Raw genomic sequence first — 56,390 nt, 5'->3', positions numbered from 1 at the left:
CACGAGACGATCATGGCCTGTGACAGCTCGGCCGCCCAACCCGTCTTGTGCAGATAACCGGTTAACCGGTTCGTCGGTCAGGCCAACGACCGCTGGTAGGCCGGGCACAGCTCGACGATCTGGAAGCCGAGATCCTCGTTGATCGAGACCATCCACGCGTTGGTGTCGTCGTTGCCGGTGACGACACGCTGCCGCTCGGGGTGGTCGGCCTGCAGCCGCCTCAGGTTCTCGACCTTGAGGGCCATCCCGAGCCGGCGTCCCCGGTGGTCGCGGTGCACGAGCGTCCCCCACTGCCAGGCCACGCCGGGTGCGCCCGAGGGGAGCATGAGGTCGGTGTAGGCCACGACGTCGCCACTGTCCTCGTGGACCGCGACCGTCGTCAGGCGCACCCGCCCCTGTGCGCTCGTGACCTCGAGGTACTCCCGGTAGCGGGCGGGTGTCAGCGACTCCTCCTCGAACTCGATGTCACCCGTGGGCGCGTCGACGGCGAGCTGGTTCATGACCGCGCAGAGCGACTCCTGCAGGTGCTCGGGCACGCCGCCGACGTGGGTCTCGAGGCGGTAGGCGCCCTCCCAGCGCGGGCGCGCGTGCTCGGCGTGCCGGGCGAGGAGCTCTTCGTCGACGGGCAGCCGGAGGTGGCGCATGATCTCGGTGTTGCTGAGGTGGAAGCCGTGCCGCTCGGCGAAGCGGCGGTAGCCGTGGCCCTCGGACTCCGGGGGCACGAGGAAGTCGACGACCATCGTGACGCGCCCTTCCTCGCGGGCCCGCTCGACGAGCCGCTCGACGAGGGCGGAGCCCGCGCCTCGCCCACGGTGGGCTGGGTCGACCTGCACGTCGAACCACGCCATCGTCGTGTTGTCCGACAGGGGCAACCACAGCGTCGCGACTCCGACGAGGTCGTCGCCGTCGAAGGCTCCCCACATCTCCATGCGCTCGGCATCGTCGACGTGGCGCCACTCGACGAGCGTCTCGGCGAGGGAGGGCGGCTCGTTCCACGGGCGCTCGTGACCCTTGCTGGCGATGATGACGTCGTACGCGCGGGCGCAGACCGCGTCGTCGTGCACGTCGATGAGGGTCGTCTCCATGCCACGACGGTAGGGGGCCACGCGTCGGCGCGGCCATCGAGTTTCCGTGGTACGGGGCGCTCGGCGGTCTCAGATCGTCTGCGCAACACGGATGTCGTGTGGAGGCGGGACGATGGCTGGTGGACTGAGGAGGTATTCGCTATCTCAGCGGGAGCAGGCGTTGGGGCTGCTCGAGCAGGGGCTGTCGGGGCTGGAGGTCGCCCGGCAGGTCGGGGTGGACCGGTTCGCGGTGGCCCGGTGGGCCAAGGTGGCCGGCATGAGGATGCGGATCGGACCGGTCGGTGGGATGGTCAACCCGACCTTGGCGGCGCCGTCGGTGCGCGGTGACTTCACCGACCCGCGGGGCCGGTTGACCGAGGCCGGTCGGGGCCTGATCGCGCTGCGGCTGCGTGAGGGCCGGTGCCCGGCCCGGATCGCGGCCGAGCTGGGCGTGCACCGCTCGAGCGTGACCCGGGAGCTGCACCGCAACCGCGTCGCCGGGGTGTACTCGGTGCGGGTCGCGCAGGCCCGCACCCGCGCCAACCGGGCCCGTCCCCAGCCGCGGAAGCTGGACCGGCCCGAGCACGCCGCGCTACGCGCGGTCGTCCTGCACGGGTTGACCTCGCACTGGTCCCCGCAGCAGATCCAGGGCGAGCTGGTCCTGCGCTTCCCGGACGATGAGTCCATGCGGATCTGTCACGAAACTCTCTACCAGGCCCTCTACGTGCAGGGCCGCGGCAGCCTGCGCGCCGAGCTGGCCCGGGAGAAGGCGCTGCGCAGCGGGCGCACCTCGCGGGTGCCGGCCTCGAAGCTGGCCGCCCGGCCCCGGGGGAAGTCCTGGGTCGGGGACGCCGCGATCACCGCCCGCCCGGCCGAAGCGGCCGACCGCGCCGTTCCCGGGCACTGGGAAGGCGACCTGGTCATCGGCGCCCGCGGCTCCAGCGCCGTGATCACGCTGGTCGAGCGGGCCACCCGGTACCTGATGCTCGCGCGGCTGCCGGGCCGGCGCGACGCTGCCACCGTCACCGACCGGCTCACCACGATGATCACCACGCTCCCGGCCCACCTGGCCAAGACCCTGACCTGGGACCAAGGCGCCGAACTGGCCGACCACGCCCGGTTCACCGTCGCCACCGACTGCACGGTCTACTTCTGCGACCCGCACTCGCCCTGGCAACGCGGCACCAACGAGAACACCAACGGCCTGATCCGCGAGTTCTTCCCCAAAGGCACCGACTTCACCACCGTCCCCGACGAGGAGATCACCCGCGTCGAGCAGCTGCTCAACACCCGGCCCCGAGCCACCCTCGGCTTCCAGACCCCCGCCTCTAAACTCAACGAACTACTCACCGTTGCGCACACGCCCTGAAACCGCCCTCACTCGACGGGGACGGAGCGCTCACTCGCCGGGGGTCAGGTCAGGGGCGCGCGCGGGCGGGTCGAGCGCAGCAGGAGCAGCCCGACCGCCAGGACGACGAAGCCGACGATCGGGGTGACGTCACCGACGAGGAAGAAGACGGGCCGGTTGCCCAGCACGTCGACGCCGACGATCGAGATGATGAGGATCCCGAAGAAGAGCACGCCCGCCGACACCGCGGCGACGGGGTCGACCCAGCCGCGCGTCTCCGGCGAGGCGTCGGCCACCGAGCGTGACCCGCGGTCGAAGCGGACGAAGACGGCGACGAGCAGCGCCGTGACGACGGCGAGCACGGCGAAGAGGATCGGCCGGGTCAGCCACCACTGCCACGACGCGACGGGCGGCTGGACGATCCCGAGCGCGCGCATCGCGAGGAGCACCGTCATGAGCGCCGTGAGGTGCCAGAGGAAGGCGGTCATCGCGAAGGGGCCGGCCAGCACGACCGCGCGCCAGACGCGGGGACGGGCGAGCACACGCGCCATGACCGGTCGCAGCACGACCGCGAGGCCGCAGATGCCGATGCCCTGGGCGAGCAGGGCCGCGGTGGGTGGCGCCATGTTGGAGACGGCCTCGCCGGGCAGCCCCACCATCGAGGTCGGGTAGGGACCGAACGCGATGGCCAGGCCCATCGCACCGAAGCCCACGACGGCCATCACCCACCCACGGCCGGTCGTGAGCAGCCCGTCGCGCCAGGCGAACCCGAGCTGGTGCAGCGCCAGCCACACGAGGGCGAAGTTGAGGTTGCCGACGAGCTCGGGCCCGCCGCCGAAACGCACGACGTCGACGATGCACGCCAGCGCGACGAGCACCACGACGACGCCGAAGCCCCAGCGCCGGTGCAGGCCACGCATGAGCGGGGCGAAGGCGCAGGCCCCGAGGTAGATCCCGACGAACCACAGCAGCTGCGGCACCATGACGAGGGCGTCGCGCGCTAGCCGCCCCGCGTCGCCGGGCCGAGACGTGAGGCCCGACAGGTCCGCGACGACGCCGAGCGCGACCCAGACGGCGAGGAAGGCGAGGGTGGGACGCAGCAGGCGCGCCGCGCGCGCCCGGAAGAACGCGGCATACCGTCCTCGGCGGTCCGGGTGGCGACGCTCGAGCGACTCGAGCGTGTGGGCGTGGGCGACGCCCCCGACGAGGAAGAAGAGCGGCATGACCTGCAGCAGCCAGGTGAGTGGCTGGAGAGCCGGCACCACCGCGAGCGCGTTCGTGATCTGCCCGTCGGTCGTGATCGCGACCATGAGCCAGTGTCCGAGGATGACGACGAGGAGCGAGCCGACGCGGAGGGTGTCGACCCACCGGTCGCGGTCGGCAGGGGTCGCGGCGTCGATGTCGGACGCCGTGCGGGGCGCTGCGTCGGGGTGGGTCCTGCTCACGTCTCATCGAAGCACGAACAGGGGCCCGCGCAGGTGAGTTCTCCTGCTCGGACCGCCACCCGACAAGAGGTGTCGCAACCCCGCCCCACACGTCGAGAGGCCACGAACCGGGCTCCGGTTCGTGGCCTCTCGACGTGTGGGGCCCGGTTCGTGGCCTTTCGACGGTCTAGATGGTCCCGTCGCGGGGCTCGACGCGCCGCTCGACGACCTCGTCGCCGTCGACCCGGCGCTCGACGACGTCGGGGGCGCCACGGCGCTCGGTGACGACGGTGTGCTGGGTGCGCGCGCGCTGGGCGTTGAGGACGAGCGCGAGGATGATCGCGAGCGCGCCGGCCACCATGAGGATGATCCCGATCGTGTTGCCCGTGCTGCTGCTCATGTTGAGGACGCTGGAGTCGATGTTCGTGAAGTAGAAGATCGCGCCGACGACGAGCAGGAAGATCCCGAGTCCGATACCCATGAGGTCTCCTTGGCTGGGGTACGCCCTGGACGCGCACCTGCGTGGCACATACCCGCAGGCGGGCCCACCGTCACGTTCCCGGCGACCGCGGGGCCGGGATCAGCGGGCGCGGCGGCGCCCGAACGCCAGCGACACCGCGGAGACGACGAGCATGACGACCCCCACACCCACGGCGATCACGATCTCGTAGTAGAGGTTTCGCGCAGCGAGGCCGTAGGCGGCGTCGGCGATGGTGCGCGCCACCTCGGGGTCGACGCGGCGCATGAGCGGCTCGCGCGACACCATGACGACGAGGGCGAGCGCGAGGGACGTCGCGATCCAGCCGATCGCGATGAGCGTCGTCGCTGTGCGCCAGCGCCGCGCCAGCGCGATCGACAGCAGCGCGAGGGCCCCCACGACGAGCGGCGCCCAGGGTCCCCAGGCGTCGGCGATGCGGTATGCCACCTGCGCCTTCTGCAGGTCGGTGGCCTTGACGAGGGGGATCGTCACGACCGGCGCGATCGACCCCGCGTCGGGCACCCCCGCCTGCTCGAGTGTCGAGGTCAGGGCCGGGACGGGGATCGTCAGGCGCACCGAGACGCGCCCCTGGTCGTCGAGCTTCGTGTCGGCCCGACCCTCCATGACGGCGATGAACTGCGTGTGGAGCGCCCGGATGCCGGTGGTCCATGCGGCGGTGACCTGCGGGCTCGCGACGAGGGCGGCCGCCTGGGTGCGGATCGGCGCCTCGAGGGCCTTCTCGATGGCCGGCTGGAGGTCGACCGCGCCGAGGACGCCCTGGACGACGCCGTCGGTGAGAGCCTCCTGCACCTGCGGCTTGGTGACCACGGGCCGCAGCTCCTCGACGAAGACGTCGGTGCGCGTCAGCATGACCGACGCCCAGAAGCCGAGGAGCGAGACGGGCAGCAGCACGATGGCCAGCAACCCGCACACCGCCGAGAGGACCGAACGTCCGCCGCCACCGGATGCCTGTCGTGCCACGCCTGCCGCCTTGTCGTCGTCGTCGTCCGCTGGTCTCGCCCCGACCTCCCGACCTCCCGGGTCGGGTCAGGTCGGCTGGTCCCCGGCCTGGACCCCCCGGAGGTCGAGAGTCAGTGTGGCATCGGCGCTGAGGTCGAGGGTGACCGGGATCCCCCAGTCCTGCTGGAAGAGGTGGCACGCGGCGTGCTCGGGCACCTCGCCCGTCTCGGGGTCCCCGTCGCACGCGGCGGCCTGCACCGAGATGTGGAGCGTGCCTGACCCGATGCCGTCGCGCAGCACGAGCGTCCGCGTCAGGCCCTCGGCCCGCCCGGCGCCGGAGACGAGGAGGGCGTCGGGCGTCGCGGACACGTCGAGGCGCGTCGGGTCTCCCCACCGCAGGTCGAGCTTCTGCCCGGTCGGCGGCACGAATGTCACCTCGAGGGCGACCTCGCCGGCGGGTAGCGGCGTCGGTGGCCGCTGGGTGCGGTGAGCGGGTCCGTCGACACGCTGGGCGGCCTCGGGCAGGGCCACCCGGGTGAGGCGGTGGGCGGCGGACTCCACGACGACGAGGCGCACCTCGCCGGTGTCGGGGTCGTGCTCGACGACGGCGTCGCTCGGCTCGGACAGCCCCTGGGCCAGCGTCGACACCTGACCCGTCACCCGGTCGAAGCGTCGGACCGCCCCGTTGTAGGTGTCGCTGACGGCGACGGACCCGTCGGGCAGCTCGGTGACCCCGAGCGGGTGCTGGAGCAGCGCCTCGGCGGCGTCGCCGTCACGGTGCCCGAAGTCGAAGAGCCCTGTGCCGACGTGGGTCTCGACGACGAGGCCGCCGTCGGCGTCCGTCGTCACCGACCGCAGGGCGGAGGTCTCGGAGTCGGCCACCCAGACGCGGTCGCCGGAGGCGGAGGCGGCGAGCCCGGACGGCTGGGCGAACCACGCCTCGCGCGCGGGCCCGTCGACGAGTCCCTCGTTGGACGTGCCCGCGACGACCTCGACGTGACCGTCCTCGAGCGTGGCACCGGGCGTCCACGCCCACAGCTGGTGGGTGCCCGCCATCGCGACGATGAGCCGGCCGCCGAGCCAGGCGAGGTCCCACGGCGTCGACAGCGCCTGCTCGAGGGCGGGGCCCCCGCCGGTGCGTTCGCGCAGCTGCGAACCGGTGCCGGCCACGACGTGGACCGACCCGTCGGAGAAGCGGATCCCCTTGAGCTGGTGGTTGACGGAGTCGGCCACGAGCAGGTCGATGCCGAGCCGGTCGGCCACCTCGGGCGTCGCGAGCAGGACACCTTGCGGCTCGTTGAGGACGCCTTCGCCACCCCAGCGGGCGCGCTCGGTCTCCAGGTCCTCCTCGAGGTGCACGACCTCGTGGTCGGCCGTGTCGCTGACGACGAAGGACCCGTCGGGCAGGGTGACCGCCTTGCCCGGGAAGCGCAGCGCCGTGTCGGGCGCGGGCGGCGGGACGTAGGGGTCGTCGCCGGGCTGGAGCGTGCCCTTGGCCCGGTGCTCCTCGACGAGCTCCCTGACCAGGGACGCGAGACCGGGCCCGTGCCCCTCCCCCGACATCGACGCGACGACGTAACCCTCGGGGTCGAGCACGACGAGCGTGGGCCAGGCGCGGGCGGCGTAGGCCTTCCACGTCACGAGCTCGGGGTCGTCGAGCACGGGGTGGTGGACGGCATACCGCTCGACGGCGGCGACCAGCGCGTCGGCATCGGCCTCGTGCTCGAACTTCGGCGAGTGGACGCCGATGATCGTCAGCGCGTCGGGGAACTGCCCCTCGACCGGCCGCAGCTCGTCGAGCACGTGGAGGCAGTTGACGCAGCAGAAGGTCCAGAAGTCGAGGACGACGACGCGGCCGCGCAGGTCGGCGAGGGACAGCGAGCGGCCGCCGGTGTTGAGCCACCCGCGGCCGACGAGCTCGGGCGCCCGGACCCTGACGCGGGAACGCAGCGAGGCGGGCTCCACCCCGGCGCCGGCGCTCACGGGAGCCTCCGGTCGGTCAGCACGGGGAAGGTGCGGCGCCACTCCGGCGTCGCCGCGGTGTCGATGTCGATGCTCAGCACCTCCTCGTCAAGGCCGGCGGCGGCCAGAACCTTCCCGGTGGCGGCGACCACCTGCGAGTGCCCGCCCATCTCGTGGCGGGCGTGCGTGCCCGCGGTGTTGCACTGGATCACGACGCACTGGTCCTCGACGGCCCGAGCCTGGCCGAGCAGGGTCCAGTGCGCGACGCGCTTGCGCGGCCAGGCCGCCGGGATCACGAAGACCTCGGCCCCGCGGTCGAGGAGGCGCCGGTAGAGCTCGGGGAAGCGCAGGTCGTAGCACGTGGAGAGGCCGACCGGGACGGTGCCGCCGTCGGCGACGGGCACGTCGACGACGACGAGCTCCTCGCCTGCGTCCATGAGGCTCGGCTCGCCCTCGCCGAAGCCGAAGCGGTGGATCTTGCGGTAGGTCGCGACGAGCTCGCCCTCGGGCGAGAAGACGAGGCTCGTGTTCCACAGGCCACGACCGCCGGCTTCGGTCGGCTCGGCTCGCTCGACGATCGACCCGCCGTGCAGGGTCACGCGCGCGTCGCGGGCCGCGGCGGCGAGCGCCTGCGCGACGGGACCGTCGACGGCCTCGGCCCGCTCGTCCCACGCCGTGTAGTCGAAGCCGCCCGCCGGCCAGAGCTCGGGGAGGACGACGAGGTCGTGGCCCGCCTGGGCGCGCACGAGGTCCGCGACGCGAGTGGTGCGGTCGGCGACCAACTCGTCGTCGCCGTAGGCCAGCTGGATGAGCGCAACCTTCATGGTCCAACTCTCACACGCCCGCGTGGCGCCCTGGCGCACGGTCCCGTCACCCGGGCAGCGCGTCGGGGCTCACGGCACACGGCCGCGGTCGGGTTCTCCGTCCGGACGCTTGCGCACGACGCGACGGGCCGGGTCAGGAGGCTGCAGCAGGCGGGGTGCCGAGCTGCGCCGCATGGCGCTCGCGGCGCCGCTCCGCGAGCTCCTCGCGCAGCTCCGGGTCGGTCCGGACGAGGTAGACGAGTCCGCAGTCCTGCGGTCCGCTCGCCCCCGGGAAGCACAGGGTGCACGGCTCACCGAGCCGGACCGGGCACCGGGGATTCGACGTTCGCTGCGACATGCGGCCTCCTCGACCTCGATACTACAGGTCGTAGTAGCAAGGTCGGGTGCGCGGGTCAGCGCCGGGAGCCCTCGTCACGGCGGGCGAGCGCGGCCAGCCGCTCGTTGTATGCCGTGAGCTCGGCATCGCCGTCACGGTCGGCCCGGCGGTCCTGCCGCACCGACTCCGCGCTGTCGGTGCGGAACCACTGCAGGGCGACGGTGAGCGCGAGCACGAGGCTGGGCAGCTCGCCGATGGCCCACGCGACACCGCCGCCGTAGCGCTGGTCGGCGAGAGGGTCCGTGACCCAGGGGATCTTGATCGTCTCGAAGAAGTCGCCGCCGAGCAGGGTGGTGCCGCTGATCATCGCGACCCCGAAGAAGGCGTGGAAGGAGATCGTCGCGAAGAGCACGACGAGGCGCAGCGCCGGGCTCCAGCGCTTGGGGCCGGGGTCGACCCCGACGAGCACCCACGCGAAGAGGTAGCCCGTGAGGACGAAGTGGGCGGTCATGAGCAGGTGCCCCGTGTGCGTCTGCAGGGCGAGCTGGAACAGCCCCGTCCAGTAGAAGACGACGAGGCTCATGAAGAAGAGGACGGCCGCGAAGACCGGGTTGCCGACGACGGCGAGGAACCTGGAGTGGACGAGCGAGAGGAGCATCTCGCGCGGGCCCAGCGTGCCGTCCCGGCGCGGCCGGACGGTGCGCAGCGCGAGCGTCACCGGCGCACCGAGCACGAGGAAGATCGGGACGACCATCGCCTCGAGCATGTGCAGCGTCATGTGCCACGAGAAGGCGACCCGGCCGTAGATGCCGAGCACCCCGTTGGTGGCGTAGAGGAAGAGCAGCCAGCCGACGACCCAGCTGAGCGTGCGCATCACGGGCCAGGCGTCGCCGCGGCGGCGCAGGCGCACGACGCCGGCGACGTAGAGCCCGATCGCGAGCAGGCCCGTGGCGAGGAACAGCCACTCGACCCGCCAGGCCGTGAGCCACGACAGGGCCGTCGGGGCGGCAGGTGCGGGGTAGCCGGTCAGCGAGAGCGCGGCGCTCGGGTCGGAGACCGTCTCGGGCACGGGGGGCTCGCTGCGCGCGAGCGCGGTCGCGACACCGAACGCGAGCGCCATGACGAGCGACTCGGCGACCGCGAGGCGCACGAAGAGCCGCCCCCGGAGTCCCCGCAGGGCGTCGGCGCCCGAGGCGTCCGTGCCCGACGTGCCTGCGCCTGAGGTGCCGGTCGCGTCGATGCGGTCGAGGGTGACGCGCCGGTGCCAGACGCCGGCGACGCCCAGGACCGCGAAGGCCAGCACCTTGACGAGGACCAGGACGCCGTAGGGCGTGGCCAGGTCGGACCACGACCCGAGCCGGGTCGTCGCCGACATGACCCCGGAGACCCCGAGCGTGACGAAGCACCAGAGGGCGACGGTCGAGTAGCGGCGCGCGACGACGCCCAGGGCATCGCCGAGGGGACGGCGCAGCACGATGAGCGCGAGGAGGCCGCCGACCCAGACGGCGGCGCTCAGCAGGTGGGCGGCGATGGCGTTGACGGCGGTCTCGTGGTCGGCGGAGCCGCCCGCGTGGCCTGCGAGGCCGAGGACGAGCAGGCCGAACGCCGAGACGACGGTCAGTGCCAGAGCCACCGCGCGGGAACGGCCCACGGCGGCGACGGATGCGACGACGAAAGCGACGACCGTGCTGATGAGCCCCACCCGGAGCGGCTCGATCGACCACACCGACCCGGTGAGGTTGCGGCCGAAGAGGGGGTCACTGAGCGGCATACCCGCGGCGTCCGCGAACGTGAAGACGACGCCGACGGCCCCGGCCACGGCCCAGACGAACGCCGCCGACGTGGCGACCCGGAAGGCCGCCGTGCGGCGCGGCTCGTCGAGCGCGGCGCTCTCGGCGCGGGTGCGGCCCGGGATCATCGTCGCGGCGAGGAGCAGCGAGCCGATGGTGAGCGAGGCGGCGACGTCGTGGACGACCCGGACGAGCGGCAGCGCCCAGCGCACGACCGGGCCCGCGTCGGTCAGACCGCCGGGCAGCGGGGCGGCTGCTCCGGTGTACCGGGCGGCGACGAGGCTCGCGAGCAGGCCGACGACGACGACGCCGGCGAGGACCGCCGCGACACCGCCGGACCGCGGGGAGGCGGGACCCGTCCGCGGACCGGCGAGACCGTCTCGCTGCAGGGTTGGCATGCCTCAAGGGTAAGTAGTCTGATGACATGCCCATGCACCCGGCCGCCCCCGACGACCGCAACGGACTGATCGACGCGTTCGACCACTCCGTGCAGTCGATCATCGACCTCGGGCACTCCTGCCGAGACGAGGACTTCGAGATCCAGACGGAGTGCCCCGGCTGGACCGTCAAGGACCAGATCGCCCACATCGTCGGAGCCGAGAAGTCCTTCGCCGGGATGCCCCGTCCGCAGGTCGACGTCCCGGACTACCCGCACGTCCACAGCGACTTCGCCCGCTACGTCGAGGTCGACGTCGAGGCCCGGCGCGGGATGTCAGGGCGCGAGGTCGTGGCCGAGCTCGCCGAGTTCCACCCGCAGCGCGTCGCCGACCTGCGCGCGTCGGACGCCGACGTCGACACCGTGATCGGCGGCTTCTTCGGCCCCGAGACGACGTTCGGCCAACACCTGCACCGCCGCATCGTCGATGCCTGGGTGCACGAGCAGGACCTCCGCGCCGCCCTCGACCGCCCCGGCAACCTCGACTCCGCGAGCGCCGCGGTCTTCACCGCCGACATCCTCGCCGCCCTCCCGCGCATCGCCTCGCGCGTCGCCGGCATCGGCGCCGGCCATGCCGTCGTGCTCGACGTGAGCGGTCCCGTCGTCGCGCGCGGTGGGGTGCGCATCATCACCGGCGACGACGGGCGCCCTTACGGGGAAGCGCTTTTCAGCGGAAACGACCGACCCGAGGGCGAGGAGCAGCTCGACGTCACGTCGATCCACCTCACGACAGATGCGCTGACGAGACGCGCTGCCGGACGGCGTGGGGTCGACGAGATCCACTACACCGTCACCGGTGACGAGGAGATCGCCCGGCGGGTGCTCGAGGCGCTCGTCGTCGTCACGCACTGAGGAGCGGGCGCCTGTCGGCAGCCCTCCTTCGGGAACACCCGCGGGCTCCGCGCTGCTCGCGCCCGCGTATACACCTCCGGACCCCTCGACGGGGTCGAAGTCCACCTTGTGTATATAGGGGCAACGGCCTAGCGTCATTGGTAGTCGGTCAAGCCAGCGCCGCATCGGGGATCCGATCCATCGGAGTTGAAATGACCGACCCATCCGTGGGTCCGCGCAAGGATGCGCGAACCAGAGAGCTCATCAAGACCCTGCGCACGTCGGACTCGCCGTCCGAGCGCGCCACCGCCCTCGAGACCGTGACCGTGCTGCACATGCCGCTCGCCCGTTCTCTCGCCCACCGCTACTCGGGCAAGGGCCTCGACCGAGAGGACCTCGAGCAGGTCGCGTTCCTCGCACTGCTCAAGGCCCTCCAGCGGTTCGACCTGTCCAAGCCGACCGAGTTCGGCGCCTACGCGACGCCCACCATCACCGGTGAGCTGCGCCGCCACTTCCGCGACCACGGCTGGCTCGTCCGCCCGCCGCGCGAGCTGCAGGAGCGACGCCAGCTCGTCACCGACACGAGGTCACGGCTCGAGCAGCGGCTCGGCCACGACCCGGACGTCGGCGAGCTCGCCGACGAGCTCGACATCACCCTCGAAGCCGTCAAGGAGGCCCAGGTCGCGGCGACCAACCTGCGCCCGGCCTCCCTCGACGCGACGACGGCGGACGGGGGCCGCCCGGTCCTCGACCTGATCGACGCGCGAGGCGACTCGGGGTCCGACCCGGCGCTCGACGAGAGCATCGTCGTGCGCACGGCCCTCGGGCGGCTGCCCGCCCGGGACCAGAAGCTCGTCGAGCTCCGGTTCGGCGGCGACATGACGCAGGCCGAGATCGCCGAGTCCATGGGGCTCAGCGCCATGCAGGTGAGCCGTCTGCTCCGCCGCACGCTCGACGAGCTGCGCCGCCAGCTGTCCGCGGAGGGCATGGCCTCGGCCTGACCCTCCGCAGCTCCGTCCGGTGGTCCCGACGCCCGTGAGGCGCGTCGGGGCCACTCGTCGTTCGTGGGCCCCTCCGGGATGCGCTCTTGAGCCGGGAGCCGGGAGCCGGGAGCCGGGAGCCGGGACCCGGCCCGGTCAGACCTGCGAGTCCGCGGTGGCGCCGCCACCCGGGCCGGCGTGGCCGAACTGCGACTCCTGGCCCTCGATCACCTGCGAGGCCACCTGGGCCAGCTTCATGTTCAGCTCCTGCGAGGTGCTGCGCAGCAGCTCGAACGCCTCCTGGCCGGTGATGTGATGCGCGGCCATGAGCAGCCCGACGGCCTTGCCGATCTCGCGGTTGCTCGTCAGCCCCTGTCGCAGGGTCGCCGCCTCCTCGCGCGCCCGGATCGCCATGAGCGCGACCGAGGCGAACGAGGCGATGACGGCACCGACGTCGGCCGACTTCGAGGTGAGTCCGCCGGGGGTGTCCGAGAAGAGGTTGAGGGCACCGACCTTGTCGCCCTCGAGGAGGAGGCGGTAGCCGATGGCCGACCGGACCGGCGTCTCGGCGACGATGCGCTCGGTGAAGCGCGGCCACGGGGTCTTGGCGTCGGTGAGGTCGGCGTCGTGCTGGTAGGCCTCGGAGACGATGGCGTCGACGCAGGGGCCCTCGCCGACCTCGAGCTCGATCTGGTCGATGCGCCGGGCGATGTCGTCGGTGCTGGCGGCCGTGACGTAGCGGTCGCGCGTGCGCACGAGTAGCGAGGCGCGGTCGCAGCCCTCGACGAGCCGGTGGGCTGAGTCGACGAGCGACTGGTGGATCGAGCCGGCGTCGGCCCCGGCGTAGATCAGGGCCGACATCTGTCGGAAGGCGTCGTTGATCGTCGGATCGACGGGAACGTCGCTCGTCATGTCACTCCCTGCACATCTGGCCCGGGGATTTCCGCACACTGCTGGACGGTTCGGGCGCGTGAGTCATCCTCGCACCTCCCCGAGGGCGCGAGACCACAGACAACCACATGAGTCCCGTGCGTGGCGAGGGGATCCGATGGCTGGACAAACCTTGGACATGCAAGTTGACACCAGGCCCGCGCCGGCAAATACTTGCGTGCTGCAAGCAAGTAGTTGGCCGAGGGGGCGCGCGATGGCGGTGAGCAAGGACGAGGCGAACGACGTCTTCCTCGGGCTCCTGCGCGTCCAGAAGCTGCTCGTCGCGGCCAAGCACACCGCTCCGCGGCTCGAGGACGGCGTGGACGTCACGGCATACCCCGTGCTCTTCGTCGTCGCAAGCCAGGGCACGGTCCGCATCTCCGAGCTCGCGACGACGCTGCACAACGACGTCTCCACCGTGAGCCGCCAGGTCAGCTCGCTCGTCACGAGCGGCCTGCTCGAGAAGAGCGCCGACCCCAGCGACGGTCGAGCCTGGGTCGTCTCCCTGACCGAGCACGGCCGCGCGGCCGTCGGCCGCATCCAGGCCAGCCGCGCCACGTGGTTCCAGGGGCTGCTCTCCGACTGGGACGGCCCCGCCACCGAGGAGTTCGTCGACCGGCTCCGCGAGCTCGGCGACGCGCTCGACGCCAACCTCCGGGCCCGGGGTGCAGCGCCGCCCCCCATGCCCTTCGACTCCACCAGAGCCCAGAAGCAGAAAGAGGACTGACATGTCCGACACCACCGCCGAGCCGCCGCGCGTCGACGCGACCGCGGACTCACCCGCCGGTGCAGGCCCCGACCCGCGACCGGTGCTCTCCCACAAGGAGATCCTGACCATCCTCGTCGGGCTCATGATGGGGATGTTCCTCGCCGCGCTCGACCAGACCATCGTCGCGAGCGCGATGCGCGTCATCGCCGACGACCTCAACGACCTCGCCGGACAGGCCTGGGTCACGACGGCATACCTCATCACGAGCACCATCGCGACGCCGCTCTACGGCAAGCTCGGCGACATCTACGGGCGCAAGAAGCTCTTCATCTTCGCCATCACGATCTTCACGCTCGGCTCGATGCTCTGCACGCTCGCGTGGTCGATCCCGTCCCTCGCGGCCTTCCGCGCCGTCCAGGGCATCGGCGCCGGTGGCCTCTTCTCGTTGGCGCTCGCCATCATCGGCGACATCGTGCCGCCGCGTGAGCGCGCGAAGTACCAGGGCTACTTCCTCGCCGTCTTCGGCACCTCGAGCGTGCTCGGCCCGGTCATCGGCGGCTTCTTCGCCGGCCAGGAGACGATCCTCGGCGTCACCGGCTGGCGCTGGGTCTTCCTCGTCAACGTGCCGATCGCCGTCGCGGCCCTCATCGTCGTGACCCGCACCCTGCACCTCAAGCACACGCGCCTCGACCACCGCATCGACTACTGGGGAGCGCTCAGCCTCTCGGTCGCGCTCGTGCCGCTGCTCATCGTGGCCGAGCAGGGCCGCGAGTGGGGCTGGGACTCGGCGACGTCCATCACCTGCTACGCCATCGGCCTCGTGGGTCTCGTCGCGTTCTTCCTCTTCGAGCGCGCCATGGGCGAGGAGGCACTCATCCCGCTGCGGCTCTTCACGAACCGCACCGTCGCGTCGTCGTCGGTCGCCTCGGTGTTCATCGGCATGGGCATGTTCGGCGGTCTCGCCGCGATCCCGCTCTACCTGCAGATCGTCAAGGGGTCGAGCCCGACGCAGGCCGGCCTCCAGCTGCTCCCGATGACCCTCGGGATCATGGCCGGCTCGATCATCTCGGGCCAGCTCATCTCCCGGACCGGTCGCTACCGCCACTTCCCCATCATGGGAGCGGCGATCCTCGTCCTGTCGCTCTACGGCTTCCACTTCGTCGGCGCGGACACCCCGCTGTGGAAGACGATGATCGGGATGTTCTTCTTCGGCATCGGTCTGGGCTTCAACTTCCAGCCGCTGACCCTCGCCGTGCAGAACGCCGTCGACCGCCGCGACATGGGCGTGGCCACGTCCTCCGCGACGTTCACGCGCCAGATCGGTGGCACGCTCGGCACCGCGGTCTTCCTGTCGATCCTCTTCTCGCAGGCCGGCACGAAGATCTCCGAGGCGTTCACGGCGATCTCGCCGACGCCGGCCTTCCAGGCGGCCCTGCGCAACCCGACCGGCGGCGACCCGGCCGCGAACAAGGCGTTCATCGAGCAGCTGCAGGCCGCGCAGCAGTCCGGCGGCACGGGTGCGGGCGTCGGCGGGGCAGCCCTCTCGGACAGCTCGTTCATCAACGAGCTGGACCCGCGCCTGGCGCAGCCGTTCCTCGTCGGCTTCTCCGACGCCATGTCGGTCGTCTTCGTCGTCGCGGCCGGGGTGCTCGTCTTCGCGTTCATCGCGACGCTCTTCCTGCCGAACATCGACCTCGGCCCCAAGCCCGGCCAGGCGGCCCCGGCGAAGGACGAGGACGTCGTGGTGGCCCCCGCAGGCCACTGAGCCAGGGGCTCCGCCCAGCTCAACCGTCGAGAGGCCACGATCTGTGGCCTCGTAGCAGTCGAAAGGCCACTTCTCGTCAGAGAAGTGGCCTTTTGACGTGTTGGCACCCGCGAAACGTGGCCTTTCGACGGTTCGAGCCGGAGGGCGTATGCCGTGGGCTCGGGTCAGCGGAGGTCGTGCAGCTCGCGGCGGGTGAGGAACGCGCGCGTGCCGAGGGCCATGACGAAGGCGAAGCCGCCGGCGATGATCGCGACCCAGTAGCCGTGCTGCGGGCCGACGTGGTCGACGACGGTGCCGGACACGGCGGAGCCGGCGGCGATCCCGATGATCAGGCCCGTGAGCACGATCGTCATGCCCTCGTTGAGCTGGGCCTTGGGGACGATGCGCTCGATGAGGTTCATCGTCGTGATGAGGGTGGGCGCGGTGGCCATGCCCGCGACGAGCATGAGACCGGCGAGGATCCAGAGGTTGCCGGCGAAGAGCACCGGGATCTCGAGGACCGCCATCCCGAACGTCCCGGCGATGAGGAGCTTGACGAGGCTGCGGCCGTGCGAGACGTGCCCGAAGACGAGGCCCGCGGAGGCCGACCCCACGGCATACAACGCGAGGATGGCGCCGGCGGCGCTCGGGGCACCCGCCTCCTGGGCGACGGCGAGCGTCACGACCTCGTTGACGCCGAAGATCGCGCCCGTCATCACCATGATGAAGGCGAGCGGGATGAGGCCCGGCACGGTGTAGGCGTGCTCGGTCGGGCGCTCGTGGTGCGGGACGACCGGTGGCTCGGTCGAGCGCGCCGAGATGAAGGTCAGGACGCCCACCGTGTAGGCGAGCGCGGCGAAGGCGAAGCCGGCCTCGGGGAAGAGCGTCGTCGAGAGCCAGATCGCGAGGACCGGGCCGATGACGAAGGTGACCTCCTCCATGACCTGCTCGAACGACATCGCCGCGTGGAGGTTCTTCGGGTCGTCGGCGAAGATGTGCGACCACCGGGCGCGGGCCATCGTGCCGAGGTTGGGGATGGCCCCGCACAGCGGGAAGGTGATGAAGAGCAGCCACGACGGCCACCCCCGCATCGAGACGAGCAGGGTCATGACGACCCAGAAGCCCGACCAGAGGAAGAAGGGGATGGCGACCCGGCGCTGGCCGTAGCGGTCGACGAGCCGGCCGAGGAAGGGCGCACAGAGCGCCAGGGAGACCATGCCGACCGCCACCACGGCTCCGGCGAGCGCGTAGGAGCCGGTGCGTGCCGCGACCATCGCGACCACGGACACGGCGAACATCGAGCCTGCCGAGCGGGCGATCAGCCCGCCGGTGATGAAGACGCGTGCCCCCGGTACCTCGAAGAGAGGTCGGTAGGACGCCAGCACTGGTGCTCCTTCGCGGTGGGGGACGGCCAACTTCCCCATCCTTGCACCACGACCCCGGAGGATCCGAAATGCCCGTTTCGTGGTGAGGCGTGCCTCACACCCCGTGCTTGCGGCGCAGCGACCACATCTGCGGCGAGCGCTCGAGCTCGACGGCGACGTCCCAGGGCAGACCCCCGGGCGCCGTCTCGCGACGGAAGCTCGCGACCGTCCGTCGGGCGAGCGCCGGGTCCTTGGCGACGCGTCCGGCGATCGCCATCGCCTCGTCCAGCACGTCACCGTCGTCGTATGCCGCCCAGGCGAGTCCCAGCGCCACCGCGCGGTCGCCGTCGACCTCGTCGCCGAAGAGACCGAGGGCCGCGGCGGCCTCGCGCCCGGCGACGCGGTTGATGAGCGTGAAGTGGCCCCCACCGGGGTGGATGCCGATCTGGGCGAAGCCCGGGAGCAGCCGGGCCGTGCGCGAGACGATGCGCAGGTCGGTGGCGAGGGCGAGGTTGAGGCCGGCGCCGACCGCGGCGCCGCGCACGGCCGCGACGGTCGGGACGGCGACCGCGCCGATCGTCGTGAAGGCGGCATAGACGGTCTCGAGGTCGCGGTAGGCCTCGTCCTCCACGGGGTCACGACCCGTGTCGGCGAGGACGCTGCGGACCGCTCCCGCGCAGAAGTGGGCCCCGCCCGTGACGACGACGGCGCCGACCTCGTCGTCGGTCTCGGCCGTGCGGGCGGCGTCGATGAGCGCGCGCGACATCTCGACGGACAGCGCGTTGCGGCGCTCGGGCGCGTCGAGGGTGATGAGCGCGACGCCGTCGGTCACGTCGTAGCGGATCTCGGTCATGCGGCGAATCTCCTTGCCTACCAGCCACGTCGGCGGTTCAGGTGCGTGAGGGTCTTTCAGCGGGCGCGCTGCGTCTTGGCACGGCCCGTCGTGATGAGGGTCCAGAGACGGTCGTGGCCGGCCGACGAGGCGAGCGCCGTGAGGGTCTCGTCCCAGTCCTGGAGCGAGCCGTACTCGCTGCGCCGGGCGAGGATCGGGCGGGTCAGGGTGTGCAGCTCGTGCTCGAGGGTCGTGCCGATCGCCCCGAGCACCTGGTGCGAGCCACGGACGACGACCGAGGCGGCGTGCCCGACGCACGACTTGGCGACGCCGACGGCGAAGAGCATCCCGGGGTCGGTCCAGTCGGACGCGGCCGCCCGGGCGACGGCGGCGTCGGTGGCGGCACGGGCCAGGGCCGTCTCGCAGGCGATGTCGGACACGAGGTGCTGCACCGCCTGGAACCGCCCGATCGGTCGGCCGAACTGCTCGCGCTCGCGCACGTGCTCGAGGACGACGTCGACGACGCGTTCCATGGCCCCGACGACCTGGGCCGAGCGGGCCAGCGCCCCGCGGAGGTGGAACTGCTCGCCGATCGCGTGGTCCACCACGGTGCCGGCCTCGAGGTCGTCGAGGTCGAACTCGACCGTGTCACTGGGCTCCCCGGCGAGGTTGCGGCGCTCCTCGACGCCGACCCGGTCGATCGGCACGTCGGCGACCCGCCACTGGTCACGGTCCTCCCAGAGGGCCACGATGCTGCTCGCGTCGCGCGCCCACGTGACGTTGAGGGCGACCCCGGACGGGTCGGGACGGCATACGGTCCGCAGGCCACCGTCGTTGGGCAGCCCGGCCGCCTCGAGGAGCCAGCCGCCGAGCACGTCGTGCTCGGCGAGCGGCACCGGGGCGGCGGACCCGGCGGCGAGGCCGAGCAGGGCCGCGGCGTCGACCCAGCCTCCGCCGCTGCCGCCGGCTGACTCCGTGCCCGTGAGGCGGGTCAGGCCGAGGTCCTCGAGGCGTTGCCACAGGCCGCGGTCGAGGTCGACGACGGCGGTGGGCGTCGCGCGGGTGGCGCGGTAGTCGGCGAAGAGGTCGGTGAGGACCGCGACGAGGTCGGGGTCCGGCGTCGTGGGGGCGGCGAGGTCGCGGAGGTCGGTCATCAGCGCATCCCCAGACCGCGGGCGATGACGCCGCGGAGGATCTCGTTGGTGCCGCCACGGAGCGTGAAGCCGGGACGCTGGAGGATCGCCGCGTGCAGGAGCGTGTCGAGCTCCTCGTCGAGGGCCCAGCCCGTCGCGGTCAGCGTGTCGACGTAGTCGGCGATGTCGCCCTCGCCCGTGGTCCCGAGCACCTTGACGACCGCGGCTGCGGTGTCGGCGTCCTCGGCGTTCTCGAGCGCGGTCGAGACGGCGAACGACATGTGGTGTAGGGCCGCGACCCGGGCGACGTGGCGGCCCAGGCCCGGGTCGGTGGGCAGGCGGCCGTCGTCCATGGCCTGCGCGGCGGCGGCGAGGAGCTGGAAGGTGGACAGGACGCGCTCGGGCCCGCTGCGCTCGTGGGCGAGCTCGGACGTCACCTGCGACCACCCCTCCCCCACCTCCCCGAGCACACGGTCGTCGGGGATGAGGACGCCGTCGAGGTGCACCTCGTTGAAGTGGTGGTCGCCGCCCATCGAGATGATCGGGCGGATCGTGACGCCCGGCGCCCGGAGGTCGACGATGAACTGGCTCAGCCCCTCGTGGCGGTGGGCCGGGTCGAGCGGCGCGGACCGGGCGAGCGCGAAGAACGCGTCGGCCTCGTGGGCGCCGGAGGTCCACACCTTGGTGCCGGTGAGCCGCCAGCCGCCGTCGACCCGCTCGGCGCGCGTGCGGACGCTCGCGAGGTCGGAGCCCGAGTCCGGCTCGCTCATCCCGATGCCGAAGACGACCTCGCCGCGGCTGATCCCGGGCAGGAACGCCTGCTTCTGCTCCTCGGTGCCGTAGCGCAGCAGCGACGGGCCGATCTGGCGCTCGGCGATCCAGTGGGCCGCGACGGGAGCCCCGACGACGAGCAGCTCCTCGGTGACGACGAAGCGCTCGAGGAAGGTGCGTCCCTGGCCGCCGTACTCCGTCGGGATGACCATGCCGAGCCAGCCGCGCCGCCCGAGCTCGCGGGTGAAGTCGCGGTCCCAGCGGGTCAGCCACGTGTCGACGTGCGGCACGAACGCGCCGGCCGCGACCTGCTCGGCGAGGAAGGCGCGCACCTCGAGACGCAGCTCGGTCAGCGCGGGCAGCTCGCGCACACCCGGAGGGACGAGACGGGCCATGCTCACCTTCCTCACGCGACGTCGCAGCGGTTCGTGCGCCACTCTCCCACACGGTCCCTCGCGGGACCCGAGGCCGTATGCCGTCCCGCCGAGTGCCGTCCGCCACACCCCTCCCGCACCCCGCTCCACCCCATCAGCTCGAGTGAGCGCCCAGCCCCGCTCGAGTGAGCGCTCGTTCACAGTCGAGTGGCCCCGCCGTCACACCAGCCCCAGGTCGAGTGGCCCCCTCGCCTCACGTGCCCCAGCAGCCACGGGACGGGTGGGGCCATGGAGACTGTCCGACCAACGGTGTAACTGGCCCAACGAGCTGACTGGTTCAGCGGGAAGGGTCGCACGATGAGCGACACACTGTTGGGCGTGAGCCCGCTTGAGAAGGCAGCGAAGAAGGCGCTCACACCTGCCGAGGTGGAGCGTGCGGCGGTGCGTGAGCTGGTGAAGGCCGCTCGCGCCAGGGGTGAGGAGCTGACCGGCCCGGACGGGCTGCTGAAGGCGATCACCAAGCAGGTCCTCGAGGCCGCCCTCGAGGAGGAGATGAGCGAGCATGTCGGCTACGACAAGCACGCCGTCGAAGGCCGGAACGGGGGCAACTCCCGCAACGGGACCCGCGCGAAGACGGTGCTGACCGACAACGCGGGACCGGTCCAGGTCGCGGTCCCCCGGGACCGGGACGGCAGCTTCGAGCCGGTCATCGTCAGGAAGCGGCAGCGGCGCCTGACGGATGTGGACGCGATCGTGCTGTCGCTGTACGCGCGCGGACTGACGACCGGTGAGATCAGCGCGCACTTCGCCGAGATCTACGGCGCGTCGGTGTCCAAGGACACGGTCTCCCGGATCACCGACCGGGTGATCGAGGACATGCAGGCCTGGTCCGCGCGGCCGTTGCAGCGGGTGTACGCGGCGGTCTTCATCGACGCGATCATGATCAAGGTCCGTGACGGGCAGGTCGGCAACCAGCCGTTCTATGCCGCGATCGGCGTAGACCTGCAAGGCCATCGGGAGGTGCTCGGGTTATGGCCCGGTAACGGTGCTGGGGAGTCGGCGAAGTTCTGGATGGGCGTGCTGACCGACCTGCGCAACCGGGGCGTCGTGGACGTGTTCTTCATCGTCTGCGACGGGCTGAAGGGCCTGCCGGACTCGGTGAACGCGGTGTTCCCGGCGGCGATCGTGCAGACCTGCATCGTTCACCTGGTCCGGGGCACGTTCCGGTACGCCTCGAAGAAGTACTGGGAGTCGATCGCGAAGGACCTGCGCCCGATCTATCAAGCACCCACCACGGACGCGGCGTGGGCGGCGTTTGAGGAGTTCGAGGAGAAGTGGGGCAAGGCCTACCCGGCGATCCCGAAGCTGTGGCGGGCCGCGTGGGAGCAGTTCACTCCGTTCCTGGCCTACGACCTGGAGATCCGCAAGGTGCTCTGCTCGACGAACGCGATCGAGAGCCTGAACGCCCGCTACCGGCGGGCCGTGAACGCGAAGGGTCACTTCCCGACCGAGCAGGCCGCGCTCAAGACGTTGTACCTCGTCACCCGGAGTCTGGACCCCAAAGGGCTCGGGCAGGCACGATGGGTGACCCGGTGGAAGCCGGCGTTGAACGCGTTCGCGATCACCTTCGCCGACCGGATGCCGGCGCCAGAGAACCTCTAGCCATGAAAACGCCAGTTACACCGTTCATCTGACGGACCCGGGCCATGCGGCCACTCGAGGGGGAGGTCCCCTGCCCGGGTGCGGCGAGTGGGGCCATGCGGCCACTCGAGGGGGAGGTCCCCTGTCCGGATGCGGCGGGTGGGGCCACGCGGCCACTCGACGGGGGAGATCCCTCCCCGGTTGTGGCGGGTGGGCCCACGAGGCCACTCGAGTGGGACGGGGCGCTCACTCGACCGGGGGCGGGGGTGGGTCAGAAGCCGGTGGCGACGAGGTAGCCGCAGAGGCCGACGATGACGGCGGTGATGAGCACGGCGACGGCCGTGGTCAGGCGGTGGTTGACGAGCACGCCCATGATCCGGCGGTCGCGGGTGAAGAGCAGGAGCGGCACGAGCGTGCCCGGCAGCGCGAACGACAGGACGACCTGGCTCCAGACGAGCGCGTTCGTCGGCTCGACGCCGAGGCCGAGGATGACGAGCGTCGGCACGACGGCGAGCATCCGGCGCAGGAGCGGCGCGATGGGCCGGCGGCCGAAGCCCTGCATGACGACGTCGCCGGTCTGGACGCCGACGAGGGTCGAGGCGAGACCCGACGCGAGGAGCGCGACGGCCAGCATCGTCGCGGCGATCTGACCCGCGTTGGCCGCCAGGGCGGCATACGCCGTCTCGATGCTTGCGCCCGCCTCCGAGGGGAGGGCTGCCGCGAAGACGACGAGGCTGATGTTGGCGGCCCCCGCGATCGTCATGGCGATGACGACGCTGCGCACCGTGCGGCGTCCGCTGCGCAGCCGCTCGGCGTGGCTGGCCTCGCTGCCGTCGTCATGACCGCGCGACGCGGCCGAGTGGAAGTGCAGGGCGTGCGGCATCACCGTGGCGCCGACGATGCCGACCGCGAGCAGGGCCGCCGACGAGTCGAGCGGCCCGGGCACGACCGAGCGCAGCAACGCGACCCGGTCGACGTCCGCGACGAGCACCTGCCACAACAGCGACCCGATGATGACGACGAGCAGCACGAGCACGACGGAGTCGAAGTGGCTGCGGCCGCGGACCTTGAGGGCGAGGACGACGAGGCTGAAGACGGCCACGCAGACGGCCCCGGCCATGAGAGGCATGCCGAAGAGGAGCTTGAGCGCGATGGCGCCGCCGACGACCTCGGCGAGGTCGGTCATGATGACGACGAGCTCGGCCTGCGCCCACAGCAGCAGCCGGCCGACACCCGGGAAGCGCTCGGCGCTGTGCTCGGCGAGGCTCTTGCCGGAGGCCATGCCGAGCTTGGCGGCGAGGTACTGGATGACCATGGCCGAGCAGCTCGCGAAGACGACGACCCACACGAGCGTGTAGCCGTGCTCGGCCCCGGAGGTGATGTTGACGCCGAAGTTGCCGGGGTCGACGTAGGCGATGGCCGCCAGCAGCGCCGGGATGAGGGTGCGGGGCGCGCCGATGGTGCCGCCGAGCCCGCGCTCCGGCGACCGGTCGTCCACGCGCGGCTGCTGCGCCACTCGCTCACCCATGGGACACAGCATCGAGCCTCGGGGACGCGCGCGCCAACTCCCCGGGCACGAGTGCGACCAAGGCCTCACCCCGCGACGACCCCTCGACGGCCCGGCGACGCGTCCGAGAGCCCCGGCGCGCGCCCTCAGCGGGCCGACGCCACCCCGAGGAGCGCAGCGATCCCGAGAGCGCTGCGCGGGTCGTAGGCGGCGGTCCACAGGCCTCCGTGCGCGGCGGCGTACGCCTCGTCCTGCCAGGCCGTCGGCTGAGCCGGCGAGCCGGTGCGAAGGTCGTGGACGAGCAGGGCTGCCATGAGCGTGTTGGCCGTGCCGGGCTCGAAGACCTCGATCCCGAAGCGGTGGGCGCCGGCGTAGGCCGCGGCGAGCGCCCGGTTCTTGACGACGGAGCGGGTGCGCGTGGGCGGGGCCACCTTGAGCGACACGAGGCCCCCGTCGGCGCGGTATGCCGTCGCCCGCCACCGCTGGAGACGCTTGGCGAGCAGGTAGTTGGGTCCCTGCTGGAGCACGACGCTGTCGTTGATGCCGGGGTCCTGGCCGGGCACGTAGTTGCGGCGGAGCAGCCGTCCACCGCTCACGGTGCGCAATGGCACCCGCAGCACCTTGGACGTGCGCCGGTGGGCATAGCTGTCGACGGAGCGCTCGACGGCGGCACCGGGGACGGCGAAGACATCGGTCGGGGTGGCGAGGAACGCGAGGGCGACGTCGTCGCGACCCTTCACCTCGACGACCCGTCGGGTCAGGGCGTCGACGGCCATCGAGACGCGGACGTTGGTCTCGCCGTCCGCGTAGACGTAGTTGCCGATGGCGAGGGGGCCGTCCAGGCCCTCGACCCACCGAGTCACGGCGCCGAGGTCGTGGACGAGGTCTCCACCGGCGCGGGCGTCGAGCGGCTCGTCACCGGGGCGCACCGGGACGGTCATCGACCCTGCGAGCCGTCGCGTGTCACCGATCAGCCTGTCCCACAGCTCCTTTCGCGGCAGATCGACGGCGGCGACGTCAGCGCCCCAGCGCAGCAGCGAGCGCAACGGGCCCATCTCGGCAGCGGCTCCGAGCACGACGACGGTGCGGTCGGTGAGGTCGAGCCAGTCGGGGTTGTCGATGACGAGACCGACCGCCTCGGCGCACGTGGGCTCGATGGTCCCGGCCTCGACCCAGAGGTCGAGACGACGGCGCAGCGTGTCACCCGAGAGGCGCTCTCCGGCATACGGCACGGAGAGGGTGCGGTCGGGGACGCCGGTGCCGCGCACGGTCTCGGAGCCGAGCGGGGTCACGCTCTCGTCGGGGGCGACGGCCGTCTCGAGCGGCCGGTCGCCGTCGTCGGAGGCCCAGCGCATGCGCTCGTGCAGTGAGTCGAGCCCGCTCGTGGCGATGGCCTGCGCGGCACCCGGGACCGCCACCCCGGCCTCGACGAGACGCCGGAAGTGCGGGAGGTAGCCCTGGCGCCAGTTCGTCTCGCGTTCGGCGGAGGCCGCGCCGACCGGGTCGACACCGCGCAGGGCGTCGGCCACCACGGCACGTCCCGTGGCGGTCGTGCTGCGGCGTCCGGACGTCGGGTCGAGTGGGAAGACCACTCCTCTGGGGTCGCTCATGGGGCCCATCCTGCCGGGTGCGCAGGGGCGATCCGTCGAGGACGCTCAGCCGTCGCGGAGCCGGTGGTCGACGACGAGGTAGGACACCCTCGCCGTGGCGAGGTTGCCGGCACGGTCCCGCACGAGGCACGTGACGGTGTGCGGTCCGAGACGGCGGGTGCTCGGCGCCCGGTCTCCGTTGCAGCTCTGGCGGGCGACGCCCGACAGCGCGTCGGTCGCCCGGGGCACGGCGACGACGACGCCGTGGCGCTGGACGACCGCCGGGGTGGCCACCGGGTCGAGGGTCGGCGGCGTGCCGTCGTAGCGGTAGGAGAAGCCGAGGTAGGACACCGAGCGCCCCACGCCGTCCACACACGTGCCGTAGACGGTGCGCGGCACTGCCGTGTCGACGGCGACGACGGATCCGCTCTGGCACCGCGCGATCCCGCCGTCGCGGTCCTGAGCCGCCCAGCGGTAGCGGGTCGGGGCGGCATACCACCCCTCGGCGTTCGGGCCACCCTCGAGACGAAGCCCGCGCGGCGGCGTCGTGTCGACGACCGAGGACCCCGCTCCGACGCCTTCGCCGCTGAGCGGCGCTCCCTGGACCCCGGTCAGACCGAGCCCTCCCCACGCGAGCGCCGCCAGTCCGGCGACCCAGGCCAAGCCGTAGGCAGTGCTGTGTGCTCGTCCGTCCGTCACGGCCCGCTCTTCCGCCCTGGGATGCCCGGTCGGCATCCGTCACAGGTCGGAACGACTTGAGACCCCGGCTGATACGCCGTGCAGCAGATCCGTGCCGCTGTCGTGGGACGGGTCGCCCGTGCCGTGACGTCGGGGACCGTCGCCGGTGCACCAGCGCGGGAAGGGTCCTCCAGGCGCCGAGAGGGTGTGGTGCACCACTCGACCCGGCCGGCTCGACCGAACCGGAGGACCATGGAGACATGAGCACGAAGACGGCCGCCCAGGCGGCAGAGCTGACCGCGGACCGGGCCACCGAGGTCGAGCGCCTCACCGGGCTGCGCCGGGAGTTCGCCGACGTCGTCGAGGCGTCCGAGGCGAACATCGCCGACGACGAGCACGACCCCGAGGGCTCGACGATCGCCTACGAACGCACCCAGATCGGCGCCCTCATCGAGCAGGCGGAGCGGCACCTCGACGAGATCGACGCCGCGCTGCAGCGGATCGCCGACGGCGGCTACGGACGGTGCGAGGTGTGTGGAGAGTCGATCCCCGACGAGCGGCTGTGCGCCAGGCCCACGGCTCGGACCTGCATCGCCCACGCCGGGGCCGCCCTCCCCTGACGGGGTATACGGAACGGCCGGGCGCGTCAGCTCAGGTCAGGTCAGGTCAGCGGACGATGCGGAAGTTGAACATCGGCGTGCCCAGGGCTCTCCAGAGACGCAGCCAGACCGGCAGCAGCATCTCGGTGCCGCGGGCGGTGGTGATGTCGCCGAGGTCGATGACGTCCTCGTGACCGAACTCGGTGAGCAGCGCGGTGACGGCTGCCTTCGCGTCGGCGTCGTCGCCGGAGACGAACACGCTGCTGCCCTCGGGGAGGGAGGCCGGTCGGACCATGAGCTCGGCGGTCAGCGTGTTGAGCGTTTTGACGACCCTGGCGTCGGGGAAGGCGCGCTGGATCTGCTCGCCGAGCGAGTCGGAGTCCTTGACGAAGAGGGTGGGCGGCATGCCCGCCGAGAAGTCGAGCGGGTTGGAGATGTCGAGGAGCACCTTGCCGGCGAGGGCGTCGGCGCCGGCGAGGCCGAGCACCGCGAGCGAGGCGTCGCCGCTCGTCGCGTTGACGACGACCTCGGCGGAGGCGGCCGCCTCGGCGAAGGTCGCGAGCGCGATGCCGGGGTGGGCCGTCGCCCACGTGGCGAAGGCGGCATTGCCCATCTGGTCGGGCTCGGTGCGGGCGAGGGTGCTCGCCGGGTCACGGGTGCCGATGGTGACCGCGTGGCCGAGCTCGTCGAGACGGGCGGCGATGGTGCGGCCGACGGAGCCGGTGCCGAGAACTGCGTAACGCATGGGACGTCCTTGGGGGTCGAGACAGAAATAGACAGATCTGTCTATTGATTCGGGACGATAGCAGACAGATCTGTCTACTCGCAAGAGTACGATGGACCCATGGCACGGACAGCGAGCGCAGCTCGGCAGCGGATCCTCGACACGGCGTTCGGGCTCTTCTACGCCCACGGCATCCGCGCGGTCGGGGTCGACCGGATCATCGCCGAGTCCGGGGTCGCCAAGCAGACCTTCTACAACCACTTCCCCGCCAAGGACGACCTCGTCCTCGCCTACCTCGACGTCGTCGACACGACGTGGTCGGGTCAACTGCACGCCGCCGCTGAGGCGGCGGGACCGGCACCCGCCGACCAGCTCGTCGGGCTCTTCGACGCCCTCGACACGGCCTGCCGGCGCGACGGCTACCGCGGGTGCGCCTTCATCAACGCCGCGGCCGAGAACGAGCCGGGCACGGCGATCCACGCCCGCACCCTCGCCCACAAGGACTCGGTGCGCGACTGGGTCCGCGGGCTCGCGGCCGACGCCGGGGCTCCTGACCCCGACGGCCTGGCCCGCACGCTGACGCTGCTCCTCGACGGCGGCCTGGCGAGCGGCTCGCTCGACGCCCGCCCTGACGCTCCCCGCGCGGCCAGGTCCGCGGCCGAGGCGCTCGTCGGCGCAGCGCTCGTGGACGCAGCGACCGCGAGCGGAGCGACCGGGGGCGCGGCAACCGCCACGCGCTGAGGCCGCTCAGCGCAGGCCGGCGGCGATGCGGTCGAAGGCCTGGTCGATGTTGCGCTCGAGGCGTCCGGAGCCGCCGTTCTGCTGGTGCTCGATGCAGGCCCGGACGGCCGCGATCGCCACGGCCACGGTCAGGCGCGCCTCGAGCGAGGAGCCCGGCTGGGCGCCGAGACGCCGCTCGAGGGCCCCCGTCAGGGCGTTCTCGATGCGGATGTTGTTGCCAACGAGGGCCGGGGCGAGCGACGGCTCGCCGAGCAGGATGCGGCGACGTCGGGCGCGCAGCTCGCGGTCGATCGACGCGGGCGCGAGCATGCCGGCGAGGATCCGGCGCAGGGACTCGAGGGGCGTCTCGCCCTCGACGTCCTGCTCCAGCGCGGCGGCATACGACTCGAGCTCCTCGGCCGTCGTGCCGATGACGGCGGCCTCCTTGGACGGGAAGTAGTTGAAGAACGTGCGCGCGCTGACGCCGGCCCGGGCCGCGATCTCCTCGGTCGTGACGGCGGCGAAGCCCTTCTCCTCGACGAGGTCGAGGGCGGCGAGGTTGAGCGCGCGGCGGGTCTCGCGCTTCTTGCGCTCACGCAGGCCGCACGACTCGTCGGTCAGCAAGTCCGTGCTCATGCCCTCATCGTGACACGTTCACTGCATGGACTGCAATTTTGCAGTGACTGCACTTTCGGCGTACGGTGGAGGACATGCCACAGAAGACCCAGGGGGTAGCCACGGACACCGCGACCGCATCAGCCAGCGGGGCGACCGTCACCAAGGCGCCCGGACTCGACCGCCCGACCCGCAACATCTTCATCGCGCTCATGCTCGGCATGCTCGTGGCGTCGATCAGCCAGACCATCGTCGGCCCGGCCATGCCGCGCATCGTCGCCGAGCTCGGCGGCATCGACCACTACTCGTGGCTCGCGACCGCAGCCATGCTCGTCAGCGCGATCACCGTCCCCATCGTCGGCAAGATGAGCGACCTCTACGGTCGCCGCGGCTTCTACCTCGGCGGTCTCGTCGTCTTCATGGCCGGCTCGATCCTGTCCGGCTTCGCCCAGAACTTCTGGTGGCTCATCGCCGCCCGCGCCATCCAGGGCGCCGGCATGGGCACGCTGATGCCGCTGTCGCAGACGATCATCGGCGACATCATCCCGCCGCGTCAGCGCGGCAAGTACCAGGGCCTCATGGGCGGCGTCTTCGGGCTCGCCTCGATCCTCGGTCCGCTCGTCGGCGGCTTCGTCACCGACAACTGGGGCTGGCGCTACCTCTTCTTCATCACGCTGCCCGTCGGCGTCTTCGCCTTCTTCGGCATCAGCCGCTTCCTCCACCTCGAGCACACGCCGCGCGAGACCGTCGTCGACAAGGCCGGCATCGCCGCGCTGTCGATGACCCTCATCCTGCTCCTCGTGCCGACCTCGCTCGGTGGCACGACACTCCCGTGGTGGTCCCCCGCCATCATCGGGATGTATGCCGCCGGCATCGTCCTGCTCGGCGTCTTCATCGCCATCGAGCGCAGGGCCGTCGAGCCGGTGCTGCCGCTGCGCCTCTTCAAGAGCCCGCTCTTCACGCTCTCCAACATCGCGGCCTTCATGGTCTCGGTCATGATGTTCGGCGCGATGATCTACCTGCCAGTCTACGCCCAGGGCGTGCTCGGCGCGTCGGCCACGAACTCCGGCCTCATCCTCATGCCGATGTCCGTCGCCATGATCGGGCTGTCGATCATCTCCGGACTCGTCATCACCAAGACCGGTCGCTACAAGCTCCAGACCATCGCGGGCATCCTCATCATGGGCGTCGGCTTCTGGCTGCTGACGCAGCTGCACTACGGCTCGAGCCAGCTCGACCTCACGCTCTCGATGATCGTCTTCGGCGTCGGCCTCGGCATGGCGCTGCAGGTCTTCACGCTCATCATCCAGAACTCCTCGCAGCGCAAGGACCTCGGCGTCGCGACGGCGTCGACGCAGTTCTTCCGCAATGTCGGCTCGACGGTCGGCACGGCCGTCTTCGGCACGATCATGACGAGCGGGCTCGCCGGCAACATCGCCTCGCACCTGCCCGCCTCGGTCGTCCAGCAGATGCAGGCGTCCGGCCAGGAGATCAGCGCCGGCTCGGTGCTCGACCCGGCGGCCCTCGCCACGCTGCCGCCGCAGATCGCGACCGGCGTCCAGCAGGGCCTGGCCGACTCGCTGCACACGGTGTTCGTCTGGGGTCTCGTGCCCTTCGCCTTCGCCCTGCTCGCCGCCCTCTTCATCAAGGAGGTGCCGCTGCGCGACACCGTGCACACGCCCGACGAGGCCGGCATCGAGCTGCTCGACACGATGTCGCAGTCGGCGCCCGACGACGAGCTCAAGGTGCCGCTGGGCCGAGAGGCCGGCAACACGCGTACGCACGAGCGTCTGCTCGGACTGCGCCTCGGCCTGCTCGCCGACTCGGCGCTGCGCGGCGACCGTCCGCTCCTGAGCCAGGCCGTGACGCGGCTCGGTGAGGGTGACCTCGACGCCGGCGCGGCGCTGCTGCACCGCACGTCGCGGATGCTGACGACCGAGGACGCCACGCTCGCCGCCGAGACCGAGCGGTTCGCCGTCGAGGTCGCGGCCCGGGCCAAGGTGCCCGGCGGCATCCTCGACGAGGCGCTCAAGCGCGAGCTCGCCACGGCCGTGGCCGAGCGCGACGCCCGGACGGTCATGACGACCGTCGAGCCGACCGTGGCCGAGCGCCACGAGGCGGTCGACATCCGCCTCCTCTCCGCTGTCGGTGACGACCTCACCGCCGTCTACCTCGTCGACCGGCAGAACGCCAGGGTCGCCGAGCAGGCCGAGGCGTCGGTGCGCTGACCGCGTCCCACTCCCCGACCTGAACCGTCGAGAGGCCGCCTGGCCGCTTCCGACACATCGAGAGGCCAGTTCTCGTCACGAGAGCTGGCCTCTCGGCTGCGTCCGGGCGGCCGGGCGTGACCTCTCGACGGTCGAGGGGTGGGGGCGTATGCCGTCCGGCCGGGCCACGCCGGGAGGTGGCCGCCCCATCGGGTGCCGACCACACCGCATACGGTGTCGGGATGAGCAAGGTAGCCCTCGTCACCGGCGCGTCCTCCGGCATCGGCGAGTCCATCGCCGTCCACCTCGTCGAGTCCGGGTGGACGGTGTACGCCGTCGCCCGCCGGGTCGAGCGCATGGCCGCGCTCGAGTCGCGCGGCATCATCCCCTTCGCCATGGACGTCACCGACGACGCGTCGATGGTCGCCGGCATCGACCGCATCATCACCGAGCAGGGGCAGATCGACGCCCTCGTCAACAACGCCGGCTACGGCTCCTACGGGCCCGTCGAGCACGTGCCGATCGACGAGGCGCGGCGGCAGTTCGAGGTCAACGTCTTCGGCCTCGCGCGGCTGACCCAGCTCGTGACACCGCACATGCGCACCCGGCGCCGCGGCCGGATCGTCAACATCTCCAGCATCGGCGGCAAGATCTACGAGCCGCTCGGCGCGTGGTACCACGCCACGAAGTTCGCCGTCGAGGGCTTCAGCGACAGCCTGCGCATCGAGCTCGCACCCTTCGGCATCGACGTCGTCATCGTCGAGCCCGGCCCGATCATCTCGGAGTGGAACACCATCGCCCGCGAGAGCATGGTCGAGCAGTCGGTGGGCACCGTCTACGAGGACCTCGCGCGCCGGATGGCCGTCATGTTCGAGCGGGTCGACACCCCGCGGATGAGCTCCGGCCCCGAGGCGGTCGCCGAGAAGGTCCTCAAGGCGCTGGAGGCCGCGAACCCGGCCGCACGCTACCCCGCCGGGCGCGGCGCGCGCGCCATCGTCACGGCCCGCCGGTTGCTGCCCGACCGCGCCATGGACGCCGTCATGCGGCGAGCGCTCTCCGGCTGACCCGACACACCCTCCCGACGTCGAAAGGCCACGAACCGGAACCGGTTCGTGGCCTTTCGACGGTAGGGGCGGGTCAGCCCCAGACGAGGGCCTGGGCCGGGTCGGCGAGGATCGCGGCCAGGTCGGACAGGAAGCGGCTGCCGAGCTCACCGTCGATGAGACGGTGGTCGAAGCTCACCGCGAGCTGCGTGACGTGGCGGATGGCGATCTCGTCGTTGCCCTCGGCATCCGTGACGACCCACGGCTGCTTGCGGATCGCGCCGAAGCACACGATGGCCGACTCCCCCGGGTTGATGATCGGGGTGCCGCTGTCGACACCGAACACGCCGACGTTGGTGATCGTCATCGTGCCGCCCGACATCTCGGCCGGCTGGGTGCGCCCCTCGCGAGCGGTGGCGGTGAGCCGGCCGATGGCCTGCGCGAGCTCGAGCATCGTCATGGCGTGGGCGTCCTTGATGTTCGGGACGATCAGACCACGCGGGGTCGCCGCGGCGATGCCGAGGTTGACGTATTTCTTCTGGACGATCTCCTGGGCGGCCTCGTCCCACGTCGCGTTCATGCCCGGGTTGCGCTTGACCGCGAGGACGAGCGCCTTGGCGAGCACGAGCAGCGGCGTGACCTTGACGTCCTTGAACTCACGGTTGCCCTTGAGGCGCTCGACGAGCTCCATCGTCTTCGTGACGTCGAGGGTGATCCACTCGGTGACGTGCGGGGCGGTGAAGGCCGAGCCGACCATCGCCTGCGCGGTCATCTTGCGAACGCCCTTGATCGGTGTGCGCTCCTCGCGCTCACCGGCACCGAACGGCATACGCGGGGTCACCGGCGTGGTGGCGGCGCTGGCCGAGTCGGTCTGTGCCGCAACGCCGTTCACGGCGGCACCGCTCACGTGGTTCGTCACGTCGTCACGCGTGATGATGCCATCGGCGCCCGTCGGGGTGACCGACGCGAGGTCGATGCCGAGGTCCTTGGCGAGCTTGCGCACGGGCGGCTTGGCCTTGGGCCGCCCGCCGGTGGCGCCTCCGGTGACGGACGGCGCCGGCGACTCGACCCGGGGAGCCGGAGCGGCAGCCTCGGCCACCGGTGCGGCAGCCGCGACCTGCTCGGTCTCGGTCGGGGCGGCAGCCACCGGAGCCGCAGCCATGCCCTTGCGCGCGCGACGGGCCGTGGCGCCCGCCTTGGCGCCGTAGCCGACGAGGATCGCCTCGGAGCCGCCACCGGCGGCACCCTCGGCCGGGGCGGCCTTCTCGCCCGGGATCGACGGTGCGGCGGCGGGAGCGTCGTCGCCGCCCTTGCCGTCGTCGATGGAGATGATCGGCGTGCCGACGTCGATGGTCTGGCCGACCTCGACGAGCAGCTCCTTGACGGTGCCGGCCCACGGGATGGGCAGCTCGACGAGCGACTTGGCGGTCTCGATCTCGAGGACCATGTCGTTGACCTTGACGGTGTCGCCGGGCGACACCTTCCACTCCACGATCTCGGCCTCGACGAGACCCTCACCGGGATCGGGCAGGTTGAACGTCTTGATTGCCATGTGTGGCAGCCCTTCTCAGTACGCGAGCGCGCGGTCGACGCCGTCGAGGATGCGGTCGAGGTCGGGGAGGAACTCCTCCTCCATCCGGCTCGGCGGGTAGGGGATGTTGGCGCCGGCGACGCGGACGACCGGGGCCTCGAGCTCGTAGAAGCACTGCTCCGTGACCTGCGCCGAGATCTCGGACGCCATGCCGAGGAAGCTGCTCGCCTCCTGGACGACGACGAGGCGACCCGTCTTGCGGACCGACGTCACGATGGTGTCGATCGGCAGCGGCGAGAGCGAGCGCAGGTCGATGACCTCGATGCTCGTGCCCTCGGCCTCCGCGGCAGCGGCGGACTCGAGCATCGTCTTGACGACGGGGCCGTAGCCCAGCAGCGTCACGTCGGTGCCCTCACGGAGCACGTTGGCCTCGAAGAGGCCACGCGGCGCGGTGGTCGCGGTCGTGTCGTACTCGGCCCGGTCGTGGTAGCGGCGCTTCGGCTCGAAGAAGATCACCGGGTCGTCGCAGGCGACGGCCTGCTGGATCATCCAGTGGGCGTCCTCAGGGTTGCTGCACGCGACGACGCGCAGGCCCGCGGTGTGGGCGAAGTAGGCCTCGGGGCTCTCGGAGTGGTGCTCCGGGCTGCCGATGCCGCCGCCGAACGGGATGCGGATGACCATCGGGATCTTGACCGCGCCGAGGGCACGGGCGTGCATCTTGGCGACCTGGCTGACGATCTGGTCGAAGGCCGGGTAGACGAAGCCGTCGAACTGGATCTCGCAGACGGGGCGGTAGCCGCGCAGCGCCATGCCGACCGCGGTGCCGACGATGCCGGACTCGGCGAGCGGGCTGTCGATGACGCGGTCCTCGCCGAAGTCCTTCTGCAGGCCCTCGGTGATGCGGAAGACACCACCGAGCTTGCCGATGTCCTCACCGATGAGCACGACCTTGGGGTCGGCCTCCATGGCCTTGCGCAGGCCGTTGGTGATGCTCTTGCCGAGCGTGACCTTCTCGAGCTGGCCGGCCATCAGTTCGCCTCCTCGAAGCTCGCCTTGTACGCGAGGTAGGCGGCACGCTCTGCCTCCATGACGGGGTGGTCCTCGGCGTAGACGTGGTCCCACATCGTCTCGCCGGCCATCGTCTCCATCGTGACGCAGCCCTCGCGCAGCTCGGCAGCGAACTGGTCGGCCTCCTCGTCGATGCGCGCGAAGAAGGCCTCGTCGGCCATGCCCTCGTGGGCGAGGAGGGTCTTGAGGCGCAGGATCGGGTCGCGGAACTTCCACTCCTCGACCTCGGCCGAGACGCGGTACTTCGTCGGGTCGTCGGCCGTGGTGTGCGCACCCATGCGGTAGGTGTAGGCCTCGATGAGGAGCGGGCCGTTGCCGTTGCGGGCCTCGTCGAGGCAGTGCTGCGTCACGGCGTACGTCGCGAGGATGTCGTTGCCGTCGACGCGGACGCCGGGGAAGCCGAAGCCGCGGGCGCGCTGGAAGAGCGGGATGCGGGTCTGCTTCTCGACGGGCTCGGAGATGGCCCACTGGTTGTTCTGGCAGAAGAAGACGACGGGTGCGTCGAAGCTCGCCGCGTAGACGAACGCCTCGTTGACGTCACCCTGCGACGAGGCGCCGTCGCCGAAGTAGCAGATGACCGCGGTGTCGCGGTCGGGGTCGCCGGTGCCGACGTTGCCGTCCATCCGCACGCCCATCGCGTAGCCGGTGGCGTGCAGCGCCTGCGCCCCGATGACGATCGTGTAGAGGTGGAAGTTGTTCTCCTGCGGGTCCCAGCCACCCTGGCTGACGCCGCGGAAGAGCTGCAGCGAGCTCTGCGGGTCCATGCCGCGCACGAAGCCGACGCCGTGCTCGCGGTAGGTGGGGAAGACGAAGTCGTGCGGCCTCAGCGCACGCCCGGAGCCGACCTGGGCGGCCTCCTGGCCGAGCAGGCTGGGCCACAGACCGAGCTCGCCCTGGCGCTGGAGCGCGTAGCCCTCGGCGTCGAGCCGGCGGATGAGGACGAGGTCGCGGTAGAAGCTCCGCAGGTCCTCGGGCGTCAGGTCCGCGACGTACTTGTCGTAGTCGGGATGGGACACGCGCTGACCCTCGGGGGTCAGCAGCTGGATCATGTCCGGGCCACCGTCGCCGACCGCGGGGGTCGGCTCCTGCAGCTCGGCGACAACCTTGTCGCTCACTGGGGCTCCTTCGCCGGTGAGACCGGCCTACTCGTTCGGCCCGCAAACGGGGGTCACCCGCTCGTCGGCTTCTGGGGGCGCAGGGCCGCCGTTCGTGACGACGGACACGTGCTTGGTCCTCGACCCGGAACTTACCGGAGAGCCCTGCGAATCTCACAATGCGGGACGGTCGTGCGCGCTGACCTGCGCAGACGCGGGCGACCACAAGGACGCCACAGCGTCCCGACGGCGTATGCCGGGTGCTCGCGTCACGCTCGCCGGCGCGCTCAGCGCCGGGTGCCCCACGTCCAGGCCGGCGTCGTGAGCAGCCCCTGGCCCTGCACGAGGGTCTCACCGAGGTCCTTGACGAGGGTGATGCCGCGGGCCGGTGAGCCGAGACCCACCGGCACCTCGTCCTCGTCGTCGGGATCGACGACGGCGAGCTCGCGGATCAGCGCGTCCGAGTGGGAGACGACCATGACCTGGCTGCGCTCGGCCGCGGCACGGACGAGGCGCGCGAGCGGTGGGAGGAGGTCGGGGTGCAGCGACGTCTCGGGCTCGTTGAGGACCATGAGCGACGGCGGGTCGGGCGTCAGCAGGGCTGCGACGAGGAGCAGGTAGCGCAGCGTGCCGTCGGACAACTCGGCACCCGTGAGCGGTCGCAGCATGCCGGGCTGGTTCAGCTCGACGTCGAAGCGGCCGCTGTCGACGGTGACCTCGAGAATCGCCCCGTCGAAGGCGTCGGCGACGGCTCGGTCGAGCTCGGAGCGGCCGTTCTCGCGGATCGTCTGGAGCGCGGCGGCGAGGTCGCGGCCGTCGTCGGCGAGCACGGGCGTGCGGGTGCCGACCTGCGGGGTCCGGGCCGGGGCCTCGGCGTCGGCGCGGAAGCCGTCGTAGAAGCGCCAGCCACGGATCATCCGCCGCACCCGGAGCAGCTCGGGCGCGCGCTCGGGATCGGCCACCTCGGTCAGCATGCTCTCCCACGGGCGCAACGAGCGGGTCAGCTCGGTCCAGCCCGGCCGCTCGGCGCGTCGGACGGCTGCGGCAGCGGGCGCGCCCGACGACCGGTAGGCGGCCGACCGTGACCCGGCTCGGGAGCCGGGCGCCTCGACCGGGTCGGACTCCCACTCGGCGACGTCGCCGTCGTCGGGTCCCCACTCCGCCCCCCAGCCGTCGTCGCCCCCGCCCGACGCTCTCGTCTCGACGACACCCCAGCGGCGCCGCACGAGCACCGAGCCCGGACGCATGACGGGCCCGGCCCAGACGACCTCGCGCTTGATCTCGGGGTCACGCAGGAACGCCGACGGCGTCCCTGCCTCGCTGCCCGTCGACTGCTGCGGCAGTCCGAGGTCGACGAGGTAGCCGAAGTCGTCGGAGGCGAAGCCGAGCCGGAGTCCGATCGGGCCCTTGCGCCGCGTGCCCTGCACCGCGTGGCCCCGGTCACGGGCGCCGCCGAGCGTCGCAGGCCCGGCCCACAGCGCGGACTGGAGACCACCCTCGCGCGCGAGCGTGCCGATGACGTCGCCGCGGCCGCAGCCCGCGAGGAGCCGGAGCGAGCGGTAGAGGCTCGACTTGCCGCTGCCGTTGGCGCCCGTGACGACGTCGAGGCCGTGGAGCGGCACGACGACGTCGCGCAGCGAGCGGTAGCCGGACACGGCAACGGCGGTGAGCATGCGTCGACCGTAGGCGGCACGTGCGACACCGGGGGCGCCTGGCCTCCGCTTCGGAGCGACCGGGTCAGGCTCTGCTCAGGCCGGTGTCGGCTCCCCAGGAGCCTCGTCCGCGCCGCCCCGACGACGGAGCAGGACGGCGACCATGACGAGGAGTGCCACGGCCCACAACGCGAAGGCCACAGCCGGGAACATGGCGACGACTGTGCGTGTGAAGATCGGTGGCCCTCCCGGGGAGAACCAGCCAAAGCTCCCCACGTCCACGCTGAGGGCCAGTGCAGCCGTCGCGATCGCGGCGACGACGGTCACCGCGGCGACCGTCCCGATCTGCCGACGACCGGCTCGGCGCCCGGGAACCCGGAGCCACAGCACGGCCGCCCCGACGCCGAGCGCCGCCGCGACTCCCAGCGCGACCAGCACCGCAACCGAGCCCTCGACCTCGGTGGACGACACCTCGGTGAGTGGACGGACCCGTCCCCACAGCCAGATGTCGAACAGGGGCACCATCGCGCCTGCCGGGGACTGCGCCGTCATGTGCTCGGTGGGCCAGACCATCGCGGCGACGAGCAGCGCCGCACCGACCGCCAGCAGGGGCGTCACGACGCGACGCACGTCAGGCCTCGGGGTCCGCGCCGTCGCCACCGGCCCCGGCGGACCAGGCGGGCAGCTCCTGCAGCGACCAGCGGTTGCCGTCGGGGTCGCTGAAGTGCACGAAGCGCCCCCACGGCTGCTCGTCGACCTCGGAGACCTCGACACCGCGGCCGACGAGCTCCGCGCGGATCGCGTCGGCGTCGGCGACGACCATCTGGAGGTTGTCGAGGCCGCCGGGGACGATCTCGGTCAGTCCCTTGCCGAACGCGATCGAGCAGGCCGACCCGGGCGGGGTCAGCTGCACGAACCGGATCTCGTCACTGACCGTGTGGTCGTGGTCGAGGACGAAACCGACCCTCTCGACGTAGAACTCCTTGGCCCGGTCGACGTCGGTCACGGGGACGGCCACCAGCTCGAGCTTCATGTCCATGCCCAGACGGTAGGCCCGCCCACCGACACGTGGGGGTCCGGACACGGCCCGTTTTCTCGAACGGCCGGACCCGCCGCTCAGCTGTCGCCGTCGGTCGGCGGGGGCGCCCCCGAGCCCGTGCCCGTCGGGGAGGGCGTGTCGCTGAAGCCGACGGCAGGCGCCCGCCCCGTGCCGACCGGACCCGGGTCCATCAGGGTGGCGACGAGCGGCGGGGTCGCCTCGACCAGGGCGTGACGCTGCCGGAGCCGCGCCGCGACACCGGCCACCGCGCCGGTGACCGAGTCGGCCACGCGGGGCAGCAGCACGGGCACGACGAGGACGGCGAGCGCCACCGTGAGCAGGACGACCGACACGACCTCGAGCCAGCCGACCGTCGTGGTCACGACGACGAGCCCCGGCTGGAGCCCGATCGTGCGGTCGTCGACCGACAGCCGCTGCACGAGGGAGCCGGCGACCGTCGCGAGCGCCAGCGCCGTCCCGACCGCCGACGCGAGCTCACCGGGCCGCCCGGCACGGACGAGTCGGAGGAGCAGCCCGGCCGCGGCGAGCACCAGGACGACGACGAGGAGCACGAGCCGCGGCACCGGGTCGGGTCCGGAGAACGCGTCGAGCAGCACGCCGTCGGAGGTGTAGACGACCTCCCGTCCCCACGACCAGATCAGCTGCTCGTAGCCCTTCGTGAAGTCGCCGACCTCCGGGACGCGGACCGCGACGACCTTCGTCGGCCACACGGCGGTGGACGCCGCCAGCAGCACGCCGACGCCGCCGATCGCCACCCCCGCGACACGCGTACGCCATCCCGCCCCGGCGGCCGGGTCGGCGTCGTGGGCGGGGCCGTCGGTCATCTCGGCGGCCGGAAGCGGTCCGGGTCGTCGGTGGGGTCGTCGCTGGGGTAGTCGGAGAAGCCGACGCCCGTGCCGGCGTGCTCACGCCTCGTGGCGGCCCGCCGGTCGGACCCCCCTGGCACGTCACGGATCGTCGCGATGCCGACGCGCGGCGCGGCCGGCTCGGCCCCGCCTCCCACATCAGCCGCTTCGTCGCGCGCCCCCTGACGCCGGGCGAGCACTCGAGCGCGGGTGGCTGCAGACCGCACCAGCGCGACCGTGGGCCGCAGCACGAGGAGCACGAGGGAGACGACGAGCAGCACGGCGGACGCCACTTCGAGATGGCCGGCGGGCAGGGTCTCGACCGCGAGCTGGTCGCCGTCGCCGAAGATCTCCGAGATCGCGACTCCCAGCCTGCGTCCCAGGCCGCCGACCACCTGTGACGCGGCCCAGGCGAGGCCGGCCGCACCGAGGACCAGGCCGTCGCTGCCGTCCCGCAACGCACACGCGACGACGCCCGCGAGACCCACGGCCAGTGCCACGACGAGGAGCACGAGGCCGGTCGTGTTGCCCACGTCGACCTGGCCGTCCGCGTTGGCCGTCGTGTCGGCGACGTGACCCCAGCTCCAGACGGACAGCCGGAACGGCGACGCGTCGGGCTCGGCCGTCTCCGGCGGCTTCTGGAGGATCGCGTGCGTGGGCAGCACGAGCGTGGGCAGGGCGAGCAGCACCCCGAGGAGCCCGACGAGCGCGGCCGTCAGCCGTCCGGGGACCACGTGCTTCCGGAGGTCCGTCACGCCCACGCCGTCACCGTCCCGTCCCCGTGGTCGCCGCCGGATCCGCCCGCCCGCGGTCGACGTGGGCCGACTCACCGTCGTCGAACGACACGGGCTCGGTCGTCAGGTGCTCACCGACGGGACGCAGCCCGGCTGCCCCCGTGCGGCCCATCGCAGAGCCGACCGCCGGAGGTCCGGCCGGCGCCACCGGGACCACGGCCTCGCCCGACGACCGGATCGCGGACGCCACCATGACCACGAGCACCACGGCTGCGGCCGTCTCGAGCGACCCCGCCGTCGTCATCTGGGTGTGGACGGTGAGGCCCGACGCGCCCTGGTCGACCTCACCGAGCGACCGGCCCACCCGGTCGGACACGGTCGTCAGCACCCGGCCGGCCAGCAGCCCGAGGGTGACGAGCGCGACAACGCGGCCCCACACGACGCGGCGAGGGACCCAGACGCCGACACCGACGAGCGCCGCGACGAGGAGCACCACGAGGACGGCGAGCCCGAGCAGGTTCCACTGGTCGCGCAGCTCGACCCCCTCGAGACCGGTCACACGGACCCGCCCCCAGCTCCACTCCCACTGGCGTGACAGGAGCGAGCCGTGCTCGCGGTCGGCGACCGCCATCTCCCACGTCGGCGAGACCAGGGACGGCAGGACGAGCAGGACACCGAGCAGCGCGAGGCCGCCGCTGACCCAGCGGTCCGTGAGCCGCTCCAGCACCGTGCCCATCCGCGACCTCCCGCGCGAGACCCGCAACGACTGCCGCGCGACATTGCGCGGCTCAGCCCATTGTCGCCCCGATCGGCTCGGTCAGCGGGCGCCGAAGCGTTCGGCGACCTCGATGAGCCGCGAGTTGGCCTCGACCTCGCCGATCGTGACGCGCACGCCGTCGTCGCCGTACTGGCGCACCGTCAGGCCCGCTTCGGCGCACGCCTGCGAGAACGCCGTCGAGTCCCCGCCGAGCGGGAACCACACGAAGTTCGCGTCGGACCGGGGCAGCGTCCAGCCCTGGTCGCCGAGCGCCTGCACGACCCGGTCGCGCTCCGCGACGAGCGACTCGACGCGCGCGTTGAGCTCGTCGAAGGCGTCGAGCGAGGCGATGGCGGCGACCTGTGCGACCGAGTTGACGCCGAAGGGCGTGGCCGTCTTGCGGAGGGCAGCGGCGACGGGAGGGTGCGCGACGGCATACCCCACCCGGAGGCCGGCGAGGCCGTACGCCTTGGAGAAGGTGCGCAGGACGACGACGTTGGGGCGGTGGCGCCAGACGTCGAGCCCGCGCACGGCGTCGGGGTCGCGGACGAACTCGACGTAGGCCTCGTCGACGACGACGATGACGTCGCTCGGGACCTTGTCGAGGAACGCCTCGAGCTCGGCCTGGTGGACGCACGGCCCGGTCGGGTTGTTGGGCGTGCAGACGAGGATGACGCGGGTGCGGTCGGTGATCGCGGCGAACATCGCGTCGAGGCGGTGGCGGGCCTGCTCGTCGAGGCCGACCATGACCGGCTTCGCGCCGGCGAGCTGGGTGACGATCGGGTAGGCCTCGAACGAGCGCCACGCGAAGACGACCTCGTCGCCGGCGTCGCACGCGGCGTTGACGATCTGCGCGAGCACCGCGACCGAGCCAGTGCCCGTCGCGAGGCACTCGGTCGGGACGTCGAGCGACTTCGCGAGCCGCTCGGTGAGCGCCGTGACGGCCATGTCGGGGTAGCGGTTCACCGTGGCCGCGGCGTCCTCGATGGCCGCGAGCACCGACGGGAGCGGACCGTAGGGGTTCTCGTTCGAGGAGAGCTTGTATGCCGTCACGCCGGCAGGTGCCGACGCGGGCTTCCCGGGCTTGTAGTCGGGCATCTGGGCCAGCACGACGCGGAGCCGGACGGTGGCGCCGGACGCCTGCGGGGCGGCATACGCCTCCTGCGGGGTGGCGCTCTCGGTCACGCTCTCGCTGACGGTCTCGGGGCTGTCGGTCATACCCGAACTGTAGAGCCAGTGTCCACGCGAGCGACCGGCCCATGGACGCTCTCCTGACGGCGACGCCGGTCTGTGGCTAGGCTCACATCGTCGCGCCACCGCCGCCTCGACATCTTCTTCATGCCCAGCCTCACGAAAGTCAGATCATGCGCATCGGCATCCTCACCGGGGGCGGGGACTGTCCCGGCCTCAACGCCGTCATCCGGGGCGCGACCCGCGCCGCCGAGGTCACGTACGACAGCACCGTCATCGGCTTCCGCAACGCGTGGCGCGGGGTCATGGACAACGACTACGAGATCCTCGACGTCGACCGGTGCCGCGGCATCCTGCCCCTCGGCGGCACGATCCTCGGCACGAGCCGCGACCAGCCGTTCGCCCACGAGGACGGCCTCAAGCGCGTCCGCAAGGCCTACGACCGGCACGGCCTCGACGCGATCATCGGCATCGGCGGCGAGGGCTCGATGGGTGTCGTCAACCGCTTGCACGAGAACGGTTTCCCCGTTATCGGCGTGCCCAAGACGATCGACAACGACATCTCGCTGACGGAGATGACGTTCGGCTTCCAGACCGCCGTCCAGATCTGCACCGACGCCATCGACCGTCTGCACACGACCGCCGAGAGCCACCACCGCGTCCTCGTCGTCGAGGTCATGGGCCGCCACGTCGGCCACATCGCGATCTGGTCCGGTCTCGCCGGCGGCGCCGCGATCACCCTCGTGCCCGAGGAGCCCTTCGACGTCGACGAGGTGTGCGAGCGAATCGTCCACCGGCACAAGAAGGGTCGCTTCGCGACGATCGTCGTCGTCGCCGAGGGCGCGCTGCCCAAGGCCGGCACCATGGACATCCCGGCACCCGAGGTCGACAAGTACGGCCACCAGATCCTCGGCGGCATCGGCTCGATCCTCGCCCGTGAGATCCAGGGCCGCACCGGCATCGAGAGCCGGATGACCGCGCTCGGCCACATCCAGCGCGGCGGCTCGCCCGTCGCGTTCGACCGCGTCCTCGGCACCCGCTTCGGGGTCGCTGCCGTCGAAGCCGCCCTCGACGGCGCGTGGGGCCAGATGGTCGCCCTGCAGAAGGGCCGCATCGAGCGCGTGCCCGTGGCCGAGGCCATCGGCTCGCTCAAGATGGTCGAGCCGGACCTGCTGCGACTCAACGCGATGTTCCAGCCGCGGATCCCCGGCGATGAGCACCCCGGTCTTCCCGCCGATGCGCCTGCGCCCGTGGAACACTGAGCGCATGCTCCTCAACTTCGCGCTGCAGACGGTGATCAACGCCGTCGCCCTGTGGATCGCCGCGTGGGCCATCCCCGGCATCACGTTCGGTGGCGGGTCGACGAGTCAGGTCATCTGGACCGTCGTCCTCGTGGCCCTGATCTTCGGCATCCTCAACACGTTCATCAAGCCGATCCTCAAGCTGATCTCGCTCCCGCTCATCATCCTGACGCTGGGGCTCTTCGTCTTCATCGTCAACGCCCTGATGCTCGAGCTGACGTCGTGGCTGGCCGGCAAGCTCGACCTGCCGTTCCACGTCGAGCACTTCTTCTGGGACGCCGTCTTCGGCGGCCTCATCATCACCTTCGTGTCGATGCTGCTCAGCTTCATCAAGACCGACTGAGCCCAACCGCCCGCAGCGCGCGTTCCGTGAGCCCGCCCTCCACGTGGAGGGCGGGCTCACGGCATTCCGGACCGAACCTGTGCGGTCAGCGGTGGGTCGCGTAGCGCAGGAGGAGCGTGCCGTCGTCGAAGCGCTCGACGTCATCCAGCCGCAGGCGTATGCCGCCGGGTGGGCCCACGTGGGGCAGCGCGACGAGCCGCTGACCCTCGGGGTCGCTCGAGACGACCGGGTCGAGCAGGACGACGATCTCGTCGACGAGGTCGGCGGCGAGCAGCGCGCCCGTCAGGGCGCCCCCACCGTCGGTGCGGACGGCGCGCACGCCGTGGGACGAGGCGAGGTGCTCGAGCGCTGCCGCGAGGTCGACCCGGTCGGTCGCGGGGTCGGTCGCCTCGACGTGCTCGATCCCGCGGTGGTCGAGGTAGCGGAGGTAGTCGGGCGGCGTGTGGCGGGTGACGAGGACGACGACGTCGCGGTACCACGGCTGGGCCAGCGCGTGGATCCAGCCGCGCACGACCCCGCGGCTGTCGGGGACGACGAGGAGCGGGCGGGGCTCGGTGACGAGCGACTCGAAGCCGGGCACGACGGGAAGGCGCTTCGGCGGCGGGAGCGTGCGCTGCTGGTCCTCCTCGGTCTCGGTCGGCCCGAAGACGAGGGCGGTCGTGCTGCCCATGAGGATCGCGTCGACGGGCCAGCGGAAGCCGAGGCGGTAGTAGCGGTCGGGGTGGGTGTCGAAGCCGACGACCTTCCCGTCGACGCTGACCTGGTTGTAGACGACGACGCGGGGACGCACGGGATGCTCCATGAGGGCACGATAGGCGCCGGCGCCGACGGCCCGGCGAGCTCGCACGACCGTTCGCCGACGGCCGAGGCGGTCACGGGGTGTCGGCTGTGAGGGTGTCGGCGCGGGGACCTACCGTCGTGGCATGCGGTTGCTCCACACCTCCGACTGGCACCTCGGGCGCACGCTCCACGGCGTGAACCTCCACGAGGCGCAGTCGGCCGTGCTCGAGCGCATCTGCGAGCTCGTCGAGGACCCGCCCGACGGCATCCCGGTCGACGCCGTGCTCGTCGCGGGCGACGTCTACGACCGCGGCGTGCCGCCGGTCGAGTCGGTGCAGTTATTCGAGTGGACGCTGTCCCGGCTGTCGGCCGTCACGACCGTCGTCGTCACGTCCGGCAACCACGACTCGGCGATCCGCCTCGGCTACGGCGCGGGCCTCTTCCGCGACAGCATCCGCATGGTCACCGACCTCGGCCAGCTCGACCTGCCGGTCCGGCTCGAGGGCAGCGACGGCGTGCAGGCCGCGGTCTACGGCATCCCCTACCTCGACCCCGACCATGCGCGGGTGGCGCTGGCGGGTGGCGGTGAGCAGCTGCCGCGGTCGCACCAGGCCGTCGTCGGGGCGGCGTGCGACCGCATCCGAGCCGACCTCGCCGACAGGCCGGGCGTGCGCTCGGTGGTCCTCGCGCACGCCTTCGTCGCGGGCGCCGAGCCGAGCGACTCCGAGCGCTCGATCATGGTCGGCGGCGTCGACCGGGTGGCCGGCACGGTCTTCCGCGGCCTCGACTACGCCGCGCTCGGGCACCTCCACGGCCCGCAGGCGCCGGAGTCCGCCGAGGGGTCGGTCGTGCGCTACTCCGGCTCGCCGCTGCGCTACTCCTTCTCCGAGCAGGACCACCAGAAGGTCGTGCTCCTCGTCGACCTCGACGCGTCCGGTCCCGCGCGCGTGACCCCGGTGGAGATCGTGCAGCCGCGCGCCATGGCGACGCTGCGCGGCCGCCTCGACGAGCTGCTCGAGTCCCCCGCCTTCGCCGGCGCCGAGGACGCCTGGGTGCGGGTCACGGTCACGGACCGGGTGCGCCCCGACTCGCTCATGGACCGCCTCAAGTCCCGCTTCCCGCACGCCCTCCAGGTCTTCCACGAGCCCGAAGGGGCGATCGACCGCGGCCGCGCCGGCACGACCGTCGTCAGCGAGCGCGACCCGCGCGAGCTCGGCTCCGACTTCATCGCCTACGTCACCAAGACCGAGGCGAGCGGCGGCGAGGTCGACGTCTTCGAGGCCGGCTTCGAGGCCGCGGTCAGGGCCCAGCACCGGGCCGAGGCGCAGGAGGTGGCGTGACGTGCAGCTGCACCACCTGTCCATGACGGCCATCGGGCCGTATGCCGGCACCGAGGTCATCGACTTCACCACCGTCGGGCGCGCCGGGCTCTTCCTGCTCGAGGGGCCCACCGGCTCGGGCAAGTCGACGATCATCGACGCCATCACCTTCGCGCTCTACGGCAAGGTCGCCCAGGCCTCGGCCGACGTCGAGCGAATCCACTCCCACCACGCCGACCCGCGCACCGTGCCCGTCGTCGTGCTCGTCTTCGAGACCCAGTCGGGGCTCTACCGCGTGCAGCGCACGCCGCGCTTCGAGCGGCCCAAGTCGCGCGGCGACGGCACGACGGTGCAGCAGCCGACGATCAAGCTGTGGCGCCTCCAGACGCCGGACGACCTCGAGGGTGGCGAGCTGCTCTCGACCAACATCGGCGACTGCGACGACGAGATCACCCGCGCCGTCGGGCTCACGCGCGACCAGTTCGTGCAGACCGTGATCCTGCCCCAGGGCGAGTTCGCGACCTTCCTGCGGGCCCGGTCCGAGGACAAGGGCAAGCTCCTCGAGAAGGTCTTCGGCACGGCCTTCTTTCGGCGGGTCCAGGACGAGATCGTCGAGGCCGGGCGAGCTGCGCAGGCGCGGCGCCAGTCCGCGGTCGACGAGATCCGCCTCGCCGTGCACGCGCTCGCCGTGTCGGCCGGTCTCGAGACCGAGCGGCGCGACGCGCTCGAGGCCCTGAGCCGGACGACGCCCGAGGCCCTCGACGCCGAGCTGGCCCAGGTCGTCGACGAGCTGACGACGCGCGAGCGCCACGCGGGCAAGGCGAGCCGCGAGGCCATCGAGACCCACAAGCAGATGGCCGACATGGTCAGCGACGCCCGGTTGCGCATGCAGCGCCGCGAGCGGCTGATCCAGCTCCAGCAGCAGGAGCACGACCTCGGCAGGCAGGCGGTGACCTTCCAGCAGCTCGGCGAGGAGGTGGCCCGGGCTCGCCAGGCCCGTCCCGTCGCCGGCGCCGTGCGCACGCTGGCCCAGTCCGAGGCGACCCTCAAGCGTGCCGAGGCCGCCCTGACGCAGGCCCGCGCCCGCGTCGAACCGGCGCTGCGCGACCGCGGACCTGCCGCCCTGCGCGAGGCCGCGGCCCAGGCCCGTGAGGTCGTCGGCTCCCTGACCGGGGCCATCGCCCTCGAGGGCGCGCTCGCCGGACGCGTCGCGGAGCTGTCGCGGCTGCGCGAGCAGCTCGACGGCACACGCCGGTCGGTGGAGTCCGTGACGACCGAGCTCGAGGCGCTGCCCCGCACGATCGCCACGCACGAGGCGGCACTCACCGAGGCGCGCCGACTGGCGGCGCTGCTCGACGGCCGTGCGACCGAGGGCGAGCGGGCGAAGGTCCGGCTCGAGGCTGCAGTCGAGCACGCGTCCGCCCTCGCGCGCGTGCCGCGTGCCGAGTCGGCCGCGACCGAGGCGTTGGGCACCCTGGCGTCGGCCGAGACGTCGCTCGCGGGGCTGCGCCGGGCGCGCATCGACGGCATCGCCGGCGAGCTCGGGCTGTCGCTCGTCGACGGCGACCCGTGCCCGGTGTGCGGCTCCGTCGAGCATCCCTCCCCTGCCCACCCGACGCTCGACGCGGTCACGCCCGAGCAGATCGACGCCGAGGAGTCCCGCGTCGTCCGGCTCCGCGAGCAGGCCACCACCGCCACGGAGGCCCTCGGGGCCCTCCGGTCCGAGGTGCGCGAGCTCGCGGCCCGGTGCGAGGGGCTCGACGTGGCCGCAGCCCGTGCGCAGGCCGAGGCCGCCGCGCGCGAGCTCGCGGCGTCGGTCCAGGCCCGCGCCGACGTCGTGGCGGGGGCGGCGCGCGTGACCGAGCTGCGCGACCGCGTCGACACGCTCTCCGCCGAGGCGAGCCGCCTCGGCGCCGACCTCGCGCGCGGCGAGCAGTCCGTCGTCGACCTCGACGGCCGCATCGCCGAGGAGACCGCCGTCGTCGAGCAGGCCCGCGACGGCCACCCCAGCGTCACGGCGCGACGCGACGCCCTCGTCGCCGGAGCCTCCCGCATCGACGCCCTCGTCGACGCCCTGGGCCAGCGTGACGTCGCTGCCTCGTCCGTCGCCGAGGACACCGCGGCCCGCGACGCCGACCTCGCGCAGTTCGGCTTCGCCGACGTCGCCGAGTGGATGGCGGCCGACCGCGGAGCCGAGTGGATCAACGCCAGGACCCAGGAGATCGCGGAGTTCGAGCGGGCCTGCACCCAGGTGCGCGCAGGGCTCACCGGGCCCGAGCTCGCCGACGTCCAGCTCGACGCCCTCTTCGACGACATCGAACAGCTCGAGGCCCTCGCCGCCGCTGCCAAGAAGGACATGGAGGTCGCGAGCAACGAGCACGGCAGCCTCCGCGACCAGGTGACGCGCACGAAGCGACGGGTCACCGACATCCGCGAGGCCATGACCCGCAACGCCGCCGTCATCGCCGAGACCGCCGACGCCGTGCGGGTCGGGCAGCTCGTCGCGGGCAACGGCGACAACCAGCTCAACCTCGACCTCGCGAAGTACGTCCTCATCCGCCGCTTCACCGAGGTGCTGTCGGCCGCCAACACCGAGCTCGGCCGCTTCTCCGGCGGGCGCTACACGCTCGAGCACACCGACGCCAAGAAGGGCAACGCCAAGTCGGGCCTCGGGGTGCGCGTCCACGACATGCACACCAACCAGGTCCGCGAGGTCGGCACGCTCTCCGGCGGCGAGACCTTCTACGTCTCCCTGTCGCTCGCCCTCGCCCTGGCCGAGGTCGTGCGCGCCGAGTCCGGCGGCGTCGACCTCGGGACGCTCTTCGTCGACGAGGGATTCGGCACCCTCGACCCCGACGTGCTCGACGACGTCATGCACACCCTGGAGGGGCTGCGCGAGGGCGGGCGCACCGTCGGGATCGTCAGCCACGTCACCGAGCTGAAGTCGCGCGTCGCCGACCGCATCGAGGTGCTCGTCAAGCCCGACCGCACGAGCACCCTGCGCATCACCGCCTGACCACGACTCCAACGCCCGGCCCCATCCCCCGCGTCGAGTGGCCCCGCCGTCACACACGCCCGCCCCATCCCCCGTCGAGTGGCCCCGCAGAAACGCACGACCGCCCCAATCCCCTCATCGAGTGGCCCCGTCGTCGCACACGCCCGCCCCAATCCCCTCGTCGAGTGGCCCCGTCGTCACACACGCCCGCCCCAATCCCCTTGTCGAGTGGCCCCGCGCCCCGTCGTCACACGACAAGGGGATGGGACGGGGTCGGTGGGGAGACGGGGCCACTCGACGGGGTGGTGGCAGGGGCTGGTGGGGTCACGGGGCCACTCGACGGGGTGGTGGCAGCGGGTGGTGGGGTCACAGGGCCACTCGACGGGGTGGTGGCAGCGGGTGGTGGGGTCACGGGGCCACTCGACGGGGCGGGGCCTACGATCCGAGCATGAGGATCGCCGCGAGCGTGTTCGTCGGGCTGGCCGCACTGCTGCACGTCTTCATCTTCTGGATGGAGAGCGTCGGCTGGACCCGTCCGGAGGTGTGGAAGCGCTTCGGCGTCGCCGACCAGGCGGCGGCCGACGTGACCCGGCCGATGGCGTACAACCAGGGTTTCTACAACCTCTTCCTCGGGCTCGGCGCGGCCCTCGGCCTCGTGCTCTGGTGGACCGGCCACGACACGGCCGGGCGCACCCTCGTCCTGTTCGCCACCGGCTCGATGGTCGCTGCCGCGGCCGTCCTCGTCACGACGGGCCGGAGCTACGTGCGAGCAGCGCTCACGCAGGGCACCCTGCCCCTCGTCGGCCTCGTCCTGACACTGCTCACCTGAGGGCGCCCGAGGCTCACCTGCGCTCAGCCGCTCGCCGGCTCGAACAGCTCGACCGGGTTGCCCGACGGGTCCTCCACGAGGATCTGGCGGCCCCCGGCCCCCTCGGCCATGACGCCCCGGAACGCCGCGCCCGCTCCACGCAGCCGCTCGACCTCAGCGTCGAGATCGTCGGTCACGAGCTGGAACCGGCTCCATCCGCCCGGGGCGGGAGATCGTCCGTCCCGCTCTCCCGCGTGCCCGGCACCGCCCGCGCCGGGCTGGTTGAGCAGCAGGCGCAGGTCGCCCCGCACCAGGATCGCGAAGCCCGGGAGCGGGCCCATCTCGACGTCGAAGCCGAGGTGCTGGGTGTAGAACCCCACGGCGGTCGCGACGTCGTCGACGATGTAGCGCACTCCGACGGCCATGGCTCGTGCCTCCGTCTCTCGTCGATGTCCTGACCTCGACGACGTTACGCCGACTGCGTCATCTATGCAACGGATGCGTTTCACACCGAACCGACAGCGTACGATTGAAGAGACGGCCACCCCAACCCGCACAGGAACCCCCGACAGTGAGCAGCACCGAACGCCCGGAGCGACGGCCGGACCCTCGCGTCGAGCGCACCCACGAGGTGGTCAAGCTGGAGGCGCTGGCCGAGCTCGCCTCGCGGGGCTACGGCGCCTTCACGATCGAGTCGGTCGCCAGGCGCAGCGGGGTGGCCAAGAGCACCATCTACCGTCACTGGCCCGGCAAGCTGGCGCTCGTCGCAGACGCACTGGAGACCCTGAACGTCCAGCCGCCCGGCAACGCCACCCTCGTCCCGACATCGGCGCTCGACCGGGTCGACCAGCTGCTGCGCCACCTGTCCGGTGCCTTCGCCGACCCCGCGATCACCGGGTGCACCCCGGCGCTGATCGAGGCAGCCGAGCACGACCGCGACGTCCGCGCCTTCCACCACGCCTACGCGGCGAAGCGGCGGCTAGCCCTCGTGCAGGCCATCGCCGACGGCGTGGCGGACGGGACCTTCCCGGCGAGGGTCGACCCAGAGACGGCCGCGATCGCCCTGGCCGGCGCCATCGTCTACTGCCGCGTCATGACGGACGCGCCCTTCCTGCCCGGCGACGTGCCGACCCTCATCGAGACGGTCCTCGGCGTCAGGGCGGACCAGCCCGGCGTCCTCGCGCCCCGGGATCCTCGCGGTGGCGCAGACGCCGCCCAGCCCTAGGTGTACCCGGCCATCAGGTTGGTTGCAGTCGGCTGACTGGAGGGTGACCTCGTAGGGCGCTGTGGCGGCGTTCAGTGTTGTAGTGCTCGAGCCATGGCGCAAGAGCGGCGACGCGTTCGGCGTTGCTGGCGTAGGCCGTGCGGTAGGCCCACTCGGTGGCCAGGGTGCGGTTGAGTCTTTCGACCTTGCCGTTCTGCCACGGGCAATGCGGCTTGATGAACTTCTGGGTGATGCCGTGCTCGGCACACACGGCTCGTAGCGAGTACCGGTAGGCCCACGCGTTGTCGGTCATCAGCCGCTCGATCCGGGGGATGCCGTGATCAGCGAAGGCAGCGATCGCGCGTTGCAGGAACTGCGCGCAGGTCACGCCCTTCTCGTCGGGCAGGACCTCGCTGTATGCCAGGCGGGAATAGTCATCGACGAGCGAGTGGACGTAGTCGTAGCCCGGGCCGTTGACCCGGTCACGGGCGATGCCGCGACCGTGCACGCGCCAGCCACCGCCGTCAGGGATGCGGCCGATCTTCTTGACGTCCATGTGCACCAACTCACCGGGCCGTTCGCGTTCGTAGCGCACGGCGGTCTGCTTCGAAGACCGGATCACCTCACCCGTGATCGGGTCACAGTCGCGCAGGTAGGGCACCCGGTGTCGGCGCAGGATCCTTGACACCGTCCGGGCCGGCACCCCGACCTTCGGGGCGATCACGTCCGGGCCGTCCCGATGCGTGGCGCGGGCAGCCAAGACCTTCTGCTCGAGCTCCTCGCTGGTCCTGGTGGGCATGTGGTGAGGCCGTGACGAGCGCGTGATCAGACCGGCTTCGCCTTCAGCGGCGTACCGATCGATCCACGTCTTCACACACTTGCGCGAGATGCCCATCGCGGCCGCGATGTGGGCCTGGGGCCAGCCGGCCTGGTGGCGTTGGACGATCAGGCGCCGACCATGGACGGTCAGCCGGGCACTACCGTGGGACACGAGAACCTCCGGGTTGGAGTGGGCCTTAGACAAGCCACATCCCATTCGGAGGTTCTCGTTCGTTCAAGCAGGCTCGCTGCTACCAACGTCATGGCCGGGTACACCTAGGCGGCCGCGCGACCCGCGACCTTCCAGGGACGACGCTCACGGGACGACGCTCACGCGACGGCGGAACCGCGCTTCACGCGTGCAGCTCCGACGACGAGGATGACGACGCCCACCGCGGCCGATCCCGCCGCGAGCACCGAGTAGCCGAGCGACCCGACGACGACGCCCGCCGCCACGCCTCCCCCGGCACCGGCGAGGCCCATGAGCACGTCGGCCAGCCCCTGGGTCGCGGGACGCTCGTCGGTCGTCACGACCGACGTGAGCAGGGTCGAGCCCGACACGAGCGTGCACGACCACCCGACCCCGAGCAGGAAGAGGGCCACGAGCAGCAGACCCGACCAGCCGGCCTGCGAGCGCGACGCGAGCAGCGATGCGAGCGACAGAACGACCCCGCCGGCCATGGCGACGGGCGGCGCTCCCCACCGGTCGACCGCGGCACCCACGAGCGGCGACAGGGCGAACATCCCGAGGATGTGCACCGAGATGACGAAGCCGATGACCTCGAGCTCGGCATGACCGTGCTTCATGTGGATCGGCGTCATGACCATGACGCTGACCATCACGAGGTGGCCGAGGGCCATGACGAGCATCGCCTGGAGGGCACGGGGGTTCGAGCGCACCACCGCGAAGCCGCGACGCATCGAGCCGTCGTGGTTGGGCACGTCGGCGACCCCGCCGGATGCCGGGTCGGCCACGACGTCGGCAGGCTGAACCGCGCCTGCAGCATCGGACGCGGCGGACGCGGCGGACGCTGCGGACGCTGCGGACGCTGCGGACGCTGCGGCGCGCCGGCCCTCCTCGCGGTCGGCGGCGTCGAGGGCGCGGGCTGTGAGCAGCGGGTCGGGGCGCAGCAGCCGGTCGACGACGAGCCACGCCAGCACGAAGCCGACGAGCGAGAAGAGGAACGTCCCCGCCAGCTCGGGCAGACCGAGGGTGTGCGCGAGGGCCTTGCCCGGGCCGACGAGGTTGGGACCGACGACGGACCCGATCGTCGTGGCCCACACGACGGTCGACAGGTCGCGTCCGCGATGCGTCGGGTCGGCGAGGTCGGCCGCGGCATACCTCGTCTGGTTGTTGGCGGTCGTGCCGCCGCCGAAGAGGAACATGCCGACGACGAAGAGCGGGAACGACCGGACGACGGCGGCCACGAGCACCACAGCCGCACCGACGAACGCCACGGCCAGGCCCCACCGGAGCCCGACGCGGCGGCCGCGGGCGGCCGTCGCGCGGGCGACGGGGATCGTCAGCAGTGCCGTGCCGAGCACCTGGGCGGTCGTGCCGACGCCGGCGAGCGCCTCGGTGCCGCTGAGGTCCTCGGCAAGGAGGGCGCCCACGGCGATGCCGCAGGCCATGCCGACACCACTGAGGATCTGGGACCCGACGAGGGTCCGGACCACCTTGCGCTGCAAGGTCGCCCGGTTGAGCTGAGCTGGAGCGAGGACCACCGGCCGCTCAGACGTGACGGCGCGACGTGATGACGCGGAAGCGGTTCGCGACGAAGGCGGCGTCGGTGTAGGCGGCGTTCGCGGCGGGGTTGGCGCCGGTGCCGTGGAAGTCGGAGAAGGCCGCCGTCTGGTTGACGAAGATCTGCCCGGTCAGGTTCTCGGACAGGGCGACCCCGCCCTCGGCAGCCGCGTCGCGCGCCGCGTCGAGCACGGCGTCGCTCGTCGAGTAGACGGCGGCGGTCATGGCCCCGTGCTCGCGCACGGTGTCGGCGAGCTGCGCGAGCGACTGCTCCGTCGAGGCCGTCCGGATGAGGAAGCCGACGGGACCGAAGCACTCCTGCGTGTAGACGTCCTCGCGGGCGACGTCGACGGCGACGAGCCCCGGGGCGCGCACGACGGCGTCGCCCCACGTCGGGTGCGTGACACGGCGGGAGTCGAGCACGACCCGGCCGTCGGCGTCCTCGGCGATCGAGGCGAGGGAGTCCGCGTTGGCGCGGACCTGGTCGTTGACCGTCGCGCCGAGCAGCTCGACGGCCTTGGCGTCGTCACCGGTGAGGCGAGCGACGGCCGCGGCGAGACGGTCACCGAACTCGTCGAACGACAGGTGGCCCTCGTCCGTCTCGACGCCGGCCTCGGGCACGTAGAGGTTCTGCGGCGCCGTGCACATCTGGCCGGAGTAGAGGGTGAGGCTGAAGGCGAGGTTGCCGAGCATCCCGCGCAGGTCGTCGGTGGAGTCGACGACGATCGAGTTGAGACCGGCCTTCTCGGTGTAGACGAGCTTGCCGTGCGCGGCCCCGGACTCCTCGAGCCACGCGCCGAACGTCGGGCCGCCGGTGTAGTCGATGATCGCGACCTCGTCGCGCTCGGCCAGCGTCTTGGCGAGCCCCTGCCCGTCCGCCTCGGGCGCGAGCTGGACGAGGGCGGGGTCGAAGCCCGCCTCGGCCAGGACCTCGCGCGCGACCTCGACGGAGATCGCGAGCGGCAGCACGGCGCGCGGGTGCGGCTTGACGACGACCGGGTTGCCGGTGACGAGCGAGGCGAAGATGCCGGGGTAGGCGTTCCAGGTCGGGAAGGTGTTGCAGCCGATGACGAGCGCGACCCCGCGCGGCACGAGGCGGTAGTCCTTCTGCATCCGCGTCGGCGCGGGCTTGCCCTCGCGGTCGCGGTCCGGCTTCTCCCAGACGACGGACGCGGGCACACGCTCCTGCTCGACGAGCCCGGCAGCGACGGCCTCGACGGCGCGGTCCTGCGCGTGCGGTCCCCCGGCCTGGAAGGACATGACGAACGGCTGACCGGACGTGTGCATGACGGCGTTGGCGATCTCGAAGCTGCGCCTGTTGATGCGGTCGACGATCTCGACGCACACCGCGGCCCGCACCTGCGGTCCTGCGTCGCGCCACGCCGGCATCGCCGCGCGCGCGGCGGTGAGCCCGGCCTCGACGTCGAGCGCCGGGTAGGTGACCCCGAGGGTCGGCCCGTAGGGCGACACCTCGCTCCCCACGAACGTCCCGTCGGTCGGCTGGCCCGACAGGGCGGCATACGCCCCGCCCAGGTGGGCCTCGTGCGCGGCGAGCCCGTCGGCCGCGGCGGTCTCGCCGTAGACGCGGGGGCTGGGCGACTCGGGGTAGCGGGAGTACCAGCTGCGGCTCGTCAGGGCCTGACGGATCTCGTCGAGGACTCCCGCGTGCGCGTCGAGGAGGGGGTGGGTGGGCGTCGTTGCCGGTGCAGTCACGGGTCGATGCTAGCCCCGGCCCACACCGCGGCCGTATGCCGTCGCGCGCAGCCCGCGACCGCCCGCCGCGCACCCGGGGCGGGCCACGCGGCAGGATGGCGGGCATGGACACGGACACCACCGAGGCCGGCGCAGCGCACACCCACGAGTCCGCCTTCGGACCGGTCGGGGTCATCGGGGCGGGAGCCATGGGTGCCGGCATCGCCCAGGTCGCGGCGACCGCGGGCCACGCCGTGACCCTCGTCGACGCCGTGCCGGGCGCCGCGGCCGCGGCGGTCGAGAAGATCGGTGCGGCCCTCACGCGGCACGTCGACAAGGGCCGCCTGTCCGCCGACGACGCGTCGGCGGTGCTGGCGCGCATCACGCCGGCCGCCTCGATCGAGGAGCTGCCCGAGTGCGGGCTCGTCATCGAGGCCGTCCCCGAGGACCTCGACCTCAAGCGTCGGATCTTCGCCGACCTCGCCGACCACCAGCCGTCGACGACGGTGCTCGCGACGAACACGTCGAGCATCGACATCGACGACATCGCCGCCGAGGTGCCCGACCCCGAGCGCGTGCTCGGCCTGCACTTCTTCAACCCGCCGCCCGTCATGCGCCTCGTCGAGGTCGTGCACGGCAAGCGCACCGCCCGGGCGTTCGTCGAGCACGCCGTCGCGCTCATGGACGCGTGGGGCAAGACGCCGGTGCGGTGTCGCTCGACCCCGGGCTTCATCGTCAACCGCGTCGCGCGCCCCTTCTACGGCGAGGCGCAGCGCATCGTCGAGAGCGGCGTCGCCGATCCGGCCACGGTCGACTGGGTGCTCCGCGAGAAGGGCGGCTTCCCGATGGGGCCGCTCGAGCTCACCGACTTCATCGGGCAGGACGTCAACCTCGCCGTCGGCACGTCGGTGTGGGAGCAGACCGGGCGCGACGAGCGCTACGCGCCGACGGCCTTCCAGCAGGGTCTCGTCGAGGCGGGCCGGCTCGGCCGCAAGACGGGCTCGGGGGTGTACGCGTATGCCGCCGACGGCTCGGTCACCGGCGCCGAGCCGGACGTCGAGCTCGCCGAGCGCCTCGTCGGCGGACCGATCGCGACCGACCCTCTCGCTCGCACCCTCGCGATGCTCGTCAACGAGGCCGTCGACCTCGTCGCGCGCGGCGAGGCGGGCGCCGACGACGTCGACACGGCGATGCAGCTCGGCACCCGCTACCCGAAGGGCCCCATCGCCTGGGGGCGCGAGATCGGCTTCGACGTCGTCGCCCGGCAGGTGGCCGAGCTCGACGAGGCCTTCCCGGGCGGTCGCTACCGGCCGAGCCCGGCCCTGACCGACGGGAGCGTCTCGTGAGCGAGACCCAGCTGCCCGCCGGCGGCGGGGACGGCCACGACGTCGAGGCCGGGGTCGTGTTCGCCCGTCAGATGTGGGACGACGACGTGGCCTCGCGGCGCCTCGGCATGGAGGCCGCCGTCGTCGAGCAGGACCACGCCGTCGTGCGGATGGCGATCCGCGACGACATGGTCAACGGTCACGCCATCTGCCACGGCGGCTACATCTTCACCCTGGCCGACTCGTGCTTCGCGCTCGCCTGCAACTCGCGGGGGCGCCTCACGGTGGCGGCCGGGGCCGACATCTCCTTCACCGCGCCGGGCCGGCTCGGTGACGTGCTCGTCGCCGAGGGCCACGTGCGCTCGGCGTTCGGGCGCAGCGGCATCACGGACGTGACGGTCAGACGGGAGTCGGACGGTCAGATCATCGCCGAGTTCCGCGGCCGGAGCCGCAGCCTCAAGCGCCCCTGACCCTGACCATCCACCGTCGAGAGGCCACAAACCGAGCCCCGCCACACGTCGAGAGGCCACAAACC

At 72.2% G+C, this 56,390-nt stretch carries 52 protein-coding genes (1 of these 52 only partly in view); 18 read left to right on the top strand and 34 right to left on the bottom strand.

All coding sequences use genetic code 11. From position 1 onward, the window contains the following. On the bottom strand, positions 1-3 hold the 5' end (the start) of the coding sequence (locus ACSSS0_RS13485; RefSeq protein ID WP_487228387.1) for an ABATE domain-containing protein. The gene continues 624 nt to the left of window position 1, outside the view; 3 of the gene's 627 nt are visible here — the first part of the coding sequence; its start codon is at positions 1-3; its stop codon lies beyond the left edge, outside the window. Between the two features lie 74 nt (positions 4-77). Continuing rightward, positions 78-1,085: a GNAT family N-acetyltransferase gene (locus tag ACSSS0_RS13480; RefSeq protein ID WP_487228386.1), complete on the bottom strand. Its 1,008-nt coding sequence runs from the start codon at positions 1,083-1,085 to the stop codon at positions 78-80. Between the two features lie 112 nt (positions 1,086-1,197). On the opposite strand from ACSSS0_RS13480, the gene ACSSS0_RS13475 reads away from it, so the two are divergent. After that, a complete protein-coding gene (locus ACSSS0_RS13475; RefSeq protein WP_487228385.1) occupies positions 1,198-2,433 on the top strand; it encodes an IS30 family transposase in 1,236 nt (411 codons plus the stop codon). Between the two features lie 44 nt (positions 2,434-2,477). On the opposite strand, the gene ACSSS0_RS13470 is transcribed toward ACSSS0_RS13475, so the two are convergent. The 7 genes from ACSSS0_RS13470 to ACSSS0_RS13440 form a co-directional block, all read right to left on the bottom strand. Continuing rightward, positions 2,478-3,857 (bottom strand): acyltransferase family protein, encoded by a 1,380-nt coding sequence (locus ACSSS0_RS13470; protein ID WP_487228384.1) that lies wholly within the window; start codon positions 3,855-3,857, stop codon positions 2,478-2,480. A 166-nt stretch (positions 3,858-4,023) separates the two neighbouring features. Beyond that, positions 4,024-4,317 (bottom strand): DUF6458 family protein, encoded by a 294-nt coding sequence (locus tag ACSSS0_RS13465; RefSeq protein ID WP_487228383.1) that lies wholly within the window; start codon positions 4,315-4,317, stop codon positions 4,024-4,026. 99 nt (positions 4,318-4,416) lie between these two features. Next, complete coding sequence (locus ACSSS0_RS13460; RefSeq protein WP_487228382.1) at positions 4,417-5,295, bottom strand: hypothetical protein; 879 nt, start codon at positions 5,293-5,295, stop codon at positions 4,417-4,419. 66 nt (positions 5,296-5,361) lie between these two features. Continuing rightward, positions 5,362-7,257, bottom strand: coding sequence for an NHL domain-containing thioredoxin family protein (locus ACSSS0_RS13455; RefSeq protein ID WP_487228381.1), 1,896 nt, complete (start codon positions 7,255-7,257; stop codon positions 5,362-5,364). After that, a complete protein-coding gene (locus tag ACSSS0_RS13450) occupies positions 7,254-8,060 on the bottom strand; it encodes a carbon-nitrogen family hydrolase (protein ID WP_487228380.1) in 807 nt (268 codons plus the stop codon). Before ACSSS0_RS13450 ends, ACSSS0_RS13455 begins: the two co-directional genes overlap by 4 nt. 133 nt (positions 8,061-8,193) lie before the next feature. Then, complete coding sequence (locus tag ACSSS0_RS13445; protein ID WP_435987424.1) at positions 8,194-8,397, bottom strand: DUF6767 domain-containing protein; 204 nt, start codon at positions 8,395-8,397, stop codon at positions 8,194-8,196. Positions 8,398-8,452: 55 nt separating this feature from the next. Next, positions 8,453-10,564, bottom strand: coding sequence for a bifunctional copper resistance protein CopD/cytochrome c oxidase assembly protein (locus ACSSS0_RS13440; RefSeq protein ID WP_487228379.1), 2,112 nt, complete (start codon positions 10,562-10,564; stop codon positions 8,453-8,455). 26 nt (positions 10,565-10,590) lie between these two features. On the opposite strand from ACSSS0_RS13440, the gene ACSSS0_RS13435 reads away from it, so the two are divergent. Together ACSSS0_RS13435 and ACSSS0_RS13430 are read left to right on the top strand one after the other, a co-directional pair. Further along, positions 10,591-11,454, top strand: a complete 864-nt coding sequence (locus ACSSS0_RS13435) for a maleylpyruvate isomerase family mycothiol-dependent enzyme (RefSeq protein ID WP_435987426.1) — start codon at positions 10,591-10,593, stop codon at positions 11,452-11,454. A gap of 191 nt (positions 11,455-11,645) precedes the next feature. Beyond that, positions 11,646-12,434, top strand: a complete 789-nt coding sequence (locus ACSSS0_RS13430) for a sigma-70 family RNA polymerase sigma factor (protein WP_487228378.1) — start codon at positions 11,646-11,648, stop codon at positions 12,432-12,434. 135 nt (positions 12,435-12,569) lie between these two features. On the opposite strand, the gene ACSSS0_RS13425 is transcribed toward ACSSS0_RS13430, so the two are convergent. Then, positions 12,570-13,325 (bottom strand): ANTAR domain-containing protein, encoded by a 756-nt coding sequence (locus ACSSS0_RS13425; RefSeq protein ID WP_435987428.1) that lies wholly within the window; start codon positions 13,323-13,325, stop codon positions 12,570-12,572. A 232-nt stretch (positions 13,326-13,557) separates the two neighbouring features. Between ACSSS0_RS13425 and ACSSS0_RS13420 the strand changes: the two genes are divergently transcribed. Both ACSSS0_RS13420 and ACSSS0_RS13415 read left to right on the top strand, forming a co-directional pair. Next, positions 13,558-14,070: a MarR family winged helix-turn-helix transcriptional regulator gene (locus ACSSS0_RS13420; RefSeq protein WP_487228377.1), complete on the top strand. Its 513-nt coding sequence runs from the start codon at positions 13,558-13,560 to the stop codon at positions 14,068-14,070. Position 14,071: 1 nt separating this feature from the next. Further along, a complete protein-coding gene (locus tag ACSSS0_RS13415) occupies positions 14,072-15,817 on the top strand; it encodes an MDR family MFS transporter (RefSeq protein ID WP_487228376.1) in 1,746 nt (581 codons plus the stop codon). 164 nt (positions 15,818-15,981) lie between these two features. Here the strand turns inward: ACSSS0_RS13415 and ACSSS0_RS13410 are convergent, their stop codons facing one another. From ACSSS0_RS13410 to ACSSS0_RS13395, 4 genes are all read right to left on the bottom strand, one after another. Beyond that, positions 15,982-17,211, bottom strand: a complete 1,230-nt coding sequence (locus tag ACSSS0_RS13410; protein WP_435987431.1) for an MFS transporter — start codon at positions 17,209-17,211, stop codon at positions 15,982-15,984. 64 nt (positions 17,212-17,275) lie between these two features. Next, positions 17,276-18,013, bottom strand: coding sequence for an enoyl-CoA hydratase-related protein (locus tag ACSSS0_RS13405; protein WP_487228375.1), 738 nt, complete (start codon positions 18,011-18,013; stop codon positions 17,276-17,278). 56 nt (positions 18,014-18,069) lie between these two features. Further along, complete coding sequence (locus tag ACSSS0_RS13400) at positions 18,070-19,146, bottom strand: acyl-CoA dehydrogenase family protein (RefSeq protein ID WP_487228374.1); 1,077 nt, start codon at positions 19,144-19,146, stop codon at positions 18,070-18,072. Then, positions 19,146-20,291: an acyl-CoA dehydrogenase family protein gene (locus ACSSS0_RS13395; RefSeq protein WP_487228373.1), complete on the bottom strand. Its 1,146-nt coding sequence runs from the start codon at positions 20,289-20,291 to the stop codon at positions 19,146-19,148. The genes ACSSS0_RS13400 and ACSSS0_RS13395 overlap by 1 nt, the downstream gene beginning before the upstream one ends. 336 nt (positions 20,292-20,627) lie before the next feature. On the opposite strand from ACSSS0_RS13395, the gene ACSSS0_RS13390 reads away from it, so the two are divergent. Next, positions 20,628-21,932, top strand: a complete 1,305-nt coding sequence (locus ACSSS0_RS13390; RefSeq protein WP_487228372.1) for an IS256 family transposase — start codon at positions 20,628-20,630, stop codon at positions 21,930-21,932. 250 nt (positions 21,933-22,182) lie between these two features. Here the strand turns inward: ACSSS0_RS13390 and ACSSS0_RS13385 are convergent, their stop codons facing one another. The 3 genes from ACSSS0_RS13385 to ACSSS0_RS13375 all read right to left on the bottom strand — a co-directional run bounded on the left by ACSSS0_RS13385 (position 22,183) and on the right by ACSSS0_RS13375 (position 25,706). Beyond that, on the bottom strand, positions 22,183-23,439 hold the full coding sequence (locus ACSSS0_RS13385) for an Nramp family divalent metal transporter (protein WP_487228371.1): 1,257 nt from the start codon (positions 23,437-23,439) through the stop codon (positions 22,183-22,185). 125 nt (positions 23,440-23,564) lie between these two features. Next, the gene (locus ACSSS0_RS13380) at positions 23,565-25,028 is read right to left on the bottom strand and encodes a hypothetical protein (RefSeq protein WP_487228370.1); all 1,464 of its coding nucleotides are present in this window, start codon (positions 25,026-25,028) and stop codon (positions 23,565-23,567) included. Positions 25,029-25,073: 45 nt separating this feature from the next. Further along, positions 25,074-25,706, bottom strand: a complete 633-nt coding sequence (locus ACSSS0_RS13375) for a hypothetical protein (protein WP_487228369.1) — start codon at positions 25,704-25,706, stop codon at positions 25,074-25,076. A 239-nt stretch (positions 25,707-25,945) separates the two neighbouring features. On the opposite strand from ACSSS0_RS13375, the gene ACSSS0_RS13370 reads away from it, so the two are divergent. Beyond that, entirely contained in the window at positions 25,946-26,305 is a 360-nt protein-coding gene (locus ACSSS0_RS13370; protein WP_487228368.1) for a TraR/DksA C4-type zinc finger protein, read from the top strand. A 46-nt stretch (positions 26,306-26,351) separates the two neighbouring features. On the opposite strand, the gene ACSSS0_RS13365 is transcribed toward ACSSS0_RS13370, so the two are convergent. Next, complete coding sequence (locus tag ACSSS0_RS13365; protein ID WP_487228367.1) at positions 26,352-27,029, bottom strand: NADPH-dependent F420 reductase; 678 nt, start codon at positions 27,027-27,029, stop codon at positions 26,352-26,354. Positions 27,030-27,128: 99 nt separating this feature from the next. Here ACSSS0_RS13365 and ACSSS0_RS13360 point away from each other — a divergent pair, with 99 nt between their 5' ends. Next, positions 27,129-27,749: a TetR/AcrR family transcriptional regulator gene (locus ACSSS0_RS13360; protein WP_487228366.1), complete on the top strand. Its 621-nt coding sequence runs from the start codon at positions 27,129-27,131 to the stop codon at positions 27,747-27,749. 6 nt (positions 27,750-27,755) lie between these two features. Here the strand turns inward: ACSSS0_RS13360 and ACSSS0_RS13355 are convergent, their stop codons facing one another. Next, a complete protein-coding gene (locus tag ACSSS0_RS13355; protein ID WP_435987443.1) occupies positions 27,756-28,364 on the bottom strand; it encodes a TetR/AcrR family transcriptional regulator in 609 nt (202 codons plus the stop codon). Positions 28,365-28,438: 74 nt separating this feature from the next. Here ACSSS0_RS13355 and ACSSS0_RS13350 point away from each other — a divergent pair, with 74 nt between their 5' ends. Next, the gene (locus ACSSS0_RS13350) at positions 28,439-30,571 is read left to right on the top strand and encodes an MDR family MFS transporter (protein WP_487228365.1); all 2,133 of its coding nucleotides are present in this window, start codon (positions 28,439-28,441) and stop codon (positions 30,569-30,571) included. A gap of 221 nt (positions 30,572-30,792) precedes the next feature. Next, a complete protein-coding gene (locus tag ACSSS0_RS13345) occupies positions 30,793-31,614 on the top strand; it encodes an oxidoreductase (RefSeq protein ID WP_487228364.1) in 822 nt (273 codons plus the stop codon). Positions 31,615-31,687: 73 nt separating this feature from the next. On the opposite strand, the gene ACSSS0_RS13340 is transcribed toward ACSSS0_RS13345, so the two are convergent. From ACSSS0_RS13340 to hisC, 10 genes are all read right to left on the bottom strand, one after another. After that, the gene (locus ACSSS0_RS13340; protein WP_487228363.1) at positions 31,688-33,145 is read right to left on the bottom strand and encodes a dihydrolipoamide acetyltransferase family protein; all 1,458 of its coding nucleotides are present in this window, start codon (positions 33,143-33,145) and stop codon (positions 31,688-31,690) included. 15 nt (positions 33,146-33,160) lie between these two features. Beyond that, positions 33,161-34,153, bottom strand: coding sequence for an alpha-ketoacid dehydrogenase subunit beta (locus tag ACSSS0_RS13335; RefSeq protein ID WP_256794467.1), 993 nt, complete (start codon positions 34,151-34,153; stop codon positions 33,161-33,163). Then, positions 34,153-35,307, bottom strand: coding sequence for a pyruvate dehydrogenase (acetyl-transferring) E1 component subunit alpha (pdhA, locus tag ACSSS0_RS13330; protein ID WP_435987447.1), 1,155 nt, complete (start codon positions 35,305-35,307; stop codon positions 34,153-34,155). The genes ACSSS0_RS13335 and pdhA overlap by 1 nt, the downstream gene beginning before the upstream one ends. Before the next feature lie 266 nt (positions 35,308-35,573). Beyond that, on the bottom strand, positions 35,574-36,959 hold the full coding sequence (locus ACSSS0_RS13325) for an AAA family ATPase (protein WP_487228362.1): 1,386 nt from the start codon (positions 36,957-36,959) through the stop codon (positions 35,574-35,576). Positions 36,960-37,034: 75 nt separating this feature from the next. After that, on the bottom strand, positions 37,035-37,556 hold the full coding sequence (locus ACSSS0_RS13320) for a hypothetical protein (RefSeq protein ID WP_487228361.1): 522 nt from the start codon (positions 37,554-37,556) through the stop codon (positions 37,035-37,037). A 13-nt stretch (positions 37,557-37,569) separates the two neighbouring features. Further along, positions 37,570-37,977, bottom strand: coding sequence for a glyoxalase superfamily protein (locus ACSSS0_RS13315; protein ID WP_435987451.1), 408 nt, complete (start codon positions 37,975-37,977; stop codon positions 37,570-37,572). 77 nt (positions 37,978-38,054) lie between these two features. Continuing rightward, on the bottom strand, positions 38,055-38,822 hold the full coding sequence (locus tag ACSSS0_RS13310; protein WP_487228360.1) for a hypothetical protein: 768 nt from the start codon (positions 38,820-38,822) through the stop codon (positions 38,055-38,057). Beyond that, complete coding sequence (locus ACSSS0_RS13305) at positions 38,819-39,598, bottom strand: hypothetical protein (RefSeq protein WP_487228359.1); 780 nt, start codon at positions 39,596-39,598, stop codon at positions 38,819-38,821. The genes ACSSS0_RS13310 and ACSSS0_RS13305 overlap by 4 nt, the downstream gene beginning before the upstream one ends. Positions 39,599-39,608: 10 nt before the next feature. Next, entirely contained in the window at positions 39,609-40,313 is a 705-nt protein-coding gene (locus ACSSS0_RS13300; protein WP_487228358.1) for a hypothetical protein, read from the bottom strand. A gap of 81 nt (positions 40,314-40,394) precedes the next feature. After that, positions 40,395-41,552, bottom strand: coding sequence for a histidinol-phosphate transaminase (gene hisC, locus ACSSS0_RS13295; RefSeq protein WP_487228357.1), 1,158 nt, complete (start codon positions 41,550-41,552; stop codon positions 40,395-40,397). Positions 41,553-41,698: 146 nt separating this feature from the next. Here hisC and ACSSS0_RS13290 point away from each other — a divergent pair, with 146 nt between their 5' ends. Together ACSSS0_RS13290 and ACSSS0_RS13285 are read left to right on the top strand one after the other, a co-directional pair. After that, the gene (locus tag ACSSS0_RS13290) at positions 41,699-42,787 is read left to right on the top strand and encodes a 6-phosphofructokinase (protein WP_056774416.1); all 1,089 of its coding nucleotides are present in this window, start codon (positions 41,699-41,701) and stop codon (positions 42,785-42,787) included. Next, the gene (locus tag ACSSS0_RS13285) at positions 42,738-43,169 is read left to right on the top strand and encodes a phage holin family protein (RefSeq protein ID WP_487228356.1); all 432 of its coding nucleotides are present in this window, start codon (positions 42,738-42,740) and stop codon (positions 43,167-43,169) included. The genes ACSSS0_RS13290 and ACSSS0_RS13285 overlap by 50 nt, the downstream gene beginning before the upstream one ends. An 85-nt stretch (positions 43,170-43,254) precedes the next feature. Here ACSSS0_RS13285 and ACSSS0_RS13280 read toward each other — a convergent pair whose 3' ends face one another. Continuing rightward, a complete protein-coding gene (locus ACSSS0_RS13280; RefSeq protein ID WP_487228355.1) occupies positions 43,255-43,971 on the bottom strand; it encodes a RibD family protein in 717 nt (238 codons plus the stop codon). Between the two features lie 121 nt (positions 43,972-44,092). Here ACSSS0_RS13280 and ACSSS0_RS13275 point away from each other — a divergent pair, with 121 nt between their 5' ends. The 3 genes from ACSSS0_RS13275 (at position 44,093) to ACSSS0_RS13265 (ending at position 49,092) form a co-directional block, all read left to right on the top strand. Continuing rightward, on the top strand, positions 44,093-45,289 hold the full coding sequence (locus ACSSS0_RS13275) for an exonuclease SbcCD subunit D (RefSeq protein WP_487228354.1): 1,197 nt from the start codon (positions 44,093-44,095) through the stop codon (positions 45,287-45,289). 1 nt (position 45,290) lies between these two features. Beyond that, the gene (locus ACSSS0_RS13270) at positions 45,291-48,284 is read left to right on the top strand and encodes an AAA family ATPase (protein ID WP_487228353.1); all 2,994 of its coding nucleotides are present in this window, start codon (positions 45,291-45,293) and stop codon (positions 48,282-48,284) included. A gap of 427 nt (positions 48,285-48,711) precedes the next feature. Beyond that, positions 48,712-49,092, top strand: a complete 381-nt coding sequence (locus ACSSS0_RS13265; RefSeq protein ID WP_487228352.1) for a DUF1304 domain-containing protein — start codon at positions 48,712-48,714, stop codon at positions 49,090-49,092. A 23-nt stretch (positions 49,093-49,115) separates the two neighbouring features. On the opposite strand, the gene ACSSS0_RS13260 is transcribed toward ACSSS0_RS13265, so the two are convergent. Then, positions 49,116-49,496, bottom strand: a complete 381-nt coding sequence (locus ACSSS0_RS13260; protein ID WP_487228351.1) for a VOC family protein — start codon at positions 49,494-49,496, stop codon at positions 49,116-49,118. A gap of 146 nt (positions 49,497-49,642) precedes the next feature. On the opposite strand from ACSSS0_RS13260, the gene ACSSS0_RS13255 reads away from it, so the two are divergent. After that, positions 49,643-50,296, top strand: coding sequence for a TetR/AcrR family transcriptional regulator (locus tag ACSSS0_RS13255; RefSeq protein ID WP_487228350.1), 654 nt, complete (start codon positions 49,643-49,645; stop codon positions 50,294-50,296). A 13-nt stretch (positions 50,297-50,309) separates the two neighbouring features. On the opposite strand, the gene ACSSS0_RS13250 is transcribed toward ACSSS0_RS13255, so the two are convergent. The 3 genes from ACSSS0_RS13250 to paaN all read right to left on the bottom strand — a co-directional run bounded on the left by ACSSS0_RS13250 (position 50,310) and on the right by paaN (position 54,551). Continuing rightward, positions 50,310-51,266 (bottom strand): IS481 family transposase, encoded by a 957-nt coding sequence (locus tag ACSSS0_RS13250; RefSeq protein ID WP_487228131.1) that lies wholly within the window; start codon positions 51,264-51,266, stop codon positions 50,310-50,312. 158 nt (positions 51,267-51,424) lie between these two features. Continuing rightward, complete coding sequence (locus ACSSS0_RS13245) at positions 51,425-52,783, bottom strand: MFS transporter (RefSeq protein WP_487228349.1); 1,359 nt, start codon at positions 52,781-52,783, stop codon at positions 51,425-51,427. Positions 52,784-52,826: 43 nt separating this feature from the next. Beyond that, complete coding sequence (gene paaN / locus ACSSS0_RS13240; protein WP_487228348.1) at positions 52,827-54,551, bottom strand: phenylacetic acid degradation protein PaaN; 1,725 nt, start codon at positions 54,549-54,551, stop codon at positions 52,827-52,829. 104 nt (positions 54,552-54,655) lie between these two features. On the opposite strand from paaN, the gene ACSSS0_RS13235 reads away from it, so the two are divergent. Together ACSSS0_RS13235 and paaI are read left to right on the top strand one after the other, a co-directional pair. Next, on the top strand, positions 54,656-55,876 hold the full coding sequence (locus tag ACSSS0_RS13235) for a 3-hydroxyacyl-CoA dehydrogenase NAD-binding domain-containing protein (protein ID WP_487228347.1): 1,221 nt from the start codon (positions 54,656-54,658) through the stop codon (positions 55,874-55,876). Then, positions 55,873-56,325, top strand: a complete 453-nt coding sequence (paaI, locus tag ACSSS0_RS13230) for a hydroxyphenylacetyl-CoA thioesterase PaaI (RefSeq protein WP_487228346.1) — start codon at positions 55,873-55,875, stop codon at positions 56,323-56,325. The genes ACSSS0_RS13235 and paaI overlap by 4 nt, the downstream gene beginning before the upstream one ends. Positions 56,326-56,390: the final 65 nt, after the last annotated feature.

The sequence above is a fragment of the Terrabacter sp. R4-6 genome (assembly GCF_057529065.1).
Note: the sequence above shows the minus strand (reverse complement) of the source record. Positions and strands in the feature narration are given on the sequence as shown.

Coding starts and splice junctions, on each gene's coding strand:
- ACSSS0_RS13445 (WP_435987424.1), bottom strand. CDS start 8,397: ATGTCGCAGCGAACGTCGAATCCCCGGTGCCCGGTCCGGCTCGGTGAG.
- ACSSS0_RS13350 (WP_487228365.1), top strand. CDS start 28,439: ATGCCACAGAAGACCCAGGGGGTAGCCACGGACACCGCGACCGCATCA.
- ACSSS0_RS13465 (WP_487228383.1), bottom strand. CDS start 4,317: ATGGGTATCGGACTCGGGATCTTCCTGCTCGTCGTCGGCGCGATCTTC.
- ACSSS0_RS13450 (WP_487228380.1), bottom strand. CDS start 8,060: ATGAAGGTTGCGCTCATCCAGCTGGCCTACGGCGACGACGAGTTGGTC.
- ACSSS0_RS13260 (WP_487228351.1), bottom strand. CDS start 49,496: ATGGCCGTCGGAGTGCGCTACATCGTCGACGACGTCGCGACCGCCGTG.
- ACSSS0_RS13345 (WP_487228364.1), top strand. CDS start 30,793: ATGAGCAAGGTAGCCCTCGTCACCGGCGCGTCCTCCGGCATCGGCGAG.
- ACSSS0_RS13370 (WP_487228368.1), top strand. CDS start 25,946: ATGAGCACGAAGACGGCCGCCCAGGCGGCAGAGCTGACCGCGGACCGG.
- ACSSS0_RS13285 (WP_487228356.1), top strand. CDS start 42,738: ATGAGCACCCCGGTCTTCCCGCCGATGCGCCTGCGCCCGTGGAACACT.
- ACSSS0_RS13390 (WP_487228372.1), top strand. CDS start 20,628: ATGAGCGACACACTGTTGGGCGTGAGCCCGCTTGAGAAGGCAGCGAAG.
- ACSSS0_RS13400 (WP_487228374.1), bottom strand. CDS start 19,146: ATGACCGACCTCCGCGACCTCGCCGCCCCCACGACGCCGGACCCCGAC.
- ACSSS0_RS13355 (WP_435987443.1), bottom strand. CDS start 28,364: ATGAGCACGGACTTGCTGACCGACGAGTCGTGCGGCCTGCGTGAGCGC.
- ACSSS0_RS13415 (WP_487228376.1), top strand. CDS start 14,072: ATGTCCGACACCACCGCCGAGCCGCCGCGCGTCGACGCGACCGCGGAC.
- ACSSS0_RS13385 (WP_487228371.1), bottom strand. CDS start 23,439: ATGGGTGAGCGAGTGGCGCAGCAGCCGCGCGTGGACGACCGGTCGCCG.
- ACSSS0_RS13380 (WP_487228370.1), bottom strand. CDS start 25,028: ATGAGCGACCCCAGAGGAGTGGTCTTCCCACTCGACCCGACGTCCGGA.
- ACSSS0_RS13340 (WP_487228363.1), bottom strand. CDS start 33,145: ATGGCAATCAAGACGTTCAACCTGCCCGATCCCGGTGAGGGTCTCGTC.
- ACSSS0_RS13420 (WP_487228377.1), top strand. CDS start 13,558: ATGGCGGTGAGCAAGGACGAGGCGAACGACGTCTTCCTCGGGCTCCTG.
- ACSSS0_RS13405 (WP_487228375.1), bottom strand. CDS start 18,013: ATGACCGAGATCCGCTACGACGTGACCGACGGCGTCGCGCTCATCACC.
- ACSSS0_RS13360 (WP_487228366.1), top strand. CDS start 27,129: ATGGCACGGACAGCGAGCGCAGCTCGGCAGCGGATCCTCGACACGGCG.
- ACSSS0_RS13435 (WP_435987426.1), top strand. CDS start 10,591: ATGCCCATGCACCCGGCCGCCCCCGACGACCGCAACGGACTGATCGAC.
- ACSSS0_RS13265 (WP_487228352.1), top strand. CDS start 48,712: ATGAGGATCGCCGCGAGCGTGTTCGTCGGGCTGGCCGCACTGCTGCAC.
- ACSSS0_RS13310 (WP_487228360.1), bottom strand. CDS start 38,822: ATGACCGACGGCCCCGCCCACGACGCCGACCCGGCCGCCGGGGCGGGA.
- ACSSS0_RS13275 (WP_487228354.1), top strand. CDS start 44,093: ATGCGGTTGCTCCACACCTCCGACTGGCACCTCGGGCGCACGCTCCAC.
- ACSSS0_RS13325 (WP_487228362.1), bottom strand. CDS start 36,959: ATGCTCACCGCCGTTGCCGTGTCCGGCTACCGCTCGCTGCGCGACGTC.
- ACSSS0_RS13315 (WP_435987451.1), bottom strand. CDS start 37,977: ATGGACATGAAGCTCGAGCTGGTGGCCGTCCCCGTGACCGACGTCGAC.
- ACSSS0_RS13235 (WP_487228347.1), top strand. CDS start 54,656: ATGGACACGGACACCACCGAGGCCGGCGCAGCGCACACCCACGAGTCC.
- ACSSS0_RS13365 (WP_487228367.1), bottom strand. CDS start 27,029: ATGCGTTACGCAGTTCTCGGCACCGGCTCCGTCGGCCGCACCATCGCC.
- ACSSS0_RS13475 (WP_487228385.1), top strand. CDS start 1,198: ATGGCTGGTGGACTGAGGAGGTATTCGCTATCTCAGCGGGAGCAGGCG.
- ACSSS0_RS13480 (WP_487228386.1), bottom strand. CDS start 1,085: ATGGAGACGACCCTCATCGACGTGCACGACGACGCGGTCTGCGCCCGC.
- ACSSS0_RS13440 (WP_487228379.1), bottom strand. CDS start 10,564: ATGCCAACCCTGCAGCGAGACGGTCTCGCCGGTCCGCGGACGGGTCCC.
- ACSSS0_RS13290 (WP_056774416.1), top strand. CDS start 41,699: ATGCGCATCGGCATCCTCACCGGGGGCGGGGACTGTCCCGGCCTCAAC.
- ACSSS0_RS13395 (WP_487228373.1), bottom strand. CDS start 20,291: ATGGCCCGTCTCGTCCCTCCGGGTGTGCGCGAGCTGCCCGCGCTGACC.
- ACSSS0_RS13425 (WP_435987428.1), bottom strand. CDS start 13,325: ATGACGAGCGACGTTCCCGTCGATCCGACGATCAACGACGCCTTCCGA.
- hisC (WP_487228357.1), bottom strand. CDS start 41,552: ATGACCGACAGCCCCGAGACCGTCAGCGAGAGCGTGACCGAGAGCGCC.
- ACSSS0_RS13430 (WP_487228378.1), top strand. CDS start 11,646: ATGACCGACCCATCCGTGGGTCCGCGCAAGGATGCGCGAACCAGAGAG.
- ACSSS0_RS13300 (WP_487228358.1), bottom strand. CDS start 40,313: ATGGGCACGGTGCTGGAGCGGCTCACGGACCGCTGGGTCAGCGGCGGC.
- ACSSS0_RS13280 (WP_487228355.1), bottom strand. CDS start 43,971: ATGGAGCATCCCGTGCGTCCCCGCGTCGTCGTCTACAACCAGGTCAGC.
- ACSSS0_RS13335 (WP_256794467.1), bottom strand. CDS start 34,153: ATGGCCGGCCAGCTCGAGAAGGTCACGCTCGGCAAGAGCATCACCAAC.